This window comes from Agrococcus sp. KRD186 (genome assembly GCF_017168255.1).
Lineage (GTDB): Bacteria > Actinomycetota > Actinomycetes > Actinomycetales > Microbacteriaceae > Agrococcus.
This window is the reverse complement of the sequence record NZ_JABFAP010000001.1, coordinates 2336702-2392344: the sequence shown is the minus strand read 5'-3', so window position 1 is coordinate 2392344 and position 55643 is coordinate 2336702. Positions and strand designations below refer to the sequence as shown.

Here is a 55643-nt window from a genome sequence, read left to right as displayed (position 1 = left end):
CTCGCCATCCATGATCTCGGAGTGCTCGATCCTGGATCGATCACGATGACCGTACCTCAGGGTTTCCGCGCTCGCACGCCAGCCGTGCGGACGACGGTGGGCGCTCTGCCCGACGCCGACGTCGAGGACAGATCGGGCTTCCGAGTGACGACGCCGACGCGGACGCTGCTGGATGTCGCTGCAACGGAAGGACAGGAGGCTGTCGACGATGCGGTCGGCGAGGCTATCCAGCGAGGGCTCGTGTCGGCACGTGCTCTCCGTTCGCGCGCCGATGCGTTCGGCGACCGCGCTGCACTCCGCATCGAGCGCGCCGTGAGCCGGCTGGATCTGTGATGGCTCGCGATCCCGCAGCCCTGCGCGCGAGCCTCGACGCGCGGCTCCAGCTGCTGGCGGCCGAGCGGGGCCAGGACGTCAACCGGCTACGACGCCACCTGACGTTCCAGCGACTCCTTCGTCGGCTCGACGAGGCGTGGGTGCTGAAAGGCGGCTACCTGCTCGAGGCGCGGCTGGGCACGCGGGCACGTGCGACAAGGGACCTCGATCTCGCCCTGGTGGTCGTGGCCGATGATCTGGCGGATGCGTTGGCATCCGCGCTCGAGCACGACGCCGACGGCGACGGCTTCATCTTCCGAGTGAGCGCGGGCCGCCCCCACAGCGGAGCGGCAGATCGACTCGACGGCGCCGGTACACGGCTCTCCGTGACGGCGCTGCTCGCCGGGCGCGAGTTCGCGCGGGTGCGGGTCGACGTCGTGGCGCGGCCGGCAGAGGTCGCCGGTGGCACCGAGCGGTTGATGCTACCCACTGTCGTCGCTGCAGAAGGCTGGAGCCCCGTGACCGTCACGGCCGTGGACCTGGCCCAGCACGTCGCCGAGAAACTCCATGCGCTCAGCGAGGTCGACGCTCACCCCCGCCCGTCAACGCGCGTGAAGGATCTGCTCGATGTGATGCTGGTGCTCGATGCCGGCCTCATCGACATACAACGACTCCGCACTCGCATCGCGCACGTCTTCAAGCTCCGGGAAGGGTCCGCACCACCGCGGACCCTGCCTGACCCGCCGGCCGCGTGGGACGACGAGTTCGCAGCCATGGCCGTCCAGCACACGGTGTCAGCGCTTACGGTCACATCAGCGATGCGGCAGGTGCGAGCGCTATACGCGACCGCGACCGCGAACCGCGCCCACGACGACTCAGAGGAGCAACCATGACCGCGGTCACACGAGCGGCGAGTAGCCGCGCCGAGCTCACCACTGTGATCAAGCGCGCCAGGAACATCATGCGCAAGGATGCGGGTCTGAACGGCGATGCCGATCGCATCCCCCAGCTCTCCTGGCTGCTGTTCCTCAAGTCGCTCGACGACCACGAGCGGACCCGGGAAGCGCTCGAGGACGACTACCGGCCGGTGCTGTCGGCGCCGTATCGCTGGCGCGACTGGGCTGGTGCCGATGCGATCCCGCAGCGCACCGGCGATCACTTGAGCGTCTTCGTCAACCAGGAGCTCATCCCGCACCTCGCAGGGCTGAAGGGATCGAGCCGTGGTCACCGCACGCGCGACGTCGTGGCGCAGATCTTCGCCGATGTGCACAATCGCATGCTCTCCGGCTATCTGCTCGCCGAACTCATCGATCAGATCGACAACGTCAACTTCAACTCCTCCGATGACCTCCACACGATGGCGCACGTCTACGAGTCGATGCTCAAGGAGATGCGGGATGCGGCGGGTGACGCCGGCGAGTTCTACACACCCCGCCCGGTCGTCCGATTCATGGTCGACATGGTCGATCCCGGCGTGCGCGAGGTCGTCATGGACCCTGCGACGGGCACGGGTGGGTTCCTCGTGGAGGCGCACGAACACGTGTCGCAGCAGGTGCGGTCCGTCGATGATCGGGAAAGGACGCGCGAGACGATTCGCGGCTTCGAGAAGAAGCCGCAGCCGTATCTGCTGTGCCAGATGAACCTGCTGCTGCACGGGGCGCTCGACCCGCTCGTCGTGCGCGGCAACGCACTGCTGCCGCCGCTCTCCGAGCAGCGGGCGGATGCGGTCGATGTCGTGCTGACGAACCCTCCGTTCGGCGGCGAGGAAGAGGCAAGTGTCGCGAAGAGCTTCCCGGCGGGCATGCGCACCTCGGAGACCTCATGGCTCTTCCTGCAGGCGGTCATGGCTCGCATCGAGCGTCGGCGCGGGCGCGCAGCCGTTGTCGTTCCGAACAGCACGCTGTTCGACAAAGGCGTAGGCGCAAGGATCAAACGGCAGCTGCTCGAGCACTTCGACCTGCACACGGTCGTGCGGCTACCCGACGGAGTCTTCGAGCCCTACACCGCCATCCCCTCGAACCTGCTCTTCTTCGAAGCCGGCCGCCCGACGGAAGACATCTGGTACTACGAGCTGCCGCGACCAGAGGGCCGGAAGAAGTACACCAAGACGAAACCGCTGCGCTTCGAGGAGTTCAGCGACCTCGCAGCATGGTGGGGAGAGCCGGGTGCCGGGCCGGAGCGGCGTGAGAGGCGGGTCGAGAACGAGCACGCCTGGAAGGTCTCGGTGAGCGAGATCGTCGAGCGCGGCTACGACCTCGACCTGCGCAACCCGCACCAGGGCGAGTCGCTCGAGAACCGTCCCGTGGCTGAAATCCTCGACGAGCTGGTCGAGGTGGAGGAGCAGCTGCTCGCTCTGCTGCGCGATCTCCGCGGCGAGCCCACATCGTGATCGCAGCCGAAGCGGTGCCGATCGGTGACGTGCTTCAACGGCGCCAGGATGCGGTTCGCGTTGAAGCCGATGAGACGTACGTCATGGTGGGTGTGCTCAATAAGGGACGCGGGTTGTTCACTCGTGGAAACGTCTCGGGCAGCGACACGAACTATGAGCGACTGACGCGATTGCGGCACGGGGACCTCATCTTCAGCAAGCTCTTTGCATGGGAAGGTTCGGTTGCCGTCGTCGACCGCGCCGGATGGGTCTCGAGCGAATTTCCGACGTACGCGATCGACGCGACTCGGGTCGATCCGGCGTATCTGTCCCACGTCATCGGTTGGGAAGGGTTCGTCGGTCAGCTCGCGAAGGCGACGAGTGGCTTGGGTCAGCGTCGACAGAGAGTTGCGCCCGAGAGATTTGAGTCTGCGATCATTCCATTGCCGGACCTGGAATCGCAGCGCGCGATCGCCACCCGCCTCGACCGAATTGCGCGAGCCCGGCGCACAGCTTCCAGCCAGCACCTGTCGACCATTCGTTCGCGGCTCCTGCTTGATTCGCTGGCGGGGGCGCGGGAGCAACGCGTGGATACCCTTCTCGAGCGGAGGAGGCAGCCGATCGAGGTGAGCGAGACACAAAGCTACAAGATGCTCGGCATGCGCAATCGTGGCCGCGGCGCGTTCGACGCTGGTGTCCTGCACGGCTCTGAGACGAAGTACCCGCGACTGTTGCGAGTACTCGCCGGAGACCTTATCTATCTGAAGCTCGGTGCTTGGGAAGGTGCCTTCGGCATCGTTCCGCCGGAGCTCGATGGCCGACACACCTCTCCGGAGTTCGTGTCGTACGACGTCGATGAAGACCAGATCGATCGCGACTTCTTAGAGGCCATGGTGACGTGGGATGGCTTCGCGTTCCGGGTCGGCGGGCTGTCGAAGGGCACCAATCTTCGGAGGCGACGTCTCAACCCCGATGTATTCGAGAGCCTGAGCATCCCGCTGCCGACGCTCGAGCGGCAGCGTGAGCTGGGTCCTACGTTGTTGCAACTGCGCCGTGCGGGCGCGCAGATCGCAAGACGCGACGAATTGACCCACGCGCTGCTGCCAGCGGCCCGCAACGAGGAGTTTGGGAAGCTGCTGGTGCGCTGAAGCCGAGGGCGCGCTCAGCGGAAGGACCCGGCCGACCGCCACTCGGAGCCCGCGATCACGACGTGGTCGAGCATCCGTAGTCCGACTGCGGCCGCAGCCCGCCGCAGCCCCTCGGTCGTGTGGCGGTCGGCTTCGCTCGGCGTGGGGTCACCACCGGGGTGATTGTGGGCGAGGGCGAACGCGGAGCCGTCACGACGCAGCACCTCGGCCAGCGCTTCGCGAACCGGGAAGACGGCTGCGTGCTGGGCGCCCTCTGCGACGGGAACGACTGCGAGCACGCGGTTGCCCGCGCCGCAGACGATGAGCAGCACGCGCTCGCGGCGTGCGCCGGAGAAGCGCGGTGCAGCGAGGCGGGCGATGTCAGCAGAGCTCGACAAGATCGGCCGGGCGTCGAGGGTCTCCTCGATACGGCTCGCGATCGCCAGCGCCGCGACGAGGCGCGCAGCCTTGGCGATGCCGATGCCGGGAAACCTCGCCAGAGACACGATGTCTGCGGTGCGCAGACCGGCGAGGCCCCCGTTGTCGGCGAGGAGCGCGACGGCGAGATCAAGCGCGCCGAGGCCCTGCCGGCCGGATCCGATGAGTAGGGCGACAAGCTCTGCATCGGTGAGCGCTCCGCAGCCGCGCGTCAGCATTCGTTCACGAGGACGCTGGTGTTCAGGCAGGTTCGCGATCGCCGAGGTTGAGGTCACCGGAGCACTGTGGCAGATGCCCACCATCGGGGCCGAGACAATCCACAGGACCGGGGGCACCGTTGCCAAGCGATCTGCCACTCCGTCACGCGTCGAGATGCGAGGATGGACGCGATGGACGGGCGGAAGGACTGGCGGCAGCGGATCGTGGGCGCGATCCGCAATGACGTGTCCTCGCCCATGACCGAGGCGCTCCTCACCATCGACGAGGTGTACGCCCGCAGGGTCATCGACCTGGCGATGCGCATCGCGGAGGCCCTCACCGCCGTCGGCGCTTCCGCCAACGACGTCGCGCTCGCCACCATCCGCGTCACCGGTGCGCTCGGCATCCGCCCGGTGCACGTCGACGTCACCTACAACTCGATCGGCGTCTCGTACCACCGCACCGACTCCGACTGGCCGATCACCATGCTGCGGGTGGTGCGCGCGCCCGTGCCCGACCACACGAAGCTGCAGCGGCTGCAGGCGCTCGTGGTCGAGATCGAGGGCGGCCTCGAGCTCGAGCAGGCGCGCACCCAGTTCCATGTCATCCGCCGCATGCCGTTCCTGTACCGGCCGGTGATCATCGTGCTGGCGCAGGGCTTCCTGAGCGTCGGCGTCGCGATGCTCTTCGGCGCCTCGTGGGTGATCGGCGCGATCGCCTTCGTCGCTGCCTGCAGCGCCGCGATGGTGCAGCGGCTGATGTCGCGGCTGCGCGTGCCCTTCTTCTTCTCACAGATCGTCGGCGCCTTCGTGGTGACGGCGATCGCCGCGCTCACCAGCTGGCTCGCACACTTCGGCGTGCCGATGCTCGACGGCGCACGGCCCTCGATCATCGTCGCCGCCGGCATCGTGCTGATGCTCGCGGGCATGTCGGTCGTGGGCGCCGCGCAGGATGCCATCGACGGCTTCGCGCTCACGGCCGGCGGCCGCATCCTCGACCTCGCGCTGCTGACCCTGGGCGTGGTGATCGGCATCATCGCGGGCCTCTCGGCGGCGCGCGGGCTGGAGATGGGCTTCGTGGTCTCGAGCGAGCCGCCCGTGCTGGGCCCGCTGCCCTTGCAGTTCGCGGGCGTCGTCGTGATCGCGGTCGCCGTCGCGGTGTGGAACGGGGCCGGCCTGCGCACCATCGTCGTCAGCGCCGTGCTCGGCGGCATCGCCTGGCTCGGCTTCACCGCGGCGGTGACCGGCGGTCTCGGCACGGCGATCTCGAGCGGCCTCGGCGCGCTGGCGGCGAGCTTCGTCGGCATCCTCGTCGCCCACCGACTGCACGTGCCGTCGATCGCCGTCACGACCGCGGCGATCGTGCCGATGGTGCCGGGCTCGGCGGTCTTCCGCGGCCTGCTCGAGATCGTGGAGTCCGACGGCACCGCCGAGAGCCTCGTGCTCGGCGTCGTCACGCTGATCGGCGCCGGCGCGATCGGCATCGCGCTCGCCTCCGGCGCCTCGCTGGGGCTCGTGCTCGGCGCCCCCGTGCGCGACAGCGTGCAGAGCGTCGTGCGCCGCCGGGGCCGCATCCGCTGACCGGCCCGCTCGCGCCATAGGATGGCCTGATGCGCATGCGAGTCGCCGCCTACGCCCTCATCACGAGGGGCGAGGGCGCCGACCGCGAGATCCTGCTGCCGCACTGGAGTGACAGCGGCATGAGCGGCTGGACGCTGCCGGGCGGTGGCGTCGAGCCGGGCGAGCATCCCGCCGACGGCGCCGTGCGCGAGGTCAAGGAGGAGACCGGCTACGACGCGCGGCTCACGGGCCTGCTCGGCGTCGACTCCGCGGTGCTGCCCTCCACCGCTCGCGGCGACGACATGCAGGCGCTGCGCATCCTCTATCGCGCCGAGATCCTCGGCGGCGAGCTCACGGTCGAGGTCGACGGCACGACCGACGACGTCGCGTGGCACCGGCTCTCCGACGTGGCCGGCCTGCGGCACGTGCACGCGGTCGACTGGGCGATCAGCCACATCGACGACGAAGGATCCCCGCTGCGCTGAACCGCGCATCCGTCGCCATGCATCCACTCATCATCCTCGGCCTCTGCCTCATGGTCGCCTGCCTCGTCGTCAGCGGCGTCGACATCTTCCGCACGATCCGCGAGGGGCGTGAGCCCGAACGGCGGATGCGCGCCTTCCTGCTCTCTGCGGGCCTGCTGGTCGCCGGGGGCGTCCTGGTGGTCCTCGGCGTCATCAACAGCTGAGCGGCAGCTCGCGCCGGCACGACAACGGGGGCCCGCCTCGCGGCGAGCCCCCGTTGTCGTGCAGTCAGACCTGGCGTGCGGTCACGCCTGCGGCGCGCCGGCCTCCGGGCCGTCGGCAAGGCCGCCAGAGGGCTGGTCGACCGGGCGCGGGGGAGCGTCGACGGCCGAGTCCTCGGCATCGGGGATCCACAGGTCGTCGTCGGCGCGCAGCGTCTGCCATGCGGCGTAGGCCGCGCTGGCCACGGCGACCGCGCCCACGCCGATGAGCACCCACTGGAAGCCGTTCGGGCCGCTGCGGCGCGACGTGGCCGGCGAGATCTCCGGCACGGTCGCGTAGCGCTGCACGTTCTTGATCGCGTCCTTGACGCGGTCGTCCTTCGCGACCTGCGCCATGGCGGCGAACGAGCCGAGGCCCGTGGCGATGGCGGGGACGACGGCCTTGTTCCAGCCCTTGGTGGCCCTCGAGAGCGTGTCGCGACCTGCGTCGGCGCCCCGGTGCAGTGCGCGCTCGGCGGCGGGCCGCAGCGACTCGTTGCCGTAGGCGCGAGCCTGATCCTTCGCCTGGCGGGCGATCTCAGCCGCGTGGTTGCTCACCACGCGCTGCTCAGCCCAGAGCTTGTCGGCCTTCTTGCGGAGCTTCTTGATCTCCTTCGCGCGCTTGCGCGTGAGTTCGAGCGACATATCTGTCCTTCCGTGGTCGAAGCCTGCGCGTCATCCTTGCAGGTTTTCCTGAGGGCGTCACTCAGTGTGTACCGGTTTCGCTGTCATCGAACCCGGCTGCCGCAGCCGCGTCGTGGGCCCGCTCCTGTGGGAGGATCGTGCCATGGCTCACCACACTGCTGTCGCAACGATCCGCACGTCTCTCGGCGAGATCAAGGTCAACCTCCTCGGCGACCACGCCCCCACCACCGTCAAGAACTTCGTCGAGCTCGCCACCGGCGCTCGCGAGTGGACGCACCCGGCCACCGGCGAGACGTCGACCGCGCCGCTCTACGACGGCACGATCTTCCACCGCATCATCCCCGACTTCATGATCCAGGCCGGCGACCCGCTCGGCCAGGGCGTCGGCGGCCCCGGCTACCAGTTCGACGACGAGATCCACCCCGATCTCACGTTCAACGCCCCCTACCTGCTCGCCATGGCGAACGCCGGCATCCGGATGGGCAAGGGCACGAACGGCTCGCAGTTCTTCATCTCGACGGTCGCCACCCCGTGGCTGCAGGGCAAGCACACGATCTTCGGCATGGTCGAGGACGAGGCCTCGCAGCGCATCGTCGACACGATCCAGGCCGTCGCCACCGACGGCCGCGACAAGCCGCTCGAGGACGTCGTCATCGAGAGCGTCGACATCCAGCAGGTCTGAGCCCTCGGTGACAGCTGCAGCGCCCGCTGACCGGTGCTACCGGCACCCCGACCGCGTCAGTTGGGTGCTGTGCTCGCGCTGCGGCCGCACCGTGTGCGGGGAGTGCCAGCAGCAGGCGCCCGTCGGCGTGCGCTGCCCCGACTGCGTGCGCGAGCTCGCGCAGGAGCAGCGCACGCTGCACCGCGAGACGCGCGTGGCGCACGGCGGGCCCCGCACCGCCGTCGGCTCCCGCGTGCGCCGGTGGTTCGGGCAGCCCGCCCCGGTGACGATGTCGATCATCGCGGTGACCGCCATCGTCGGCCTGCTGCAGGTGCTCACTGGCGGCTTCCTGACCAACCTGTTCGCCTACCAGATCGGGGCCGGCATCCTGCAGCCCTGGCGGTTCGTCACCTACGCGCTCGTGCACGCCGGCGTGCTGCACTTCGCCTTCAACATGCTCGTGCTGTGGATGGTGGGGCCGTCGATCGAGCAGCGCATCGGCAAGCTGCCGTTCCTGGCCGCCTACATCGTCAGTGCGGCCGGCGCGGCGGTCGCCGTCGCCTGGCTGACGCCGATGTCGGCAGTGGTGGGCGCCTCGGGCGCCATCTACGCGCTGTTCGGCATGGCGATCGGCATGCAGCGCATGCTCGGCCGCGTGCAGCCGGCGCTGCTGATGGTCGTCGGCATCAACCTGGTGCTGACCTTCGTGCTCGGCGGCATCTCGTGGTCCGCGCACGTGGGCGGGCTCGCGATCGGACTGGCGCTCGGCTTCGGCATCGGCCTGGCGCACAAGCGGATGCGCGGGGATCAGGCGACCAAGTCGGCCTGGCTGGTCATCGGCGCGGTCGCGCTCGTCCTGGCGGCGCTGTTCGCGCTGCGGGTGGTCACTGCCTTCTAGGAGTTATCCACAGTTCTCTCCACAGCTGGGGAGAACTACACCGGTGTGATTCGAACTACTTCCACCGGGTGGTCATGATGAAGCCGACGAACATGATGCCGAAGCCGATTACGATGTTCCACGGGCCGAGGCTCGCCACCGGCAGCGTCTGCGCGGAGATGTAGTAGACGATCACCCACAGGAACCCGAAGAGCATGAAGCCGAACATCACCGGCTTGAACCAGGCCGGGTTCCGTTGCTCGTCGTGCGGGTTGCGCTCTCGACCCTTGGTGCGGCGCGCGGCCGACGCCTTCTCGACAGACTTCTCGCTGGGGCTCATGGAAACCCATGGTAATGCAGGCAGGGCATAGAATTGGCCCGTGGCCAGGCAGCAGCATGAGCGCCGGCGCCGACCGCGGCGCCGTGCCACCTTCGCGAGCGTGCTCGGCGAGCTGCTGCTGACGCTCGGCGTGGTCGCGCTCGGCTACGCCGGTTGGCAGTTCACGCTTGCCGACACCGTGATGGGTGAGCAGCAGCAGCAGGCCGCGCAGGCCTTCGCCGCCGAGCTCGGCCCCACGATCGTCGCCCCGGCGCAGACCGAGGTGCGCACCGACCCGCCGCCGGCCGAGAGCGCGGCGGCAGACCGCGCATCCTTCGCCGTCATGTACATCCCGCGACTGGGCGAGTTCGAGCGCACGGTCGGGGAGGGCACGAGTCGTGCAGTGCTCGACTCGCTCGAGCAGGGGCTCGCGCACTACAGCGACTCGGCGCTGCCGGGCGAGCTGGGCAACTTCGCGGTCGCCGGCCACCGCAACGGCCAGGGCGGGCCCTTCACGCACCTCGACGAGATGCGCATCGGCGACCGCATCTACGTGCAGACCAGCGAGGCCTGGTACATCTACGAGTTCCGCAACCACGAGTACGTCGCCCCCACCGGCGTCGGGGTGGTGGCACCGGTGCCGCAGCAGCCCCAGACGCCGGCCGACGACCGCTACCTCACCCTCACCACTTGCAATCCCGAGTGGTCGCCAGAGGGCAGGCTGATCGCCTACGCGACGATGGTCGGCTGGCAGAGCGCGGCCGAGGGCATGCCGGCCGAGCTCGCGCAGACGCTGGGCAGGGCCTGATGTACGCGGCCATCTGGCGTGCCCTGCCCGGCCCCTGGCCCGTCAGGCTCGTGATCGCGCTCGCACTGCTCGCTGGCGTCGCCTACCTGCTCGTCTTCCACCTCTACCCGTGGATCATGCAGGAGTTCTTCCCCACCCCGGATCCGGTGCTCGGAGCAGCCGGCGCCGGGTTCGCATCCGCCGAAGGCCCCGCATGACCCGCATCCTCGTTGTCGACAACTTCGACTCGTTCGTCTACACGCTCGCCGGCTACCTGCAGGAGCTGGGTGCCGAGGTCGAGGTGGTGCGCAACGACCAGATCGACGCGTCCGCCATCACCGAATGGGATGCGGTGCTGCTCTCACCCGGCCCGGGCGCGCCCGCCGACGCCGGCGTCTCCATCCCGATGGTGCACGCCGCCATCGAGACCGGCACGCCGCTGCTCGGGGTGTGCCTCGGGCACCAGGCGATCGCGGAGGCGCTCGGCGGCGTCGTCACCCATGCGCCGGAGCTCATGCACGGCAAGACCAGCCTGGTCGAGCACGACGACTCGATGGTGTTCGCTGGGCTGCCGAGCCCGCTCATCGCGACCCGCTACCACTCGCTGGCGATCGTCGACGGCACGGTGCCGGATGCGCTGCGCGTCACCGCGCGCACGGTGCCGGATGCGTCTGGTGACGCGGGCGCGCACGCGAGCGGCGTGATCATGGCCGTCGAGCACCGCGCAGCGCCGGTCTGGGGCGTGCAGTTCCACCCGGAGTCGGTGCTCACCGAGGGCGGCTACCGGATGCTCGGAAACTGGCTCGAGACCGCTGGTCTCGGCGGTGCTGCGGCGCTCGCCTCAGGCAGGGCGCCGCTCATGACGCTCGCGCCGCCGCCGCGCGCGGTGGAGCTCTAGAGCGGAGACCCCAGCGGGTCTCCGCCGCGACCCCAGCGCCGACGCCGTCTCGGGCGTCGGGTGAGGCTCGGCAGGGTCACCGCCTCGGGCACTCAGCCGTCGCCGCCGCCACCGCCTCCACCATTGCCGCCGCCGTTGCCGTTCCCGTTCCCGTTCCCGTTGCCGGGGCTGCTGGGCTCGGGCTCCGAGGTCGGTGCGGGGTCAGGGGTGGGTGGGTACGGGGTCGGGCTCGGGCTGGCCGTTGCAGTAGAGGAGGGTGATGGTGCTGCCCTGCGGGTGGTCGCCGGGTGTGAGCGACTGCTCGACCACGTCGCCGCCGATGCAGCGCAGCGTGTAGCGGCGCTCGACGGTGAGGCCGAGCTCCTGCATCGATGTGGTGGCGGATGCGATCGGCAGCCCCGTCACGTCGGGGATGGTGACCTCGCCGTTGGAGAGCACCAGGTTGATGATGGCGCCCTGCGACACGTCGGTGCCGGCGCTCGGCTCGGTGCTGATGACGTAGTCGGCCGCGATCGTCGCAGAGGTGGCGCGCGTGACCTCGCCCACCGTGAAGCCCGCCGCCTCGAGCGCCTGCCGAGCATTCGCCTCCACGAGGTTGGAGACGCTCATGAGCGGCGCGGGGGGAGGACCGGTCGAGATCACCAGTTGCACCACTGCGCCGGGCGCGATGTTGACGCCCGCCTCGGGCTCCGAGCGCAGCACGGTGTCGGCGGGGGCGGGGTCGATGGTGCGGCGCACCTCTGCCCGTAGGCCGGCGGCCTCGACTGCGGCGATCGCGTCGGCCTCCTGCAGCGAGACGACGTCGGGGACGGGTGTGGAGAGGCCCGCGATCGGCAGGTTGCCGAGGCTGAAGGCCCAGACGCCGGCGCCCACCACGAGCACGGCGATGAGCGCGACGGCGGCCCACAGCCAGGCCAGATGCGGTCGGCGGGTGCGCGCGGGCTGCACTTCATCGGGGGCGGGATCGTCAGAGGCGAGCGCGGCGAACATCGTCGTCGCGGCGCCGATCTCGAGCGGCGCGGTCTGCGTCTTCACGAGCGGCACGAGCACACCGGCGAGCGCGTCGTCGAGTGCCTGCTTGTACTCGGTCGCCGTCTGGAAGCGGTCGTCGCGCGGCTTCTGCAGCGCCTTCTGCACCACCGAGTCCATCTGCGGCGTGATGCCGGGCGTGATGGACGAGGTGGTGGGCGGCTCCTCGGCGACGTGCTGGTAGGCCACCCCGACCGCGGTGTCGGCGGTGAAGGGCGGCTGGCCGGTGAGCAGCTCGAACAGGATGACGCCGGTGGAGTACAGGTCGGTGCGGGCGTCGACCGACTCGCCGCGCGCCTGCTCGGGGGAGAAGTAGCCGGCGGTGCCGAGGATGGTGCCGGTCTGCGCGACGTTGGCGCTGGTCTCGCTGACCGCGCGGGCGATGCCGAAATCCATCACCTTGATCTGGCCGCCAGGTGTGACCATGACGTTGCCGGGCTTGATGTCGCGGTGCACGATGCCGGCGCGGTGGGAGTACTCGAGCGCGGTGAGGATCCCCTTGGTGATGCGCACCGCCTCGGCCTCCGGCAACGGGCCCTCGGCGATGATGTCCTTCACCATGCGGCCGTCGACGTACTCCATGACGATGTACGGCACGGCGGCGGGCTCACCCTGGGCATCGACCGCGGGCTCTTCGCCGGCGTCGAAGACGCGCACGACAGTCGGATGCGACATGCGCGCCGCCGACTGCGCCTCCTGGCGGAAGCGGGTGCGGAACTCGGGGTCCTTCGAGAGCTCGGGCTTGAGCAACTTGACCGCCACCTGCCGATCGAGGCGGGTGTCGCGGGCGAGGTGCACCTCGGCCATCCCGCCCTGGCCGATCAGCTCGCCGATCTCGTAGCGGTCGCCGAGGGTGCGCAGCGACGCGATGATGCTGTCGGTCAACGCCGCTCCTCTCCTCGTCCGTGCTCTCCAGCCAGACCCCGGCGCGAGCAGGGATCGGTCGATTCTACGTCACGCGCCGAGTCAGGGCCCCTCGGGGGGCACGACGGGCAGCGTCGCCTCAGGCAGCGTGGGCGTGGGCTCCGGCGTCGGCTCCGGCGTGGGCTCGGGCTCGGGCTCCACGACCGTGAGTGTGAGCACGGGCGATGCACCGCTGGTGAGCGTCTGACCGCCCTCGATGGCGCAGTCGTAGGTGTAGGCGAAGTCGTTCTCACCGACCGGCATCTGCGTGATGTTGAGCTGCGCACCCCCGGTGGGCTCGACCTGCTCCGAGCCGTCTGCCCAGTTGATGGTCACGTCGTAGCCGTCGAGCGCGTAGCCCGCCGGGCACGTGGCCGCGTCCCACTCGATGACGTAGGCGGTGCCGGGCTCGAGCGCGTCCGGGTCGCCGCCACCCTGCAACCGGGCCGCGGTCGTCGGGTCCTCGATCGCAGCGACGGGGGCATGGATGGTGCCGGTCACGGTCGAGCCCTCCGGCACCGAGCCGGTCGGGGCGACGGCGTAGATCGTCGCCACGTCGTCGGGGTTCGTCGCGGGGTCTCCCGTGGTCACCTCGGGCACCAGTCCGAGCGCTTCGACGGCGTCCCGGAACTCGGCCTCGGTCATGCCGATGAAGGCCGACTCGACGACGACCACCTCGGCCGGCCCGGTGGGCACCTGCGAGGTGTCGGAGGCCTGCGGCGGCGCCTGCTGCTGGTTGAGCAGCATCAGGACGATCGCGACGCCCGCCGCCACCAGCAGCACGGCCAGGATCACGACCGGCCAGATCCACGGATTCGTGCGGCGGCGCTCACGGGTGCGGGCCGTCGCGGTCGTTGCTGCGGCGACCGGCAGCGCCGCGGTCGCCGGGCTGGACTGCGTCGTGATGACGCGCGTGGCCGCCTGGGTCGGCGAGTCGATCGTCGCGAACGAGTCGGTCGAGGCGATGCCGGGCACGATCGCTGCGGCGCCGGCGATGTCGCCGCGGCGCAGCATGGTGGCGGCGCGCGAGAGGTGCGCGGCCGAGGTGGGCCGGTCGGCCGGCGTCTTCGCGATGCACGAGAGCACCAGGTTGCGCACCGGCTCGGGCACCGAGCCGGGCAGGTCCGGCGGCGCGTCGTTGATGTGCGCCATGGCGATGGCCACCTGCGACTCGCCTGTGAACGGCCGGCGGCCGGCGAGCGCCTCGTAGGCGACGATGCCGAGCGAATAGATGTCGGTCGACGGCGCAGCCTGCTGGCCGGAGGCCTGCTCGGGCGAGAGGTACTGCACCGTGCCCATCACCTGACCGGTCGCGGTCAGTGGCACCTGGTCGGCGATGCGGGCGATGCCGAAGTCGGTGATCTTCACCCGTCCCTCGGGCGTGATGAGCAGGTTGCCGGGCTTGATGTCGCGGTGGACGAGGCCCGCCTGGTGGGCGGCATGCAGCGCGGCAGAGGTCTGCGCGACGATGTCGAGCACCTTGTCGGCAGAGAGCGTGCGGTCGCGGTCGAGGATGGCGCTGAGCGGCTCGCCGGGCACGAGCTCCATCACGAGGAAGGCGCTGCCCTCCTCCTCGCCGTAGTCGAACACGTTCGCGATGCCCTCGTGGTTGACGAGCGCGGCGTGCCGGGCCTCGGCGCGGAAGCGCTCGAGGAACCCCGGATCGCCCATGTACTCGTCCTTGAGGATCTTGAGCGCGACGGTCCGACCGATGACTTGGTCGGTCGCCTGCCAGACCTCGCCCATGCCGCCGATGGCGATCCGGCTGGTCAGCTGGTATCGCCCACCGAAGGTGAGTCCGCTGGATGGTCTCATGAGTTCAGCACCGCCTCGATCACTGCTCTCCCGATTGGCGCGGCGATCACGTTTGAAGTGTCACCGACGATGTTCTCATCTGGTACGACCACAACGGCGACTGCCACGCTCTGATCGTCCAGTTCTCCGTACCCCGTGAACCACAGGTTGAACGGCGCGTCCGTCGCGGCGTCGTTCTCTGCGGTGCCCGTCTTGCCGCCCACCCTGACGCCCGGGATCTGAGCGTTGGTGGCCAGTCCTTCTTCGACGCCGAGCTCCATCGCCGCGCGCATCGTCGCGGCGACGTCGGCGGAGACGGGGTTGCCCAGGATGGTGGGCTCCGGGTCGGTGATGACGTCGAGGTTCGGCGCAAGCACGCGGTCCACCATGTTGGGCCGCATCATCGTGCCGTCGTTCGCGATCGCCGCCGTCGTCATGGCGATCTGCAGCGGCGTGACGCGCACGTCGAACTGCCCGAACGACGAGAGCATCGTCTGCGCGTCGTCCATGTCGGCGGGATAGGTGCTGGGGGTGACGCGCAGCGGGATCTCCAGCTGCTCGCCGTAGCCGAATGCCGCTGCCTGCTGCGCGATCGCATCCTGCCCGAGCTCCAGTCCGAGCTGCGCGAAGGGGATGTTGCAGGAGAGGATGAACGCCGTCTCGAGCGTCACCGTCTCGTCCGGCCCGCAGGTCTCCCGCGAGGCGTTGCGGATCATCCTCGACGACTGCGGCAGCTGCAGCTCCGCAGGGTTGTCGAACTCCGAGTCGAGCGTGTAGCGGCCGGACTCCAGTGCCGCCGACAGCACCAGCACCTTGAACACCGAGCCGGGGAAGTAGAGATCGCCCTCGATGGTGCGGTTGAACAGCGGGTCGTCGGGGTCGTTCAGCAGCTGGTCGTAGATCTCGGTGACGGCCGCGGTGCTGTGGCTCGCGAAGGGGTTGGGGTCGTACGTGGGACTCGAGTACATCGCGAGCACGTCGCCCGTGTCGGGATCGAGCGCGACGACCGCGCCCTCCCGGTCGCCCAGCGCATCCGCCGCCGCCTGCTGCGCCTGCGCGTCGATCGTGAGCTCGACCGATGAGCCGGCGGGGCTCTCGCCCGTGAGGGTCGCGAGCATCTGGTCGAAGAACTGGCTGTTGGCGGTGCCCGTCAGCTCCTCGTTCATGGCGTCCTCGACGCCGCGGCTGCCCTGGCCGAGCGAGTTGTAACCGGTGACGTGCGCGTAGAGCGGCCCCATCGGGTACTCGCGCTGCCACTCGAACTCGTCGTTCGACGGGGTCGAGAGGGCCACCTGCACGCCGTCGACGACGATCGAGCCGCGCTCGACGGCGAACGAGTCGTACAGGGTGCGGGTGTTGCGGGGGTCGGCCTGCAGCGCATCGGCCTGCACGGCCTGGATCATCGTCGACGAGCCGAACAGCCCGACAAACATGATCAGCAGCAGCGTGCTCACGCGCCGGATGGGCCGGCGCATGCTCTGCTCCCTCGAGGCGTCGGTCATACGATCCCCCTTCCGCGCACCGAATCGCTCAACCGCAGCAGCAGCGCGACGATGAGCCAGTTGGCCAGCAGCGACGATCCACCGGCGGCCAGGAACGGCGTCGTCAGGCCGGTCAGCGGGATGAGCCGGGTGACGCCGCCGACGACGATGAACACCTGCAGCCCGATGACGAACGCGAGCCCCACGCCCAGCAGCTTGGTGAAGTCATCCGGGCCCTGGAAGCCGATGCGGATGCCGCGCGAGACCAGGATCAGGTAGAGGCCGAGGATCGCGAAGATGCCGGCGAGGCCGAGCTCCTCGCCCAGCGAGGGGATGATGTAGTCGCTGTTGGCGTAGGGCGTGATGTCTGGCCTGCCGAGGCCCAGCCCGGTGCCCAGCAGCCCGCCCTGCCCCATGCCGAACACACCCTGCACGATCTGGAACGAGCCGCCCTGCGCCTCGTAGACGCTCTGGTCGAAGGCGTGGATCCAGGCGTCGATGCGGCGCTGCACGTAGCCGAGCGAGAGGTAGGCGGCGACGCCGCCGAGCGCGACCAGGCCGACGCCGATGACCATCCACGAGCGGCGCCCGGTGGCGACGTAGATCATCACCAGGAACAGGCCGAAGTAGAGGGCCGAGGTGCCGAGGTCGCGCTGGAAGACGAGCACCAGCATGCACATCGCCCAGACCACCAGGATCGGCCCGAGGTCGCGCAGTCGCGGGAAGCGCACGCCGAGCACCTTCCTGCCCACCACCGAGAGCGAGTCGCGCGCGGTCATCAGGTAGCCCGCGAAGAAGATCGCCAGCGCGATCTTGGCCAGCTCGCCGGGCTGGAAGGAGAACGGGCCGATGCCGATCCAGACCGTCGCGCCGTTGATGGTGCGCCCGATGCCGGGCATCAGCGGCAGGATCAGCAGCAGGAAGGCGATCGCCATCGCCAGGTACCGGAAGCGGGCGAGCACGCGGTGGTTCCGCACCACGATGATCGCGACGATCGCGATGATCAGGGCGACGCCCGTCCAGGCGATCTGCCGCATCGAGGCGGCGTCCCAGCCGGTCAGGCCCTCAGCGATGTCGATGCGGTAGATCATCGCGATGCCGAGCCCGTTGAGCACGGTCGCGACGGGCAGGATGATCGCGTCTGCCTCACGCGCGACCACGCGCAGGGCGACGTGCAGCGCGAGCGTGAGCACGCCGAGGCCCGCGGCGAGCTGCAGCGGGAAGAGGTCGACGGTCTGCAGCGCGCCGAGCTGCACGAGCACCATGGCGCCGCCGGCGATGACCCAGGCGACGATGAGCAGGAACAGCTCGAGGTTGCGCAGCTTCGCGGGGTTGCGGATGCGTACCTTGATGGCCTCGGTCACGTCGCGCAGCTGCACGATGCCGGTCTGGAGCGCGTTGCTGGGAGCGGCCTGGTCGCGCGGTGCCGACTGGTGCGTCACGGTGACGGCTCCAATCGCTCGACGATGGCCTGCGCGGCGGCCAGCGAGCCGGCCGACATGGTCTGCTCGACGTTGCGCTGGTTGAACGGCGTGAGGTCGTCGATCGCGATGTCGGTCTCCTCCACCTGGGTGGCGAGCACGATCGGGCCGATCTGCTGCTGGATGCCCTGGTAGATCGCGACATTGCCGGCGTCGTTGACGCCCACGAAGTACCGATCCTGAGTCCAGTTGTAGAACACCGCCGAGAGCACGACGATGCCGATGATCGCCAGGCTCGCCCCGATGCCCCAGGTGATGCGGCGCGTGCGGCGCATGCGGCGCTGCTCGGCGAGCAGCTCCTGCAGGAACTCCTCGCTCTCGGGCTCGAAGTGCTCGAACGCCGGCTGCATGCGCGACTGGCGCGGGTGCAGCAGCAGCTGGCCGAGGCTCACCGAGGTGCGCTCGGGCTCGACCGCCTCGTAGCTGATGGGCGCGGCGGCGGAGCCGACGGTGGTGGGCTCGATCGATGACGAGCGCCGCTCGTCGATGTCGCAGATCACGACGGTGACGTTGTCGGGGGCGCCGCGCGAGAGCGACTCGTTGACCAGCCGCTGCACGGTGGAGGGCGTGTCGAGCCCCTGGGCGAGGATGGCGCGGATGCGATCCTCGTCCACGTAGCTCGAGAGCCCGTCGGAGCAGACCAGCCAGCGGTCGCCGGGCAGCGTCTGCTCGATCAGGATGTCGATCTCGGGGTTGGTCTCGACGTTGCCGAGCACGCGCATGACCACGTTGCGCCGCGGGTGGTGCTCGGCCTCCTCGCGGGTGATGCGGCCGGCGTCGACCAGCTTCTGCACGAAGGTGTGGTCGGTGGAGATCTGCTCGAGCGCGCCGACCCGGTAGCGGTAGATGCGGCTGTCACCGATGTGCGCGATGCCCATCTGGTCGCCGACCCGGATGATGCCGGAGCCGGTGGTGCCCATGCCCGTCAGCTCCGGGTGCTCGAGCATCGCCTGCTGCAGCGCGTCGTTGCCCTCGCGCAGCGCCGCGGCGAGCGCCTCGGCGGCCGCCTGCGGCGTCTCGTACTCGCGGTCGGCCTCGCGGGCCCTGCGGGTGACGATGGCGCTCGCGACGTCGCCGCCCGCGTGCCCGCCCATCCCGTCAGCCACGAAGCACAGCGTCGCTCCCGCGTAGCCGGAGTCCTGGTTCTCCGTGCGGATCCGGCCGACGTGGCTGATCGCGGCCGCGAGCGGTGTGCTCAAGCTCAGCGCCTCAGCTCGAACGTGGTGGTGCCGATGCGCACGGCGGAGCCGACCCGCACGGGCGTCGACTCGCTGATGCGCGCGCCCTCGACGAAGGTGCCGTTGGTGGAGCCGAGGTCCTGCACGACCCACTGGTCGCGCCAGCGCACGATCTTGGCGTGCTGGTTCGAGGTGTAGTCGTCCTTGATCTGCAGCCCGCTGCCCGAGGAGCGGCCGACCGTGAGGCCGGTCTGCGGCAGGTCGAGCTCGAGGCCCGACCGCGGCCCGGAGGTGATCACGATGCGGGTCGCGTCACCCGATCGAGCGGATGCGTTGCCCGCGCTCGCCCGCTCGGTCACGGTGGTCGGTGCGTCGGCTGAGTCGGACGGGGCGGTGGGCGCCGCGCCGCTCTCGCGGGACCTGGCGCTCTGCACCGCCACCCGTTGCAGCGGCGTGAGCTTCGGGCCGAACAGGTCGCTGCGCAGCGAGTACAGGACGATGAAGATGAACAGCCACAGGAGCGCGAGGAAGCCGATCCTGATGACGATGAGGGTCAGGTCGCTCACGCTTGCTCCTTCGACTGTGCCAGCACGCGGTAGACGATGCGTGTGGCACCGATGTCGATGATCGAGTCGGGCTCGAGCAGCGCGCTCCCCAGCGCCCTGCCGTTGAGCGTGGTGCCGTTGGTGGAGCCGAGGTCGCTCACCTGGGCGCGGGTGCCGTCCCAGACGATCTCGGCGTGCTTTCGGGAGGCGCCGGCGTCGTCGACGGTGATGTCGGCTTCCGAGCCGCGCCCGATGACGGTGCTGCCCTTGCGCAGCCGATAGCGCTTGCCCTTGATGTCGACGACGGCCGTCCACACGACCTCACCGGCGGCCGAGTCGGAGGAGATGTCGAGCATCCCCGTCGTCATGCCCTCGTCGGGCTCGAGACCGAGATCGATGGGGCCGGGGAACGAGTAGCCCGATTGGCGCGCGTGCGTCTGCAGCGTGCCGGTGAGCTCGTCGAGCAGTGAGTCGCCGAGGCGGCGCAGGCGCTCGAAGTCGGCGGGTGCGAGGCGCACGGTGAGCCGGTTCGGCACCAGGATGCGGTCGCGCGAGACGACGCTGGCCTGGGTGTCGAGCTCGCGCTTGAGCGCGCTGGCGATCTCGACCGGCTCGACGCCGGATCGGAACGTCTTCGCGAAGGCGCCGTTGACGGCCTTCTCAAGGCCGCGCTCGATCGAATCGAGGAATCCCATTGTGCGTGCTCACCTCCCATCAGCCGCCGTTAGCGTACCCGGCGAGGCTAGGAACCTGATATTCTCGTTGAGTTGCCCGCTGCACGGCGGGCTTCGCGCGAGTGGCGGAATTGGCAGACGCGCTGGCTTCAGGTGCCAGTGTTCGCAAGAACGTGGGGGTTCAAGTCCCCCCTCGCGCACGATCGGCCCCGGGCTCCACCCCGGGGCCGTTCCTCATCTCCGGCCGCGCCGCGCGCACGCTCGAGCGACCTGCTCGCCGAGCCGGCCCGCCTCGCGGGCGACCGTCACGAGCAGAGGAAGCATTCGCGATCCGTCGCGAGACGAGGACAGAACGTCCTCATCCGGTGACGCGTCCTCTGCTCGGGACATCGAGCTCGACGTGCCAAGGCCCGGGTGGCAGGGGCACGGACGCGGGCGGCAGCGCGGCGAGGCGGGGGAGTCCCCGGTAGACGAGCTCCATGAGCGCCCCGGCTACCAGCGGCAAGATGACGTAGACCGGGGTGGAAGTCGTGACAGGCAAGCCGAGGGTGAGCGCGGTCGCGTGGAAGAACGCGACGAAGGCTGCGAGCAGGGAGCCGGAAGAAACCCAGCCGAGGATGCCGCGCTCAGAGCGCGCCCAGCGCCCCGCGACGAACAGGCACAGGACGATCGGCACGAGCATGAGCGCCGCGAGCTGCGCACCAGCGGCGAGCGGAGAGCTCGGGCCGCCCGATGCGCCCACGGCCGCCCACGCCGCGTCGAGCGGCATGGCTGCGGCCCAGCGCTGGGGCACGAGGGCCGTGGCGTCGAGGACGGCGAGGGCGATCGTCAGCACCCCCACGGCACCACCTGCCAGAACGAGCCTGTACCGGGAGCCTGGGCGCACATGGTGGCGCAGCACGGGCTTCGGCGGCTTCCGGGCGTCGGCGAGGATCGAGGAGGCTGCCAAACAGGCTCCGGCGCCCCACGAGAGCATCCACCACTGGTCGACGCGGTTGAGTGCGAGTAGTGCAGCGGCGAGCGCGAGCACGATGCCGAGGCCCCACAGCAGAGCAGCGAACCGGATCGCGCCGCCGATGACGGTCCATGCGAGGTGCAGCTGCACGACGATGAACACCGAGTGGATGAGCGCCGTGAGAGCCAGCAGGACACCGACGACGGTGGGCGCGCCGACGCCTACGCCCATGCCACTGCCGGCTCCGGCACCGGTCACAAACATGATGACGAGCTGCGTCATCGCGATCGTCCCGTGCGTGCCTGCCGAGTCGATGCGCAACCGCGCCTGAAGGATCGCGTGCGCCGTGCTCGGTGCCTGCATCCGGTCAGCGGTGATTGCGGTGCGCACGGCACCCCAGGCGACATCGCGCGGGTGCACACCCACCTCGGCGGCGTGCGCGAGGTCGTGCAGCCACTCCTCGCGGTAGCGGTCGCGGATCGCCCAGGGAAGCGACGCGGCGGCCAGCTCGACGACGCCCTGCGTCAGGCGGCCCTTCACGACGCACCGCCCAGTGCCGGTCGCGGGCGAGCGCCGAGGGCGGGCTTCGCCCGGCCGGCGGTCTTGGACCGCGCGGCCGCGGCCCGCTCGTGGGCGTGCCGCAGCGCATCCGTCGCCGTCTCGCGGGCATCGGGCGTCAGGCGGTAGAGGCGACGGCGGGCTCCGGGGCGCACGCCGTCGGCCTCCCACTCGCTCACCACCCACTCATGCGACTCGAGCCGCTCGAGGATGGGATAGACCGAGCCCGTGGGCCGGCCGGTCGCGCCGGCGATGGCCAGGCCCCAGGTGGGCGCGTCGCGCTCGAGCAGCTGCGCGAGCACGTCGAGCGTCGCGGGAGTCATGCGGGAGAGCGGTCGCGGCATGCGCTCACACTACATATATAGAGATAGCGGCGCCAGGGCCGCGCCTCCATCGAACGGTTGAGACGGGAAGCAACCGTGCTCACGATGCCACGGATGCGCGAAGTCGGTGGGATGGATGCATGACTTCCGCTCGTGGGCGCGTGCCCCTCTCTGACCGCTTGACCTCCCGCCGCGGAGCGTGGGTGAGCCTCGGCCTGGTGCTGGTCGGCTTCGCCCTGCTCTTCGGTCTCTTCGGCCGCGCCGAGCTGCCCGCCGGCAGCGACACCGCACCGGCCGACTCCGAGTCGGCCCAGGTGGCCGAGCTGCTCGAGCGGTTCCCGGACGCCGACCAGCAGTCGGTGCTCGTGGTCGCCTCGCGCGACGACGCCGGGGCGCTGACGGCCGGCGATCAGGCGGCACTGACGGCGCTCCTGCCGGTGCTGGACGACGAGACCGGCGCCGACGCATCCGGCCCCCTGGTGAGCGATGACGGCCGGGCCGCGCTGCTGGTCACGCCGATCACGGTGGGGGAGAGCAACGGCGAGACCGCCGGGGTCGTCTCGGGGCTGCGCGAGGCGCTCGCGGCGAACGCGATCGACGGGCTGCAGCTGCAGGTGACCGGCGGCCCGGCCTTCGGCGCCGATGTCGCGTCGTCGTTCGAAGGTGCCGACTTCACGCTGCTGATCGTGACGATCCTGATCGTCGCCGTGCTGCTGATCGTGACGTACCGCTCGCCGATCCTCTGGCTCATCCCGCTCGCGGTCGTCGCCTTCGCCGACCAGCTCGCCGGCAAGGCCACCGCGGCGCTCGGCGCGGCGCTCGGGCTGCAGTTCGACGCCGGCATCATCAGCGTGCTGGTCTTCGGCGCCGGCACCAACTACGCGCTGCTGCTCATCTCGCGCTACCGCGAGGAGCTGCTGCGCACCGACGACCACCGCCTGGCGCTCAGCACCGCCTGGCGGCACACCGCGCCCGCCATCCTGGCCTCGAACGTGACCGTCGTGCTGGCGCTGCTGACCCTCGTGCTCGCCGTCATCCCCGGCACCCGCGGCCTCGGGCTCTCCTCCGCACTCGGGCTGCTGATCGCGCTCGCCGCCGTGCTGCTCGCGCTGCCGCCGGTGCTGGCGCTGCTCGGCCGCCGCGTCTTCTGGCCGTTCGTGCCGCGCCCCGGCTCCGGCGCGACGCACGGCCGCGCCTGGCGGGCGATCGCCGCCCGCGTGATGCGCCGGCCGGCGCTCAGCCTGGCGGCCGGCCTCGCCGTGCTGGCAGTGATGGCCGGGGGTCTGTTCGGCACCTCGATCGGGCTCGACCAGCTCGAGCGGTTCCGGGTGCAGTCCGAGTCGGCGGCCGGTCTCGAGACCCTCGCGCGGCACTTCCCCGCCGGCGAGGCGCAGCCGAGCTTCATCGTGGCGGATGCGGACCACGCGGAGGCCGTGGTCGCCGCGGTCGCGCCGCTCGAGGGCGTCGTGCGCGCGCACCCGGTCGCCGAGACCGCCGACGGCACGCTCGCGAAGATCATGGTGACGGGGGAGCACGCGCCCGGCACCGAGGAGTCGCTCGCGCTCACCGAGCAGCTGCGCACGGCCGCGCACGAGGTGCGGGGGGCGGATGCGCTGGTCGGAGGCGCGGTCGCGACCGACCTGGATGCGCGCGCCGGCAACCTGCAGGATCTGCTGCTGATCGCTCCGCTGGTGCTGGCGGTGAGCTTCCTCGTGCTGCTGGTGCTGCTGCGCTCGCTCGTCGCGCCCGTGGTGCTGCTGCTGGTCAACGTGGCCAGCGCGCTCGCGGCGATCGGCGCGGGCTCGTGGCTCAGCCGGGTGCTGTTCGACCAGCCCGCGCTCGATCTGCAGGTGCCGCTGCTGGCGTTCCTGTTCCTGGTCGCGCTCGGCATCGACTACACGATCTTCCTCGTGCACCGCGCTCGCGCCGAGGCGCGCACGCACGACACGCGGCAGGGGATGGTGCGGGCGGTCGCCTCGACCGGCGGCGTCATCACCAGCGCTGGCATCGTGCTGGCGGCGGTGTTCGCGGCGCTGGGCGTGCTGCCGCTCGTGACGCTCGGCCAGCTCGGCCTCATCGTGGGGCTCGGCGTGGTGGTCGACACGCTGATCGTGCGCACCGTGATCGTGCCGGCGATCTTCGGCATCCTGGGCGATCGCATCTGGTGGCCGGGCAGGAATCGGGCAGACAGCGGAGAATCGAACCATGAGCTTCGTGCACCTGCCGCTGTCGCGGCCTGAGGGGGAGGGGTCGGCAATCGCCGGCCCCGCCCGCATCGGCGCCGCAGGGATCGGCGCCCCAGGGAACGGCGCCGCAGCGGTCGGCTCCGTCGCCCGCGCGATGGCGATCGGTCAGCATGTGATGGCCGCCGCGCTGACCACGATCGGCGTCATCCGAGCGATCGGCGACGGCACGCCGGCCGCGGCCGCCATCGTGGCGGGGCTGGCGATCCTCGCCTGGCACACCGCCGGCGCCCTCCTGATCGGCAGGACCCGCTCCAGGCGCGGCGTCACCTGGTGGCTGCTCGGCTTCGTCGTCGTCTGGGTCGCGGCCGCCGCCGTCTCGGCCGAGTTCGTCTGGGTGGCCTTCCTGCTGTGGCTGCTGGCCGGGCACCTGCTGCCGGGCGCCTGGGCGATCGTGTTCTCGGCCGCGGTGTTCGCGGTGGTCGTGCTCGCCCCGCTGCTCCACCACGGCGGCACCAGCTATGCCAACGTCTTCGGCCCGCTGATCGGCGGCGTCTTCGCGCTCGGCATCTCGCGCGGCTACCTCGAGCTGCTGCGCGAGGCCGCCGCGCGCGAGCGGCTGGTCGACTCGCTCGCCCGGGCGCAGCGCGAGACCGCCGACCTGCAGGACGAGCTGGCGCTCGCCCAGCGGCACTCGGGGGCGATCGCCGAGCGCACCCGGCTCTCGCGCGACATCCACGACACCGTCGCGCAGTCGCTCGCCTCCATCCACCTGCTCGCGCACGCCGAGCACGGGCGCACCGCCGACCCCTCCGCCACCCGCACGCTGCAGCAGGTCGAGACGCTCGCGAGCGAGAGCCTCGGCGACGTGCGCCGCATCGTGGCCGCGCTGGCCCCGGCAGAGCTCGACGACGCGCTCGCGGCAGCCATCGGGCGCATGCTCGAGCGGCTCGGCGAGGAGGCCGGCATCGCCACCGAGCTGCACGTCGACGGTTCGCTGCCGCTGCTGCCGACACCGGTCGAGGTGGCGCTCCTGCGCACGGCGCAGTCGGCGCTCGCGAACGTGCGCCAGCATGCCGCGGCATCGCGCGTGGTCGTGAGCCTCATCGACGCGGGCGACGCCGTGCGGCTCGACATCATCGACGACGGACAGGGCATGGATGCGCGTGCCTGGGAGGCCAGCGGCTCCGGCTCGTCGAGCTACGGTCTGCGCTTCATGCGCGCCCGGCTGCGCGAGCTCGGCGGCGGCCTCGACATCGAGAGCGCGCCCGGCGACGGCATGGCGCTCTCCGCCCACCTGCCGCTGCACCTCGCCGAGCGCGCGGATCCCGAGACGGCCACCACCGCGACCACCCCCACCCAGGAGCGGCCATGACCATCGACATCCTGCTCGTCGACGACCACCCCGTCGTCCGCAGCGGCCTGCGCGCCGTGCTGGAGGCATCCGAGGGCCTCAGCGTCGTCGGCGAGGCCGCCACCGGCGAGGAGGCCGTGGTGCTGGCGGAGCACCTGCGGCCCGCGGTCGTGCTGTGCGACCTGCGGCTGGGCGCCGGCATGGACGGCATCGCCACCACGGCGGCCCTGCGCGCGCTCGCGCCGGCGCCCGCGGTGCTGATCCTCACCACCTTCGACCGCGACGCCGAGATCCTCGGCGCCATCGAGGCCGGTGCCGCCGGCTACCTGCTCAAGGACGTCGCGCCCGCCGCCATCATCGATGCGATCCAGCGCGCGGCGCGCGGCGACACCGTGCTCGGGCCGGACCTCGCCGCCCGGGTGATCCAGGGCATCCGCAACCCGCTGCCGAGGCTGACCGAGCGCGAGCACGACGTGCTGCGGCTGCTCGCCACCGGCGCCGGCAACCGCGAGATGGCCAAGTCGCTGTTGGTCAGCGAGGCGACCGTCAAGAGCCACCTCGTGCACATCTTCTCGAAGCTCGACGTCGACAGCCGTTCGCGCGCCGTACACGTCGCCCGCCAACGGGGTCTCCTCTGAGCGGTCTGCTCTGAGCGGCCCGCTCTGAGCTGCCTGCTCTGCGCGGGCCCCGTCGCGCGAAACGGCGGGGATGCCCCGAAGGGATCCCCGCCGCGTCGCGCGGGACCGCGCTCGATCAGTCGATCGTGCGGTTCGGCCCCGTGCCGTTGGCGCGCGCCTGCACCGCCTCGAGCTCGTTGTTCGGGTCGTGCACCTTGCCGATCAGGTCCTGGCCGATGGCGACCCGGTCGAGGTCGTCCTCGCCCGGCACGACGTCGCCGCGCAGGCTGCGGCCCGCCGTCTCGTTGAACGTCCAGATCGCGATCAGGCCGATGATGCCCGCGACGGTCATGTAGAAGCCGGGCACCAGCGTCGAGCCGGTGCTGTCGATGAGCGCCTCGTTGATGAGGCCGGCCGGGCCGCCCAGCAGCGAGGTCGCGACGTTGTAGCCGAGCGCGAAGCCCGCGTAGCGGACGGTGGTCGGGAACAGCGCTGGCAGGGTCGCCGAGATGTTGCACAGCAGCATCACCAGGAAGATGCCGAAGATCGACAGGCCCAGGATCTGCAGCGCGATCACCCCGGTGTCGAGCAGCATGATCGCCGGGATCGAGAACAGCGTGAACCCGGCCGCCGCGGTCAGCAGCACCGGGCGCCTGCCGATGCGGTCGGTGAGCGCGCCCAGCGGGATGATGACGACCATCATCACCAGCTGCACGGCGACCAGCATCATGCCCGCCTGCGTCGCATCCATGTCGAGGGATGTGTTGAGGTAGGTGGGCATGTAGGTCAGCACCAGGTAGAAGCCGGTGTTGATGAGCACGGTGATGCCCATGATCTTCAGCAGCTGCTTCGGCTGCTGCGTCACGAGGTCGCGCAGCGTCTGCCAGGCGCTCGTGCGGGTGTCCTGCTCCTGCGCCTCCTTGAAGGTGTCGGAGTCGTGCAGGTTCTTGCGCATCAGCAGCGCGACGATGCCGAGCGGCAGGGTGAGCAGGAACGGCAGCCGCCACCAGCCGGCCTCCATGCCGTCGGAGCCGACGATGAACTCGAGCGCCGTCACCAGGATCGCCGCCATCGAGAAGCCCAGCAGCGTGCCGAACTCGAGGAACGAGCCCCAGAAGCCGCGCCGGTCGTCGGGCGCGTGCTCGGCCATGTAGACCGCCGCGCCGGCGTACTCGCCACCGGCCGAGAAGCCCTGGATGATGCGCAGCAGGAACAGCAGCGCGGGCGAGAGCCAGCCCACCATGTCCCAGGTCGGCAGGATGCCGATGCAGGCGGTCGAGATCGAGATCAGCAGGATCGTGAAGACGAGCACCTTCTGGCGCCCGATCCGGTCGCCGAGGGGCCCGAGGATCGCACCGCCGATGGGGCGGATGAGGAACGAGATCGCGAAGCCGAACAGCGCCCACAGCACCGAGTTCTCGGAGCCGCCGAAGATCTGGTTCGACAGGTGCACCGTGAGGTAGCCATAGATGCCGTAGTCGAACCACTCGATGGCGTTGCCCGCCATCGCGCCCATGACCGACTTCTTCACGGTCGTGCGCTGGAGCGCCGAGAGATCGTTCTCACGGGTGATGGGGGGCGGCTCGTGCGCTGGTCGCGCCCCTGCTGCTGGTTGCTCGGTCATGGCCGTGTCCCTTCTGGTTTGGTGCCTGGGGGTCGTGCTTCAGGATCGTGCTTCAGGTCGTGCGTCGGGTCGTGCTCGGGGGTTGCTGGTGGTGGTGTGGAGATCTACAAGCATGCGAGTGTACGCGCGTGCGGCTGTCGCGAGGTCGGCGATGGCGACGCGCTCGTCGGGCTGATGGGCCTGCGAGGTGATGTCGCCCGGGCCCAGGATGATGGTCGGGCAGCCGTGGTGGCGGGCGATGAAGCCGCCCTCGCAGGCGGCCGTCCACGCCTCCATCGGCGCCTCGGCGCCCTCCGCGGTGAGGGCCGTCACGGCGGCCTGCACGAGCGAATGCGTCGGGTCGGTCTCGAACCCCGGCATCTCCATCTGCAGCCTGGCGTGCGCGGTGCAGCCGGGGATGCCGGGCAGGCCGGCGATGCCCGCCTCGAGCTGCGCGAGCGCCTGCTCGCCCGTCTCGTCAGGCATCAGCCGCCGGTCGACCAGCAGCGTGCAGCGATCCGGCACGATGGAGGTGCCGTGGCCGCCCTCGATGCGGCCGACGCTCCAGGTGGCGGAGCCGAGCAGCCCGCCGGCGCCGGCGCGCATCCGGTCGTGATCCTCGGCGATCCAGCTGGCGATGCGCGCCGCGGTGGTGATGGCGCTCGCGCCGTCCTCGGGCCGGCCGGCGTGCGCGGCGCGGCCGGTGACCTCGACCAGCAGGTTGGCGGCGCCGCGGCAGGCGATCACGACCGCCAGGTCGGTGGGCTCGGCGACGATGCACGCGAGGTAGCGGCCGAGCGGCGCTGCGCCCTCGGTCGACGCGATGTGCGCCTGGATGCCGGTCGCGAGATCCTCCTCGTCGACGGTGACCAGCAGTTCGAGCGGCAGCTGCGGCAGCACCTGGTGCACGGCGCCCATCGCCTGCAGCGCGGCGGCGATGCCGCCCTTCATGTCGGTGGCGCCGCGGCCGGTCAGCCAGCCGTCGGCGACCCGCGGGCTGAACGGGTTCGCCGTCCATCCCTCGCCGGCGGGCACCACGTCGCTGTGGCCGAGCATGAGCACCGCCGGTCGCTGAGCGGTCGCATCGGGGCCGAAGCGGATCGACAGGTTGGGGCGATCGGGCGCCACCGTCGTGCGCTCGGTGCGGCCGCCCAGGCGCGAGGCGATCGACTCCAGCACCCGCACGGTGTGCAGCTCGGTGCCGCCGGGGTTCTCGCTCGCCGCCAGGATGAGCGATGAGGCGTCGGCGACGATGGTCGCATCCTCCACCAGCGCGAGTGCTCGCTCGACGGCGATCGCGGCATCGCCTGCGGCGTCGGGCGCAGTGCCGGCGCGCCCGACGGGAGTGGACCCATCCGTCATCTTCACTCCTTCACGATGAGCTCGCGCGGCGCGGAGGTGAGCACCTCGGCGCCCGCCTCGGTGACCGCCACCGATTCGCTGATCTCGCAGCCGTAGCCCGACATCCACATGCCGGCGATCACGTGCAGACACATGCCCGCCTCGATGATGTTCTGGTCGTCGCCGCGGATCGAGACGGTGCGCTCGCCCCAATCGGGCGGGTAGCCGATGCCGATCGAGTAGCCGAGCCGTGAGGCCTTCTCGACGCCCTCCTTGGCGATGTGCGACTGCCACAGCCCGTGCACCTCGGCGACGGTGCGGCCGGGCCGCAGTCCGTCGAGCACGAGCTGCAGGCCCTCCGCGGCGACCTCGGCGATGCGCTGCAGCCGCGGCTCCGGGCGGCCGAGCGACAGGGTGCGGGCGAGCGGCGCGTGGTAGCGGCGGTGGGCGCCGGCCAGCTCGATCGAGACGGTCTCGCGCGCGTCGAGGCGGCGGGCGCTGAAGGTCATGTGCGGCGTGTCGGCGGCCGCGCCGGCGGGCAGCATCGGCACGATCGCCGGGTAGTCGCCCTCCGCGCCCTCGACGCCGGTGGCCTGCGCGAACTGGATGGCGGCGGCGATGTCGTTGAGCCGCGCGCCGTCGGCGACGGCGTCGATGCCCGCGCGCATGGCGGCGGAGGCGACCTTGCCTGCGGCGCGCATGAGGTCGAGCTCGTAGGGGCTCTTGACCAGCCGCACCCAGTTGACGAGGTCGTGCGCGTCGACCAGCTGCCACTCGGGCATGCCGCGCTGCAGCGCCAGGAACGAGCGCACCGACAGGAAGTGCGCCTCGCCCTCGTAGCCGACCCGGCCGCGCTTGCCGAAGCCGCGGGCGCGCAGCTGCTCGCAGGCCCAGTCGAAGGGGTGCACGTTGCGCTGGTGGACGAGCGACTCGGGGTAGCCGAGGATGCGCTCGGCGGGCATGGTGTCGGCGGTGCGGTGGGCGCCGCCGGCATCCATCTCGCGCATGATGAGGAACGTCTCCCCGTGCAGCGGCACGAACAGCAGCTGCGGCATGTAGAACGACCAGGCGTCGTAGCCGGTGAGGTAGTGCAGGTTCGCCGGATCGACGATCACGAGGCCGTCGAGTCCGTTGCGGATCATGCGCGCGCGGGTGCGCGCGAGCCGTGCCTCGAACTCCTCGGCGGTCGCGGGCATCCGGTCTCCTCACATCCGTTCGCACACCCTACGACAGCGGCCTGCCGCGAGCCGCTCGGCGAGCGGGCGCGCACGACGCGTCGGGGCTCGGGAAGAGCGGCGCGGGCGGCAGCCTCACTCCCGCAGCGGCACGAAGGCGTAGCCGATCCCGTCGGTGCGTGTGCGCGCTCGGCCGTCGCGCACCTCGACCACCTGCATGGCCCCGGCGACCGGCGCCACCATGCGCCCGCCCTCGGCCAGCTGCGCCACGAGGGCGTCGGGCGTGCGCCCGAAGTCGGCGGAGACCAGGATGCGATCCCACGGGCCCTCCTCCGGCAGGCCCAGCACGCCGGGGACGGCGGGGCGGATGCGCGCGGCGGCGGCGCCGGTCGGTGCGGTGCCGTGGGTGGCGGCGGCATGCACCGCCAGGTTGGCGTTGCCCCGCTCGACCAGCTGCGGCACGAGCTCGACACCCACCGCGTCGGCGCCGAGCTCGGCGAGGATCGCGGTGGTCCAGCCGGAGCCCGCGCCCACGTCGAGCACCCGCTGCCCCGCTCGCACGTCGAGCAGCTCGAGCATGCGCGCGACGGTGGAGGGCTGGGAGTTGGTGGCGTCCCAGCCGATGCCGATCGGCCGATCGACGTCGGCCAGCTGGCGCACGCTGGCGGGCAGGAAGGTGCGGCGGTCGGCGGCGCGCATGGCCGCGCGCACCCGCTCGACCGTCTCCGGTGCGACCGGCAGCTCCCTCATGCGAGGGAGGCTACTCGCGTCGCGGCGTCGCCGCTGGACCTGATCTTCGTGCCGGCGGAACCCAGCGCCGGGGCCCGTCCCGGGCCCCGGGCTACGCCAGCGCCACCTTGTGGTTCCACGAATAGGCCGTCCGCCAGATCAGCAGCGGCACCATCACGATGATCGCCGGCACGAAGCCGATGGGCATCAGCTGCAGCTCGCTCTGGTCGGCGAGCATGGCGCCCAGCAGGTCTGCCGGCACGAAGCCGAAGTCGCCGGTCGCGGTCACGCCGAGCCCGAACGGGATCGCGAGGATGCCGACGAGCATGACGACCTGCGCGATCGCGTAGAGGCCGAACCAGACCAGCACCGGCCCACCCCAGCTGAGCCGCTGCAGCCAGCGCTCCGAGCCGAGCGAGGCCGCCGCGTCGTACATCACGGTGTTGAAGCCGTAGAGCAGCAGCAGCGTCGCCGGCACGCCGAGGGCGACCAGCCACGGGGCTGCCGCGTACGCCGCGCGCAGCACCTCGCCGATCTGCTCGAGCAGCGCGCCCGGCGCCATGCCGAACATGGTCTGCGCCGAGGCGACCATCACCACGAGCCAGAGCGCGAGCGTGGCGAGCACGCCGAGCACCACCACGATGCCGGTCCAGGCGAGCTTCGCCCCGTAGATGCGCGAGCCGCGGATCGGCAGGGACTGCGTGAAGTAGCCGACGCGGCCGTAGCCGCTGCGCCAGTAGTCGATGGCGAGCGCGAGCTGCATCGCCGGCAGCAGCCCGAAGGCTCCGATGGCGCCGAGCACCAGGCCGAACTGCGACAGCACCGGCCAGCCGGTGACGGCCAGCGCCGCGCCGACGGCGGCGAGGCCGAGCCCGGCGCCCGCGATGGTGAGGAGGAACCCGCGCGTGCGGATCGCCTCGTGCTTGAGCAGGGTGCCGATCATCGGTAGACCTCCCGGAAGAGCTGGTCGATGGATGTGCCGTGCTCGGCGCGCAGGTCGTCGACCTGCCCGGCGAGCACCACACGGCCGCGCCGCATGAGGACGACGCCGTCGAGGATGGGCTCGAGGTCGTGGATCAGGTGGGTGGAGATGAGCAGCAGCGAATCCTCGGAGAGGCCTCGCAGCATCCCCTGCAGGATGACGTCGCGCGCCGCCGGGTCGACGCCCGAGATCGGCTCGTCGAGCAGGTAGACGCGCGCCCGCCGCGCCATGGCGAGCGCGATCTGCACCTTCTCGCGCATGCCCTTCGACATCTCCCGCAGCCGCATCCGCTCCTCGAGCCCGAAGAAGCCGATCAGCTCGCGCGCCTTGGCGGCGTCGAAGTCGGCGAAGAAGTCGCCGTACAGCCGCAGGCAGGCGGCCACCGTGGCACCGTCGGGCAGGAAGCTGACGTCGGGCAGGAAGGACACGAGTGCCTTCGATGCCGTGCCGGGCTCGTGGCCGGCGATGCTGACCTCGCCCTCGTACTCGGCGAGCACGCCGGCGAGCACCTTCAGCAGCGTGGTCTTGCCGCAGCCGTTCTCGCCCAGCAGGCCGATCACCTGGCCGTAGGGGAGTGTCAGGTCGAGCCCGTCGATGGCCCGCAGGGAGCCGTACGACTTGCCGAGCCCGTGGATCTCGATCGCGTTGGTCACGCTGTCATCCCCTCGCTTCGTCGCGGGCGGGTTCGCTGTGGCGGTCATGGTCGTCCCATCTCTCTGCCAGGAGGGTCTGCGCGTCGGCCAGGCTGAGGCCGACGCCGCGGGCGCGGCTGGTGAACTGCGCCGCCGCGTCGGCAGCGAGCTGCCGCCGGAGAGCGCTGATGCGGGTGCCGTCGTCGGTGACGAAGCGGCCGCTGGTGCGTTCGGAGCGCACCAGCTCGTCGCGCTCGAGCTCGCCGAACGCGCGCTGCACGGTGTTGGGATTGACCTGCAGCTCTGCAGCAAGCTCGCGCACCGCGGGGATGCGCGTGCCGGGCTGCCACACGCCGGCGACGATGCGCCGCGAGAACTCGCCGACCAGCTGGTGCCAGATCGGCTGCGTGCTGTCGAACGCCATCGCCGCCCTCGTCTGTGTTGCTGTACTAAGTGATTAGTACAATAGGACAAGAGCGCGGGGTGCGCAAGCACCTCGGCACGGAGGGGCCCAGGGCGCGCACAAGCGGCACCCCGCCGTGCGCAGCACAGCGCGCCGAGGCGGGACAGGGCAGAGAAGAAGCGATGCGGACTGGCTCAGTGGCGCTTGCTCATATGCAAGAACTGGTGAAGGCGCCTGGTCGGTCCGCATCGCTTGCTTGCCCGGAACTGTACGCCGGGCCCGACGCATCCGCAACGGTCATGAGGCGCCCTGTGGAGAACCTGCGCGGGCAGCGCGGGTTCACTCGGCCAGCGCCACCTGCGGCTTGCGGATGCCCGGGTGCGACTTCGGGATGGCCGCGAACAGCACCCAGCCGGAGACGGCGATGCAGGCGATGATGAGCGGATAGGTGAGCGCCGCGCGCATGATCGCCAGCCAGGTGGTCTCGTCGAGCCACCACAGCACGGTGAAGACGACCACGCGGATGACGTACTGCAGCACCCAGATCCAGGAGGCGCGCTGGTAGGCGCGCAGCAGCACGGGATCCTTGTGCCAGCGCACCTTCGTGCCGATCAGGCCGCCGACGATGAGCCCGAGGAACGGCCAGCCGATCACGATCGACACCGTCCAGGCGAGCGCGCTCGCGGCGTTGGAGAGCAGCTGGATGAGGAAGAAGTTGCGCGCCTCGCCCGTGTAGTAGGCGATCATCGCCGCGATCACGGTCATGAGCATGCCGATGAACACCGCGCGCGGCTTGCGGCGCTGCACCAGCGCGACGACGAGCGTGGCGGCGCTCGCGGCCAGCGACCAGAGCACTGCGGTGAGCAGCTCGCCGCCGCTCACGAGCCAAGCGATCAGGAAGACGACAGGCGGCACGCTGCCCTCGATGGCAGCCTTGCCGCCGCCGAGCAGCCGGGCCAGGGACTCTTCGCGCGTGGGGTCGCCGTCGGCGTCGTAGCGGCCGTCGACGAATGCGGCGGGCGCGAGGCCCTCGGTCTCGTCGTCGTGGTGGCTCGGCACTGCGCCGATGTGCGCTGCGCCCACGGTCATGCCACCATCGCCGCCTCGTCGGCGAGCGAGGCGTGCACGGCGTGCGCTGCGGCGTAGGCGTGCGCCGCCTCGTCGAGCAGCGCGCGCTCGTCGACGGCCACGAGCCCTGCGGCGTCGAGCGTCGCCCGGTACTGCTGCTTGAAGGCGTCGAGGTCGTCGATCGCGAAGCGGTAGAAGCTCGTGGTGGCCTCGCCGAAGTGCCGCGAGAGCGCTCGCCCGATGTGCTGGCCGCCGGAGAGGTCGCCGAGGTAGCGCGTGTAGTGGTGCGCCGCGAGCCGCACGGGGTCGGCGGCGAGGCCGGCGAGGTGCCGGGCGTACGCGGCGGTGGCCGGGGTCGGATCGGCGCGCCCGCCGAGGGCGGCGAGATCTGCCTCGATGGCCGCGACGCGCTCGAGCGCCGGGTCGTGCAGGCTCGCGGCCAGCCCGCTGCCGCTCGCGGCGACGGCCGCCTCGAGCGCGCGGTAGATGACCAGGTGCTGCGAGGCCAGGCGCGCGTAGTCGGCGACGGTGCGCTCGCCGCGCAGCAGTCCCTTCACGAACGCGTCGCCCGCTGCGGACTGATGCGCCGACCAGGTCGCAGCGCGGAGCCGTGCGGCGAGGTCGGAGGTCTGAGGCATGAAGTAAGGCTATCCTTACCCGCTCGCGCCGCGCCAGCGGATGCGAGGGATCGTCAATCGCCGTTCGCTCGCGGCATGAGCATCACGACGGCCCGGCGGATGTCGGTGCGCTCGACGATGGGCATCGGCCACGGCACGATGACGCGCTCGGTGACCAGCTCGGGACCCTCGGGCACCTCGACGTCGAAGGCCAACCCATCCGCCCCCAGGGTCATGAGGGTGGCGGATGCGGCGTGGGGCCGGGCGTGCTCGCGCACCATGGCGAGCTGGTCATCGCCGTGGTCGTCGTTCATGTGGTGCACGACGGCCTCGATCACGTCGTCGGTGAACTGGAAGGCCATCACCTGAGTCCGGCATCGAGGTCCGGCTCGTGCTCGGGGAACGTCGACCGAGCAGTCGGGTTCAGCGTGTTCGCGACGGAGTGTTCGCGCAAGTAGTCGCGCAGATATGGCAATGCGAACCGCACGACGCCACGTTCGGGTGCTTCGATCAGACCCGCGTCGAGGAGTCGCTGGCGGTAGACCGAGGCATAGCCGATCGACACGCCCATGCGCTTCGCAATCGCGTTCGTGCGCGACGGTCCGGCATCGTTCGCCATCGCTGCAAGATACGTGCGGTCGGTCGCCGAGAGCGATTTCATCGAAGGTGCGTGCACGTGCTGTCCCATCGTGCGGTGTGCGCGCCTGGATGCCTGCTCGACGTCGGCCATCGTGATCGAGTCGGTGCGGGGCGTCGCGCTCCATGCCGCCGAGCCAATCGCCTGGACCAGGAAAGGATAGCCCCGTGAGGCCAGCGCCGCATACTCGAGTGCATCCGAGTCGATGGAGCGACCGGCAACGACGATCGGATCGTGGAGTGCGGCCCGCGACTCATCGATGGTGAGCGAGTCGAGATCGATCCGTGTCGCGCGGCGCAGGAACGTCGTGCCCTTGTCCTGGAGCACGCCGTTAATGTTGTCGGGCAGGCCGGCGCCGACGAAGGCGATGTCGCGGTCCTCGCGCTGGAGGTGCTGGAGCGCGACGGTGATCGGTGTGATCTCAGGCAACGCGTGGGCATGCAGTTCGTCGAGCGTGAGCAGCACGCCTATGCCGAGATCGGCCGCGAGCTCGCAGAGCAGCGTCAGCTGGTCGCGCAAGTCCTGCGATGGCAGGTGCCGCTCGCTGATCTGAGTCGTCAGCGAACCCACGGCGGCGATCCCGCCGGCTGTGACGTCACGTCGCTGAGACTGTGGGTCGTGTTCGCGCAGCAGTCGTGGCAGGGCGGTCGCGGTGAGACGCTCGACGAGGCCAGTGTGTGCGGTCTCGGACAGCACAAGCCATCCGTTCTCGTGAGCGGCGTCCTCGATAGCGTTGAGCAGCACGGTCTTGCCAATGCCGCGCAGTCCCTGAAGGATGCTCATGCGTGCTGGGGTCCATTCGCCTGAGCGGAACATCTCCCCGAACTGCGACACCAGCGGATCACGCCCGGCCAACAGCGGGGGAGTCTTGCCGAACGACGGCTTGAACGGATTCTCTGACACGCCACTCCTTTCGTGTCTTTAGATACTAGCGCCCCTTTAGAGTCTTTAGACTTTTAGAGAAGGTGTTGCTTTGGAGTCTTTAGAACGGCCGCGCAATCAACTCGTGCGCCAGTCGGCGGGGCCGGAGGACCCGGCCGGGTACTCGTCGAGCGGCACCTCGCCCGCCGCCCAGGCGGCCAGCACGGGCTCGACGATGCGCCAGCACTCCTCGGCAGCGTCCCCGCGCACGGCGAGCCGCGGGTCGCCGTCGAGGATGGAGGCCAGCACCTCGCCGTAGGGCTCGAGCTGCCCGCCGCCGAGCTCGCCCCGCAGCACGGTCTGCTCGAAGGTGAAGGGGTCGCCCCTGCCGTTCGTGGTCAGGTGCAGCTCGAAGCCGTCGGGCCGGAAGTCGATCACGAGCCGGTCGCCGCTGTCGCGGCCGCCGAAGCCCTCCGGGATGTGGGCCGGCGGCGTGAAGTGCACGATCGCCTGCTTGCGGATGGCACCCATCGCCTTGCCCGATCGCAGCACGAACGGCACGCCCGCCCAGCGGTGGTTGGCGATCTCGACCTGCACCTGCGCGAGCGTCTCGGTGTCGCGCTCGGGCTGCACGCCCTGCTCGGCGACGTAGTCGGGCACCCCGCGGCCGGCGATCGATCCCGCGGTGTAGCGGCCGCGGCGGGTGTCCTTCGCCGGGTCGATCACGCGGGCCGAGCGCAGCACCGCGCCGATGGCGTCACGCAGGTCGCGCTCGTGGATCGAGCGGATCGGGTCCATCGCGATCATCGCCATGATCTGCAGCAGGTGCGACTGGATCATGTCGCGCAGCGCGCCGGCGGTGTCGTAGTAGCCGCGCCCCTCGAGCGTGACCGTCTCGTCGTAGAAGATCTCGACCCGCTCGATCGAGTCGCGATCCCACACCGGCTGCAGCAGCCGATTGGCGAAGCGCAGCCCGATGAGGTTGAGCACCGTGTAGAGGCCCAGGAAGTGGTCGATGCGGAAGACCTGCTCCTCCGGGACGATGCGCGTGACCAGCGCGTTGAGCTCGCGGGCGCTCTCGAGGCTGTCGCCGAAGGGCTTCTCGAGCGCGAGGATCGTGCCCTCGGGTGCCCCCACCTCGGCCAGCGCGGTGCACACGCGTGCGGTCACGGACGGCGGCAGCGCGAAGTAGATCACCAGCCGGTCGCAGGCGATCGAGCCGATGAGCGCGCGCAGGGTGTCGCCGTCGGTCGCGTCGCCGGCGACGTAGCGGGTGGTGCGCAGCAGCTCCTTGCCGGCAGCGCCCTCCGGGTCGCCGGCTGCCATCGCGGTCTCGACGCGCGAGCGCCACTCGGCGTCGCCGAGCTCGCGCAGGTCGGCGCCGACGATCTCGACGCGTCGGTCCGGCTCTGCCGCCAGCAGCGTCGCGATGCCCGGCAGCAGCAGCCTGCTGGTCAGGTCGCCGGAAGCGCCGATGATGAGCAGGGTCGTGGAGGGGGCTGCCATGCTGTCGATACTCGCACCCCTGCCCGGCCCGTGGCACCCCCGGTGCCGCGTGGACGCATCCGCCCCTCACCATCGGAGGATCGCAGAGCGGCCGTAGATTGGAGGCATGCTCGCACGCGCCGCCCGCCTGATCCTGCCGGCCCTCTGGCTCGGCCTCATCATCGGCATCTCGCTGATCGAGACGCCGCTGAAGTTCCAGGCGCCGGGCATGACCGTCCCGCTCGGGCTCGGCATCGGCCGGCTCGTCTTCGCGGCGATGAACATCGTCGAGGGCGTGGTGGCGCTGCTGCTGCTGCTCGCGGTCTACCGCTCGCGCGCCCCGCGGCCCGAGCGCGTGCTCGCCATCGCCGTGGCCGCCGTGCTGGCGCTCAAAGCACTGGTGATCCGACCGATGCTGCACGGTACGACGGATGCGGTGGTCGCCGGCGCGAGTGAGGGCGGCTCGGGGCTGCACTACCTCTACATCGCCGCCGACGGGCTGCTGATCGTGGGGCTCGCGGTGCTGCTGGTGCTGGCGGCGAGGTCGCTGCTGGGCGCGGCGCGCGAAGAGCGCCCTAGTCGAAGCTGAGGCACGCGCTGCGCGTCACCAGATGACGCCGCCGCCGATGGAGATGCCGCCGTAGGTCAGCAGCACGAACACGCCGGCGAGGATGGCCGGTGCGATGCCGCGGCCGCCTGCGTGCCGCGACTTGAACAGTGCGATGACGGCGAGGATCGCGGCGATCGCGCCGAGTCCGCCGCCGAGGATCAGGCCGATGAAGAGCGGGATGGGCATGAGGATCAGGCCGAGGAGGCCGACCCAGAATGCCCACCACGCCCAGGGGTTGGAACGCTTCGTCTGCATGCGGCCATCCTCTCGCGTCGCTGCTCGGCGTCTGCCGTGAGCCCGTCGTCGCCGACCATTGCTCAGGACTTGCCCAGCAAGGACAACACTGTTCCATAACGTTGTGACAGCATCGTTCAGATCGATTGCGGACGGTGTTATGTCTTGCTTGTCTGAGTCGCAGGTGCGTGCACAGCCCCGCGGTCCGATGCGGGGCCACGCCTCTAGCCGCCGCAGGCGGTGCCCGCGAAGGAGCAGGACCATGGCCGGTCACGGCAAGCACGCCAAGACGTCCCCCACCGCCTCACCGGTGCGCAAGCTCGCTGCCGCAGTCGCAGCGCTCGCGCTCGGTCTGTTCGCGCCATTGGTGGCGACCGCCGCGACGCCTGCGGAGGCCGCGAGCCTCGGCGGCATCTCGACGCAGTTCGAGATCGACGGGAACATGGCGGGCGCAGGCGACTGGGACGGTGTCTCGGACGGCGTGTACGGCCCGTACACGACCGCGAGCGGCCATGCCTCCACCGGCGTCGTCGACGTCTCGGCGGGCACGGAGTACTGCGAGGGCGGTGCGCTGCCGCTGCCCGACGACGTGCTGGTGGCGGGCCAGAAGCTCGACGGCGCCACACGCACGCTCGAAGCGGGCACCTCGAACTCGAAGAGCGACCTCTGCGAGGTCGGCGCTGCGTACGAGATCGTCGAGGTCGACGGCCAGTTCCACACGATGTTCTACCAGTACTGGACCCGCGCCGCCTCGGGCACCGGCGACCTGACCGTCTACCAGGAGCTGCTCGGCCCGAACCCCGCGAGCCGCTTCGATGACGTGCTCATCGAGTTCGACTACAACTCCTCCGGCCCCGCGGTCGACGTGAACGCGCTGCGCTGGAACGGCAGCGTCTACGCGCCGACCAGCATCGACTTCCAGGCCGGCTACGGCACCAACGGCGCCGCAGGCAACGTCGGCACCTTCGGCGAGTCCGCGATCGATCTGACCGCGAGCGGGCTGCTCTCGAGCACGGAATGCCAGACCTTCTCGCTCGGCGCCGCCATGAGCCGCACGGGCAACGACCAGAACGCGAACCTGCAGGACTTCTTCGGCGGCCTGCCCGGCATGCAGATCAGCAACTGCGGCAGCCTCACCGTGCAGAAGGTCGTCAATGGTGTCGCGCCCGACGGGCTCACGTTCCCCTATGTGGTCAGCGAGCTGGACGGCGCCGCCGTCCACGGCGCGGGCGGTGCAGCGGGCCCGGTGGCTGACACCGACGCCTCCACGAGCTCGATCAGCGCCGACATCGCCGCCGGCGGCTCGCACACCTGGAACAACGTGCTGGCATCGCCCGACTACCGGGTGGCAGAGATCGTCGCAGACCTGCCGACCGGTGTCACCGGCGTCTCCGTCGTCTGCACCTACCAGGATTGGCTCAGCCCCGGCCAGCCGTCGCAGGAGGTCACCGTCTGGGAGGACGGCGACTACACCGGCAGCGCCTTCCCGGTCTTCCCCACCTCGATCGGCGCAGCGGCACCCGTGTGCGTGATCACGAACCAGGTCACCTCGCTGACGCTCGACAAGATCGTCGTCAACGATGACGGCGGCACCGCTGCCGCGGGCGACTTCACCCTGATGGCCACGCCCACCGGCGGTGGCGCGGCCGTGATCGACGGCACCGACACCGACTCGGCCGCCGGCAGCACCCTGGCATCCGTCGTGGCACCGGGCACCTACACCCTCTCGGAGTCCTCGCTCGCCGGCTACACCGGCGGCACCTGGAGCTGCGTGGGCGGCACCATCGCCGGCGACGTCGTCACCGTGGCCGAAGGCGCAGCCGTCGTCTGCACCGTCGTCAACGACGACGAGCCCGCGCAGCTCACGCTCGTGAAGGATGTCACCAACGACGACGGCGGCACGCTGGGCGACGACGCCTTCACTCTCACCGCGACCAGCGGCAGCACCACGATCTCCGGCATCACCGGCAGCGGGGCGGTCACGAACGCCGAGGTCTCGGCCGGCACCTGGACGCTCGGCGAGACGGCCGTCCCCGGGTACCTGATGACGGGCGTCGCCTGCTGGACCGACGCGACCGAGACGACCGCCATCACGGTGATCGACGGCGCGATCGACCTCGCCAACGGCGCGAGCGCCTACTGCGTGATCGCCAACGACGACCAGCCGGGCACGCTGGAGCTCGTCAAGGAGGTCGTGACGCTCGACGGCGGCGACGCCGAACCGGGCGACTGGACGCTGACGGCGGTCGGCCCGACGACGCCCCTCTCCGGTGCCGGCGGCTTCGCCGCCACCGAGGTCGACGCCGGTGCGTACGTGCTCTCCGAGTCGAGCGGCCCCTCCGGCTACGAGCCCGGCGCCTGGGTCTGCGAGGGCGGTGCGCTCACCGGCGACACCGTGACCGTGCCGCTCGGCGGCACCGTCACGTGCACGATCACCAACGACGACATCGCGCCGACGCTGACGCTCGTGAAGACGGTCGTCACCGACGACGGCGGCGACGCCGATCCCACCGAGTGGACCCTCTCGGCGACGAGCGACGAGGACGCCATCTTCGGTGTCACCGGCAGCGATGCCGTCACCGGCGCCGCGGTCCTCGCCGGCACCTACGCGCTCGCCGAGGCCGACGGCCCCGACGGCTACGCAGCCGGCGACTGGGTGTGCGAGGGCGGCGCGCAGGACGGCGCGAGCATCACGCTCGGCGTCGGCCAGAGCGCCGTCTGCACGATCGAGAACGACGACATCCCCGCCACCTTGACGCTGGAGAAGGTCGTCGAGAACGACGACGGCGGCACGGCAGTCCGCACCGACTGGACGCTGACGGCGACCGGCACGAGCCAGTCCCCGTCCGGCGCGCACGGCTCCGACGCGGTCACGACCGTCGAGGTCGACGCGGGCGTCTACGAGCTGAGCGAGGCCGACGGCCCCGACGGCTACGCCGCGAGCGAATGGAGCTGCACCGACGGCGTGCAGCTCGAGGGCTCGACCCTGACGCTCGCCGAGGGCCAGACGACCGTCTGCACCATCACCAACGACGACATCGGTCCGACGCTGACGCTCGTGAAGACGGTCGTCAACGACAACGGTGGCGACGAGCCGGCGACCGCCTGGACGCTCGCCGTGCAGGGACCGACGCCGTTCTTCGGGACGACGGGAGACGCATCCGTCACCGCCGTGCCGGTGGACGCCGGCACCTACGACCTCGTCGAGATGGGCCCCTCCGGCTACAGCGCCGGCGACTGGGTCTGCGTCGGCGGCAGCCAGGACGGCGCCTCGGTGGCGATCGCTCCGGGACAGGCCGTCACCTGCACGATCGAGAACGATGACATCGCGCCCACCATCACGCTGGTCAAGGAAGTGACCAACGACGACGGCGGCACTGCCGCGGTCACGGACTGGACGCTCCACGCGGACAGCACCGACGACTCGGTCTCCGGCGTCAGCGGATCGGATGACGTGACCGGCCAGACGGTCGACGCGGGGACCTTCACCCTCTCGGAGTCGGACGGCCCCGCGGGCTACATCCCGGGCGACTGGAGCTGCACCGTCGGCGCGCTCGATGGCGGCCAGCTGACCCTCACGCCGGGACAGAGCACCACCTGCACCATCGTCAACGACGACCAGCCCGGTGAGCTGACGCTCATCAAGCTGGTCGAGAACGACGCGGGCGGCACCTCGGTCGACACCGAGTGGACGCTCACCGCAGAGAGCGAGCTCGCGACCGTCTCGGGCGTGACCGGCGACGGCACCGTCACCGACGCATCCGTGCCGGCCGGCGACTACGCGCTCTCGGAGGCCGACGGTCCCGGCGGCTACACGCCCACGGTGTGGGTCTGCGAGGGCGGCCCGGTGACGGCGGATGGCGTGGTCACCGTCGCGAACGGCGCCGACGTCACCTGCACCATCACCAACCAGGACATCGCACCCCTGCTGACGCTGATCAAGACGGTCGTGAACGACGACGGCGGCGGCGCCGCGGTCGCCGACTGGACGCTGACGGCTGACGGCACCGACGCCGACATCAGCGGCGTCACCGGCAGCGAGTTCGTGACCGGCGCGGCCCTGATCGCCGGCAGCTACGAGCTGTCGGAGACGGGTCCCGCTGGCTACACGGCCGGCGACTGGGTCTGCGACGGCGGCACGCTGCAGGGCTCGACCCTGACGCTCGGCGTCGGCGACGACGTCACCTGCACGATCGTGAACGATGACATCGCGCCGCTGCTGACGCTCGTCAAGGAGGTCGTGAACGACGACGGCGGCGAGGCGGTCGCGAGCGAATGGATGCTCGGCGCCGACGGCGCGACGCCCATCTCCGGGGCGAGCGGCGACGACGCCATCACGGCCGCGGCGGTCGACGCCGGCAGCTACACGCTGTCCGAGTCGGGTGGCCCCTCCGGCTACACCGCGGGCGACTGGGCCTGTGACGCAGGCACGCTTGAGGGCGATGCGCTGACGTTGTCGTCCGGTGACGTCGTGACGTGCACCATCGTGAACGACGACGAGCCGATCGATCTCGCGATCGACAAGGACGACGGCGGCGCGATGGCCGAGCCCGGCACGACGGTCGACTACACGATCACCGTCACGAACGTCGGTGCACGCGACGTCGACAGCGACGAGCCGGTGACGGTGGTCGACGAGCTGCCCGCGGGTCTGAGCTTCGCCTCCGGTCCCGAGGCCTGCACAGCAGAGGGCCAGACGGTCACCTGCGAGGTCGATCCCACCGCGATGACCGCCGGGGCGAGCGTCGTGCTCGTGCTGACGGTGATGGTCGACGCGGATGCGCCGGCCGGCGTCTACGTGAACGTCGCGACCGTGACGACGGAGGACGACATCGTCCCCGAGGGGGCGGATTGCGACAGCGAGTCGAACAACATCGACTGCGACGACACCCCGATCGTGATCGGCATGCTCACCGCTGAGAAGTCGGCGTGGGAGCTGGTCGACGGCATCTGGATCGCCACGGACGGCGAGGTCGACTTCGGTGACACGGTGCAGTACCGCATCGAGGTCACCGCGGGCGGCGACGGCGCATCCCGCGACGTCGTCGTGGTCGACACGCTGCAGGACGGCCTGACGAGCACCGAGGCGGCGACCTGCTCGATCGAGTGCACGGCGGGCCTCGATGCGGCGACGGGCGAGCACCGGATCGAGCTCGGCACGATGCAGCCCGGCGACTCGGTGGTGATCACCTTCACGGCGAAGGTGCCCGCTGCCCCGTCGCACGGCGCTGGCACCACGGTGACCGAGGACTTCGACAACGTCGCAGCCGTCGCCAGTGCCACGATGCCTGAGACGCCCACGAACACCGTGACCGTCTCGGCCACCGACATCCTCGCGCCGACGCCTGTGCTGCCCCGGACGGGCGGCGAGGTGCCCGTCGGGCTGATCGGCGTGGCGATGGCGCTCATGGTGGCCGGTGGGCTGCTGATGCTGCGTCGCCGGGAGGACGCGGCGGCCTGACCCCAGACCCCGAGCCCCCGCGCGTCGTGACCGGGCGGGGGCTCGGCCCTACCCACTCCGATGAGGGAAGAGAGAAGAGGACATCATGACGACGACACCGAAGCACGCGAAGACGCCGACGATGCTCTCGACGGTTCGCAGGATCGTCGCCGCGACCTCACGCGGCAGGCACGCCAAACGGCCCGGCAGGCCGCGCCGAGCGGCGGCGCGCACAGCCTGACCCCAGGACCCGGGCGGCGGGCCGGAGCGACAGCGACTGTCGCCCGCCCGTCGTCCGTGGCACGCTTGATCCATGACGCGCGAGCTGCACATCACCGGCGACGAGGCCGCCGACCGACTCCTCTCCGACGACGACTTCGCCCTGCTGACGGGCATGCTGCTCGATCAGCAGGTGACGATGGAGACGGCCTTCGCCGGGCCCGCGAAGCTGCGCGACCGGCTCGACGGCCTCGACGCATCCGCCATCGCCCGCATGGATCCAGAGGAGTTCGGTGCCGCGTTCGCCGAGAAGCCCGCGGTGCACCGCTTCCCCGGCTCGATGGCGAAGCGCGTGCAGGAGCTCGCCGCGGTGATCGTTCAGGAGTGGGGCGGCGACGCCGGAGCCATCTGGCGGCAGGCCGACGCCGACGGCGAGGCACCCAGCGGCGCCGAGGTGCTGCGCAGGCTCAAAGCGCTGCCCGGCTTCGGCGAGCAGAAGGCCAAGATCTTCCTCGCGCTGCTCGGCAAGCAGGCCGGCTTCGGCGGCGCAGGGTGGGCGGATGCGTCGGCCCCCTACGGCGAGCAGGGTGCGAAGCGCTCGGTGGCCGACATCGTCGACCCGGAGTCGCTCGCCGAGGTGCGGGCCGCGAAGCAGGCGGCCAAGGCGGCCGCGAAGGCCGCGAAGGGGTGAGGGGCAGGCGCAGCGAGTCATCCCGCAGGCTGACGCCGGCGCGATGCCGCACGGCTAGCGTGAGGCCATGAGCTCGCTGCCCGCCCGCGCCATCGCGCCGCTGCGACCGCTGCCTGCGCCCGCCGACCCGGTCGCGCTCGAGCGGCTGCAGGCGGATCGCCGACGCAGTGCGCTCGGCTGGCTCGCCGGTGGCGTTGCCGCGGCGCACCTCGCCGGGCTCGCGCTGCCCTGGGCGAGCGCGTCGGGCGCATGGGTGCTGCCGGGTGCGATCGCGCTCGCGCTGATCGTGCTCGTCGGGCTCGGCATGCTGCTGGCAGGGTGCGCGCAGTTGGTGCTGCTCGTGCGCGCGCAGCCTCGGCGGCTAGGCTCGGCGCTGGGGGTCGGCGCCCTGGTCGCACTCGGTCTCCTGCTGGCGCCGGCTGCGGGACTGCTGGCGATCGTGTTCGGCCTCGCTCACCTGCTCGCGCCGGTGGCCGCTGCGGCGCTGGGCATCGTGCTGCTCTCGTTCGACCCGTCCATGCGCGCGGGAATGCCGCGCCCGCGGCTCGGCACGGCGCTGGGCGCGACGGCCGCGCTGCTGGCGATCGCGGTCGGCGTGCTCGACGCGCTCGTGCTGCTGCCGATGACGCTGATGCCGGGCATGCCGCTATCGGAGCTCTACGCGGGGCTCGCCGCGGCGAACGAGGATGGCGGGGTGTGGGTGCCGCTGGCCTGGGCGGGCCTCTGGGTCGTCGGCATCGCGCTGCTCGCACTGGGGCTGCTGCGCAACCGCCGCGATCGGCGCGAGGCGGCCGGCATGCTGCTCGCCGCGGCATTCTTCGCGCTGCTCGCCGTGCCGATGACGCAGTTCTCGATCGGCATGGGCGTGGCCGACACGTTCATGACCGGCGGCGGGCTCTCGGCGGCGTTCCCGGCGCTCATGCTGGCGGCCGCGCTCGCGGTGGTGCTCGGGACGGGCCTGCTCATCGGCGCCGCGCGCCGCTAGGACTCAACCGCTCTCGCGGCGGAATGTGGCGTGACCGATCGCCTACGCCGCCGCGCCGATCGATCGGAGGAAGGCGGCCACCGCCGAGCTCGCATGCGTGCGGCGCTTCGCCGGGGTGGGGATCGCCTCGTCGCCCAGCAGCATCGCGGCGTTGAGCGGACCGCCCATCACGAGCCAGTTGTACTGCTGCGCGGCCGCCTGCACATCGTGCGCCGGCAGCGCCCCGCGCTCCACCCAGGTCGTCAGCCGCTGCTCGACGCCCTCGATCGCCCGCGCCGGACCGTGCTCGAACAGCGCCCTCCCGTCGAGATCGCGAGCTAAGCCCCGCGGCGCTTCGCCCGCCCGCGCGGCAGCAGCTGCGCCGTGGGCAGCCGCGGTGCGGCGAGCGGCGGGTTCACGTCGTCGACGACCGTGCCGAAGCGCGGCCGGGCGTCCGCGCCCGAGTCGCGCTCGCGCATCCACTGGTCTCGTGCTGCGGCGACCTCGACGTGGTCGGCGCCGATGAAGTTCCAGAACATCACGACCTCCTCCGCGAACGGCTCGCCGCCGATCAGGATGGCGACGGCATCGTGCGCCGCCGAGACGATCACCGCCTCGCGGCCAGGAGCCGCATAGGCCATCGCGCCGCGACCGACCGGCACGTCGTCGACCGCGAGCCCAGAGGTGAGCGCCAGCACGCCGTGCTCGAAGCCTGCCCGCAGCTCGATCCGCGCCTCGCTGCCGCGGAGCATGCGCAGCTCGACGCCCAGTAGCGGCGTGTAGGCGCCGACCTGGCTCGAGGCGCCGGCGTGCTCGCCGACGAAGACGCTCGCGGTCACGCCGGGCGCGAGCTCGACCGTCGGCACCTCGTCGAGCCCGTCGAACCATGGGTCTCGGCCGCGCTCGCCGCTCGGCAGCACCGTCCACAGCTGCACCCCGTGCAGCACCTCGGTGCCGGCTGTGGAGTACTCCGAGTGCGAGATGCCGCGGCCGGAGGTCATGATGTTGAGCCCGCCGGGGCGCACGGTGTGCGAGAAGCCCGCCGAGTCGCGGTGCTCGATGGCACCGTCGACGAGCCAGCTCCAGGTCTGCAGGCCGGTGTGCGGATGCGGTGGCACATCCATGCCCGGCCGCCCGGCCAGCGAGGTGGGCCCGAAGGCATCCGCGAAGCACCAGGCGCCGATGAAGTGGCGGTGCTTGTTGGGCAGCACGCGCTGCACGGGCATCGCCCGCGGGCCGCCGAGCGGCACGTCGCGCGGCAGCAGCAGCTCGAGCCCGGCGGCCGCCGCCTCGTCATGACAGGCATGCTCGCTGTTCTCGACGATGGTGGCCTCATCGTTGCTCATGCGCCAACGCTAGCCGCTGGTGACTCGCTCGCGCGGGCGTGGTCATAGCCGCGCGCCGTACGATTGAGGGGTGAACGAGCAGCCTGCCGGGTGGTACCCCGATCCCTTCGCCGCCGTCCCCGGCGCGACCCGCTACTGGGACGGCGCCCGCTGGACGACCCAGGCGCAGGAGCCGGCACCCGAGCCGCAGCCGATGCTGCGAGCGGATGCGGGGCACGGTCTGGGCGCGCCGGACGCGGCTGGCCCGCCTGCGGTTGCGGGCGGAACCGGCTGGGGCACGGCCGGCCAGCACGGCACCGCGCAGCATGCATCCGGTCACCCGGAGGGCATGCCCTACGTGCGCCCGGATCGCAGCGGCGAGCTCGCCAGCTGGGGCGCACGGCTGGGCGCCTACCTGATCGACATCATCCCCGTGGTCGTCGTCACGATGGTGCTGCTGTGGATGACGGGCGTCTCGGACGCGATGAGCGCGGCGCTGGCGTCGCAGGACCCCGCGGCGATCGACGCGGCGAGCGCGATGATGGCGCCGACGCATCCCGCCGGCTTCGCCATCACACTGGCCAACCTGGTGTTCGTGGCGCTCTACAACATCGGCTTCCACACCTCGCGCGGGCAGACGCCGGGCAAGATGCTGGTCGGCATCCGGGTGCGCCGGGTCGATGAGGATCGCAACCCCGACCTGAAGGGCGCCGGCCTGCGCTGGCTGGTGCAGTTCGGCCCTAACGTGGTCAGTGGCCTGGCGCTGCTGGGCATGCTCGCGAGCATGTTCTCGATCGCCGACCACCTCTGGCCGATGTGGGATCAGCGGAAGCAGGCGTTCCACGACAAGGCGGGCCGCACCGTGGTGGTGCGGGCGCGCTGAGTCAGCCGACGAAGATGGCGTCGCCGAAGATGATCACGACGATGCCGCCGAGCGCCAGCAGCACGCACACGATCATGAGCGCCGCGCTGACGGCGTTCGAGCTCGGCCGGCGGCTCTCCTGCGCGCGGATGCCGAGCGCGTAGATCAGCGGGATGCCGGCGCCCAGCAGCACGCCCACGCCCAGCACCGAGGCGACGGCCACCAGCAGCACTCCGAGATCGAACATCACATGCCTCGCTGCGGGCTGTTCTTGCCGCGCTGCCGCTTGCGCTTGCGGGGGCGCGAGACGGGGGCGATGCCGGATGCGACGGCGCTCAGCTCGCGGTCGATCTCACGCTTGCGCTCGCCCTTCGGCTGCTCCCACTCGTCGGTCACGTTGTGGTGCCCGACGGGGCTCAGCCGCGAGCGCAGCCACATGATCGTGCACGCGACGATCAGGATGGTGGTGACGACGACGGCGCCCCAGAAGTGGTCGAAGATGTTGGTGATCAGCAGGCAGACCGCGCCCACCGCCCCGGCGGCCGGCAGCGTGATGATCCAGGCGACCAGCATGCGCCGCGCGACCGACCATCGCACGTTCACGTCGTCGCGCGCGAGGCCCGAGCCGATCACCGAGCCGCTCGCGACGTGCGTGGTCGACAGCGGCAGGCCCAGGTGGCTGGAGGTGAGGATGATGGATGCGCTGGAGAAGTCGGCCGACATGCCCTGGCGCGGGGAGATGTCGACGATGCCCTTGCCGAGCGTGCGGATGACGCGCCAGCCGCCCATGTAGGTGCCGGCCGCGATCGCGACGGCGCAGGCCACGCGCACCCACAGCGGCATGTCCGCATCCGGGTCGAGCGTGCCGTGCGCGACCAGCGCGAGGAAGATGACGCCCATCGTCTTCTGCGCGTCGTTCGTGCCGTGCGCGAGCGACATGAGCGATGCCGCGCCGATCTGGCCCCAGCGGAAGCTGCGCTGCTCGGCGCGCTCGCCGATGTTGCGGGTCACGCGGTGCACGAGCCAGGTGCCGACGAACGCCACGAAGCCCGCGATCACGGGCGCGAACAGCGCCGGGATGAGGATCTTCTGGCTCACGCCGCCCCACAGCACGCCGGTGATGCCGAGCGCGGCGATGGTGGCGCCGATCAGGCCGCCGAAGAGCGCATGGCTGGAGGAGGAGGGCAGGCCGAACAGCCACGTCAGCACGTTCCACACGATGGCGCCGGTCAGGCCGCACAGCACGATGAGCATGAGCTGCTCGCCGTCGACGCCCGTGAGGTCGACGATCCCGCTGCCGACGGTGCGCGCGACCTCGATCGAGAGGAAGGCGCCGACCAGGTTGAGGGACGCCGACAGCGCCACCGCCGGCTTCGGCTTCAGGGCGCCCGTGGCGACCGACGGCGCCATGGCGTTGGCGGTGTCGTGGAAGCCGTTGGTGAAGTCGAAGGCGAGCGCGACGATGACGACGATGACGAGAATGGCGAGTTCCACCGCGCCAGTGTGCCACCTCTCGAGCCCCCGGCCCTACTGCGGGGTCATCCCCAGCCAGTAGAACGACTGCGTGCCGAAAGTGAGCGAGAAGCGGCCGTCCGCAGCGATGGTGGGGAACTCTCCGCCGCCGAACAGGTCGTGCAGGCGCGATCCGGCGAACTGCGGCGCGTCGAGCGTCACGTGCACGGGGTTGTGGCTGAAGGAGAACACGCAGAGCACCTGCTCGGCCCGCGCGCCGCCGTAGCTGCCGTCGCCCTCGTAGGAGCGCACGAATGCGAGCACCGCGTCGTTGTCGGTGTCGAGCACGGTGATGTCACCGAGCCCGAACACCGGGTGCTGGCGGCGCGCGTGCAGCACCGAGCGCATCCAGTTGAGCAGGCTCGAGGCCTGCGCCATCTGCGACTCGACGTTGACCGATGCGTAGTTGTAGACCAGCGACTGCACCACCGGCAGGTAGAGCTTGCCGGGGTCGGCGCTGGAGAAGCCGGCGTTGCGGTCGGGCGTCCACTGCATCGGCGTGCGCGAGGCGTCCCGGTCGTCGAGCCAGATGTTGTCGCCCATCCCGATCTCGTCGCCGTAGTACAGGAAGGGCGAGCCGGGCAGCGACAGCAGCAGCGCATTGGCGAGCTCGAGCTCGGCGCGCGAGTTGTCGAGCAGCGACGCGAGCCGGCGGCGGATGCCGACGTTCGAGCGCATCCGCGGGTCGTACGCGTACCAGCCGTACATCGCCTGCCGGTACTCCTCGCTCACCATCTCGAGCGTGAGCTCGTCGTGGTTGCGCAGGAACACGCCCCAGGTCGCGCCCGGCGGCACATCCACCTGCTCGGCGAGGATGCGCTTGAGCTCGAGCGCGTTCTGCGCGCGCAGCGAGTAGAAGATGCGCGGCATGGTCGGGAAGTCGAAGGCCACGTGGCACTCGGGCTGCTCGGCGGAGCCGAAGTAGGCGGCGGTCTCGGCCGGCCACTGGTTCGCCTCGGCGATCAGCACCCGTCCCGGATACTCGTCGTCGACGATGCGGCGCAGCGTGCGGATGTAGGCGTGGGTGGCGGGCTCCGATTCGCCGTTGCCGTCCTCCGACTCGTACAGATAGGGGATGGCGTCCAGCCGGATCGCGTCGACGCCCATGTCGAGCCAGAAGCGCAGCACTGTCTCGATCGCCCCGTGCACGGCTGGATTCTCGTAGTTGAGATCGGGCTGGTGCGAGAAGAAGCGGTGCCAGTAGAACTGCCGGCGCACCGCGTCGAAGGCCCAGTTCGACTCCTCCGTGTCGACGAAGATGATGCGCACGTTCGGGTAGCCCGTGTCGTCATCGCGCCACACGTAGAAGTCGCCGTAGGGGCCCTCCGGATCCTCGCGGGAGGCGAGGAACCAGGGGTGCTGGTCGCTGGTGTGGTTGATCGGCAGGTCGATCATGACGCGCATGTTGCGCGCGTGCGCCTCGGCCACGAAGTGGCGGAAGTCGTCGAGCGTGCCGTACTCGGGCAGCACGCCGGTGAAGTCGCTCACGTCGTAGCCGCCGTCGCGCAGCGGCGACTGGTAGAACGGCGGCACCCAGATGCCGTCGACGCCCAGCCACTGCAGGTAGTCGAGCTTCGAGGTGAGGCCGTCGAAGTCGCCGAAGCCATCGCCGTTCCCGTCGACGAACGAGCGCACCATCACCTCGTAGAACACGCTCTTGCGGTGCCAGTCGCGGTCGAGCGACAGCCCGGGGGCATGCGAGGGCTGCATCGGGATGGGCGAGGTGAAGCTCACGTGCGCTCCTTGACGGGGGCGGATGCGATGGGTCGCGTCGACCGTCCGGCCACGCTACCGGGCGGGCGGGTCACGGGCGCGGCGGGGCGGTCGAGGCGCGCACCACGAGCTCTGGCGCGTAGCCGGTGTGGCTGCGGTCGGGCTGGCTCGCATCGCCCCCGCGCCGCCCGCGCGAGCGCATCGCACCCATGATCCAGGCGACGACGTCCTCGCCGTGCTGGGCTGGATCCTGCCGGATGGTGGTGAGGCCGAAGGGCGCGGCGCTGGGCACGTCGTCGACGCCGACGACGCTCAGCTCCTCCGGCACGCGGATGCCGAGCTGGTGCGCCGCGAGCATGACGCCGAGCGCCACCTCGTCGGTGCCGGCGACGATGCCGGTCGGGCGATCGGGCCGGTCGAGGAAGTGGAGCGCGACGGCGTGCGCGCCCTCCAGGGTGGTCGGCACGGTGCGCACCGGACGCATCCGCAGCCCGTGCTCGGCCGAGACGGCCTCGAAGGCGCGCTTGCGGCGGTCGGAGGACGAGGCGTCGAAGGGCTGCACCTCGGTCTGGCTCGCGAGGTGCAGCAGGTCGGTGTGGCCGAGCCGCACCAGGTGCTCGGTCGCCTGCCTGCCGGCGGCATCGTCGTCGAGGCAGAACGAGCGCGTGTGGGGGGTCGGCTCGCCGACGGTCGCGACCGGGATGCTGAGCTCGGCCAGCCTGGTGAGGTCGCCCCCGACCAGGCTCCAGGTGATGGTGACGAGGCCGTCGACCTCGCCGCGGCGCATGAAGCGCTCGAACTTCTCGTGGCCGCCGTGGCCGAAGGCGCCCAGGTCGTAGAGCAGCACGTCGTGCTCGTGGCTGTCAGCGGCGTGCGCGATGCCGTGCAGCACGCTGCCGAAGTACCAGCGGTCGACCGATGGGGTGAGCACGCCGATCGTGCGGGTGAGGCCGGTCGCGAGCCGGCGGGCGGCGCCGGAGGCGCGGAAGCCGAGCTCGTCGGCGACGCGCTGCACCTTCGCCCTGGTGGCGGGCGAGACACCGTCGGCGCCGGAGAGCGCGCGGGACGCGGTCGCCTTCGAGACGCCGGCGGCGCGGGCGACATCGTCGAGCCGTGGCATCGTGCCTCCTCGCGCCGGGATGGGCGGGTGCGCCGCCGGTCCATCGTTGGAACCGGTTCCGAGCGTAGGCCCTCGCGGTCTCGCCGCCAAGACTCCCGTGCTGCGATCGTTGCACAATCGCAACCTGATGCCCGATGGCAAACCGGCGTCCGGTGCGCTAGCGTCACTGGCAATGGAACCGGTTCCGGTTTCGAGTTCGGCACGACGCTGTGCGCCACGCCTGCGGCACGTGCCCAATGCACTGAGCGAAGGAGTTCACGTGAAGCACGCACGCAGGATCGCGATGCCGCTGGGCATCGCGGGTGTCGCAGCGCTCGCCCTCACGGGCTGCGTCGGCGACGCACCGGCCGACCCCTCTGCCGCGCCGGGCGGCTCCGAGGCCCCCGCGGCCGCGGGCTGCGAGGCCTACGCCGACTACGGCACCTTCGACGGTGAGGAGGTCGACCTGTACGGCACCATCCTCGACGTCGAGGCCGATCGCCTCAACGAGTCGTGGGCCGAGTTCGAGGACTGCACCGGCATCGACGTGGTCTACGAGGGCTCCGGCGAGTTCGAGGCCCAGATCAACGTCCGCGTCCAGGGCGGCAACCCGCCCGACCTCGCGATCTTCCCGCAGCCGGGTCTGCTGGCGTCCGTCGCCGGCACCGGCGCCATCCTGCCGGCGCCCGAGTCGGTGGCCGCGAACGCGCAGGAGTTCTGGAGCGAGGACTGGCAGAACTACGGCACGGTGGACGGCGAGTTCCTCGCTGCGCCGCTGATGGCCAGCATCAAGGGCTACGTCTGGTACTCGCCCTCGGTCTGGGAGGAGAATGGCTGGGAGGTGCCGACCACGCTCGACGAGCTCGACGAGCTGACCGCGACCATCGCCGGCTCCGACACCATGATGCCCTGGTGCGTCGGCTTCGGCTCGGGTGAGGCGACCGGCTGGCCGGGCACCGACTGGGTGGAGGACTACGTGCTGCGCACCGCGGGCCCGGAGGTCTATGACCAGTGGATCTCGAACGAGATCCCGTTCGACGACCCGGCGATCGTCGATGCGATGAACCGCGTCGGCGACCTGATCAAGAACCCTGACTACGTCAACGGCGGGTTCGGCGACGTCTCCACCATCGCGACGCAGGACTTCGGCGAGGCCGGCTGGCCCGTCACCGAGGGCGAGTGCGCGATGCACCACCAGGCGTCGTTCTACGAGGGTCTGTTCCCGGAGGGCACGACGGTCGCCGAGGACGGCGACGTGTGGGCCTTCATCCTGCCCGGCACCGAGGCGGGCGCGCCCGCCGTCACCGGTGGCGGCGAGTTCGTCGGCGCCTTCAGCGACGACGAGGCGGTCGTGGCGGTGCAGACGTTCCTCTCGAGCGCGGAGTGGGCCAACAGCCGCGTCGCCCTCGGCGGCGTGCTCTCGGCGAACAACGGGCTGGACCCGGCGAACGCCTCGAGCCCGCTGTTGGTGTCGGCTGCGGAGACGCTGCAGGACCCGAACACCACCTTCCGGTTCGACGGCTCCGACCTGATGCCCGGCGCCGTCGGCGCGGGGACGTTCTGGACGGCGATGGTCGATTGGATCTCGGGGGCCGACACCGAGACGGTGCTCAGCGAGGTCGAGTCCAGCTGGCCGTAACAGTTCGCTGATGCCTGATGTGGGGGCCGTACGCGGCCCCCACATCAGGCATCCACCGGAGGTGACGCATGACCACGATGGATCTGCTCGGCAAGCTGCTGCAGGGCGTCGTCGGGCTGGCCGCGTTCGGCGTCGTGATGGCGCTGCTGCTGGCCTTCCTCGACCGACCCGAGGACAAGCCGCGCCCGGAAGGATGGCGCGGCGCGATCATGCAGGGGCTGCGCCCGCGCCTGATCATCATCGGCGTGCTGGTGCTGCTGGCGCTGCTCGGCCGGCTGCTCTACGGCACGGTGTCGTGGATGACCCAGGGGCTGACGAACGCTCTCATCATCTTCGCGGTCGCCGGCATCGCCCTGGTGGTGCTGCAGTGGCTGCTCGACCGCCTGCTGCAGCCGGCCTCGCCCCCGGTGCGCTCCGCGGTGCTGCGCACGATCGGCGCGGTCGCGGCCATCGCCGTCGCCATCGTCGCCTCCATGGCGGAGAGCATCGAGGCGCTCGAGTGGGTGACGCCCGCGCTTACCCTGGCGGCGAACATCGTCGGCTGGCCCGTCGCGGCCGTGCTGCTGGTGACGGCCGCGCTCGCCTTCGCACCCCACCGCATCCGTCGTCAGGTGCGTCTGCTCGCCTGGCTGCTGGCCGCCGTCGCGGTGGTCGTCATCGCGCTCGTGCTCGAGCAAGGGCGCGAGCAGCCGATCGGCGTCTGGCCGTGGGCGGGCGCGCTCGCGCTGAGCGTCGTCGGCCTGCTCGGCTACCTCGCCGATCGCGACGAGGACTCGAAGCCCATGCTGGTCTTCCTCGTGCCGGCGGGCGTGCTGCTGACGGTCGGCCTCATCTACCCGGCGCTGCGCACGACGCTGCTGGCCTTCACCGACCGCACCGGCGCGTTCATCGGCCTCGACAACTTCGTCTGGATGTTCACGCAGCGCGAGGCGCTGATCACGCTCGGGAACACGATCGCCTGGGTGATCCTGGTGCCGCTGCTGTCGACCGCGGTCGGCCTGGCCTACGCGGTCTTCATCGACAAGAGCCGCGGCGAGCGCGTGTACAAGATGCTCGTGTTCATGCCGATGGCGATCTCGTTCGTGGGCGCCTCCATCATCTGGAACTTCATGTACGCCTACCGCGGGCCGGCGCAGGATCAGATCGGCCTCGTCAACCAGCTGATCGTGCTGGTCGGCGGCGAGCCGCAGCAGATCCTGCAGAACAGCCCGTGGAACACGCTCGCCCTGATCATCGTGATGATCTGGATCCAGACCGGGTTCGCGATGGTGGTGCTCTCGGCGGCCATCAAGGGCGTGCCGACCGAGCAGCTCGAGGCTGCCGAGATCGACGGCGCCAACCCGTGGCAGCGGTTCCGCAACGTGACCGTGCCCGGCATCCGCACCTCGATCGTGGTGGTCGTCACGACCATCTCGATCGCGACGCTCAAGGTGTTCGACATCGTGCGCACCATGACCGCCGGCAACTTCGACACATCCGTCGTCGCCAATGAGATGTACACGCAGGCCTTCCGCTCCGGCGAGCCCGGCCGCGGCGCCGCACTGGCCCTGATCCTGTTCATCATGGTGCTGCCGATCGTGGTCTACAACATCCGCGTCCTGAACCAGCAGAAGGCGATCCGATGAGTCAAGTCGCAGTGACCCCAGACCCTGAGATCACGCCCGACAAGGCGGCACCCGCCGTCACGACGCGGGCCGACCGCGTGAAGCGGCGGCTGACCAGCCCGTGGGCGACGATCGCCGCGCTGCTGATCGCGGTGCTCTGGACGATCCCGACCTTCGGCCTGCTGCTGTCGTCGTTCCGCCCGGCGGACT

General features: G+C 70.9%; 54 protein-coding genes and 1 tRNA gene (2 of these 55 running past the window's edge). 24 read left to right on the top strand and 31 right to left on the bottom strand.

Annotated features, from left to right (window positions below):
• The 4 genes in view from J1M46_RS11715 to J1M46_RS11700 are tightly spaced (each overlapping or abutting the next) and all read left to right on the top strand, a layout consistent with a single transcriptional unit that may run on beyond the window.
• Positions 1-333: the 3' portion of a type IV toxin-antitoxin system AbiEi family antitoxin domain-containing protein gene (locus J1M46_RS11715; protein ID WP_206447961.1), read on the top strand. Its footprint begins 255 nt before the window's first position; the window shows 333 of its 588 coding nt (coding positions 256-588); its start codon lies beyond the left edge, outside the window; it ends in the stop codon at positions 331-333.
• Positions 333-1205: a nucleotidyl transferase AbiEii/AbiGii toxin family protein gene (locus J1M46_RS11710; RefSeq protein WP_206447960.1), complete on the top strand. Its 873-nt coding sequence runs from the start codon at positions 333-335 to the stop codon at positions 1203-1205. Before J1M46_RS11715 ends, J1M46_RS11710 begins: the two co-directional genes overlap by 1 nt.
• A complete protein-coding gene (locus J1M46_RS11705) occupies positions 1202-2701 on the top strand; it encodes a type I restriction-modification system subunit M (protein WP_206447959.1) in 1500 nt (499 codons plus the stop codon). The genes J1M46_RS11710 and J1M46_RS11705 overlap by 4 nt, the downstream gene beginning before the upstream one ends.
• Positions 2698-3828, top strand: coding sequence for a restriction endonuclease subunit S (locus tag J1M46_RS11700; protein WP_206447958.1), 1131 nt, complete (start codon positions 2698-2700; stop codon positions 3826-3828). The genes J1M46_RS11705 and J1M46_RS11700 overlap by 4 nt, the downstream gene beginning before the upstream one ends.
• A 14-nt stretch (positions 3829-3842) precedes the next feature.
• Here the strand turns inward: J1M46_RS11700 and J1M46_RS11695 are convergent, their stop codons facing one another.
• A complete protein-coding gene (locus J1M46_RS11695) occupies positions 3843-4520 on the bottom strand; it encodes a JAB domain-containing protein (RefSeq protein WP_342384369.1) in 678 nt (225 codons plus the stop codon).
• A gap of 114 nt (positions 4521-4634) precedes the next feature.
• On the opposite strand from J1M46_RS11695, the gene J1M46_RS11690 reads away from it, so the two are divergent.
• Genes J1M46_RS11690 through J1M46_RS11680 form a run of 3 tightly spaced genes read left to right on the top strand, consistent with a single transcriptional unit; the run spans position 4635 to position 6690 of the window.
• Entirely contained in the window at positions 4635-6023 is a 1389-nt protein-coding gene (locus tag J1M46_RS11690) for a threonine/serine ThrE exporter family protein (RefSeq protein WP_241249107.1), read from the top strand.
• Positions 6024-6052: 29 nt separating this feature from the next.
• Positions 6053-6487: an NUDIX hydrolase gene (locus J1M46_RS11685; RefSeq protein ID WP_206447957.1), complete on the top strand. Its 435-nt coding sequence runs from the start codon at positions 6053-6055 to the stop codon at positions 6485-6487.
• A 17-nt stretch (positions 6488-6504) separates the two neighbouring features.
• Entirely contained in the window at positions 6505-6690 is a 186-nt protein-coding gene (locus tag J1M46_RS11680; RefSeq protein WP_206447956.1) for a hypothetical protein, read from the top strand.
• 81 nt (positions 6691-6771) lie between these two features.
• Here J1M46_RS11680 and J1M46_RS11675 read toward each other — a convergent pair whose 3' ends face one another.
• The gene (locus tag J1M46_RS11675; RefSeq protein WP_206447955.1) at positions 6772-7371 is read right to left on the bottom strand and encodes a hypothetical protein; all 600 of its coding nucleotides are present in this window, start codon (positions 7369-7371) and stop codon (positions 6772-6774) included.
• A 142-nt stretch (positions 7372-7513) separates the two neighbouring features.
• Here J1M46_RS11675 and J1M46_RS11670 point away from each other — a divergent pair, with 142 nt between their 5' ends.
• Positions 7514-8053: a peptidylprolyl isomerase gene (locus tag J1M46_RS11670; RefSeq protein ID WP_206447954.1), complete on the top strand. Its 540-nt coding sequence runs from the start codon at positions 7514-7516 to the stop codon at positions 8051-8053.
• A gap of 7 nt (positions 8054-8060) precedes the next feature.
• Positions 8061-8930 carry a rhomboid family intramembrane serine protease gene (locus tag J1M46_RS11665; protein WP_206447953.1) on the top strand — a complete coding sequence of 290 codons (870 nt, stop codon included), beginning with the start codon at positions 8061-8063 and terminating at the stop codon, positions 8928-8930.
• Between the two features lie 55 nt (positions 8931-8985).
• Here the strand turns inward: J1M46_RS11665 and J1M46_RS11660 are convergent, their stop codons facing one another.
• Complete coding sequence (locus J1M46_RS11660; protein ID WP_206447952.1) at positions 8986-9249, bottom strand: cell division protein CrgA; 264 nt, start codon at positions 9247-9249, stop codon at positions 8986-8988.
• Between the two features lie 40 nt (positions 9250-9289).
• Between J1M46_RS11660 and J1M46_RS11655 the strand changes: the two genes are divergently transcribed.
• The 3 genes from J1M46_RS11655 to J1M46_RS11645 are packed head-to-tail and all read left to right on the top strand — an operon-like array spanning position 9290 to position 10913.
• Positions 9290-10036, top strand: coding sequence for a class E sortase (locus tag J1M46_RS11655; protein ID WP_206447951.1), 747 nt, complete (start codon positions 9290-9292; stop codon positions 10034-10036).
• Positions 10036-10233 (top strand): hypothetical protein, encoded by a 198-nt coding sequence (locus tag J1M46_RS11650; RefSeq protein ID WP_206448766.1) that lies wholly within the window; start codon positions 10036-10038, stop codon positions 10231-10233. The genes J1M46_RS11655 and J1M46_RS11650 overlap by 1 nt, the downstream gene beginning before the upstream one ends.
• Positions 10230-10913, top strand: coding sequence for an anthranilate synthase component II (locus tag J1M46_RS11645; protein WP_206447950.1), 684 nt, complete (start codon positions 10230-10232; stop codon positions 10911-10913). Before J1M46_RS11650 ends, J1M46_RS11645 begins: the two co-directional genes overlap by 4 nt.
• A gap of 201 nt (positions 10914-11114) precedes the next feature.
• On the opposite strand, the gene pknB is transcribed toward J1M46_RS11645, so the two are convergent.
• The 7 genes from pknB to J1M46_RS11610 form a co-directional block, all read right to left on the bottom strand.
• Entirely contained in the window at positions 11115-12827 is a 1713-nt protein-coding gene (pknB, locus tag J1M46_RS11640) for a Stk1 family PASTA domain-containing Ser/Thr kinase (RefSeq protein ID WP_206447949.1), read from the bottom strand.
• Between the two features lie 81 nt (positions 12828-12908).
• Positions 12909-14660, bottom strand: coding sequence for a protein kinase domain-containing protein (locus J1M46_RS11635; RefSeq protein WP_206447948.1), 1752 nt, complete (start codon positions 14658-14660; stop codon positions 12909-12911).
• Complete coding sequence (locus J1M46_RS11630) at positions 14657-16114, bottom strand: peptidoglycan D,D-transpeptidase FtsI family protein (protein ID WP_206447947.1); 1458 nt, start codon at positions 16112-16114, stop codon at positions 14657-14659. The genes J1M46_RS11635 and J1M46_RS11630 overlap by 4 nt, the downstream gene beginning before the upstream one ends.
• A 23-nt stretch (positions 16115-16137) precedes the next feature.
• Positions 16138-17502 carry an FtsW/RodA/SpoVE family cell cycle protein gene (locus tag J1M46_RS11625; RefSeq protein WP_206448709.1) on the bottom strand — a complete coding sequence of 455 codons (1365 nt, stop codon included), beginning with the start codon at positions 17500-17502 and terminating at the stop codon, positions 16138-16140.
• A gap of 56 nt (positions 17503-17558) precedes the next feature.
• Entirely contained in the window at positions 17559-18800 is a 1242-nt protein-coding gene (locus tag J1M46_RS11620) for a PP2C family protein-serine/threonine phosphatase (protein ID WP_206447946.1), read from the bottom strand.
• 2 nt (positions 18801-18802) lie between these two features.
• Entirely contained in the window at positions 18803-19345 is a 543-nt protein-coding gene (locus J1M46_RS11615; protein WP_206447945.1) for an FHA domain-containing protein FhaB/FipA, read from the bottom strand.
• The gene (locus J1M46_RS11610; protein WP_206447944.1) at positions 19342-20019 is read right to left on the bottom strand and encodes an FhaA domain-containing protein; all 678 of its coding nucleotides are present in this window, start codon (positions 20017-20019) and stop codon (positions 19342-19344) included. The genes J1M46_RS11615 and J1M46_RS11610 overlap by 4 nt, the downstream gene beginning before the upstream one ends.
• 95 nt (positions 20020-20114) lie before the next feature.
• On the opposite strand from J1M46_RS11610, the gene J1M46_RS11605 reads away from it, so the two are divergent.
• Positions 20115-20198, top strand: a tRNA-Leu gene (locus tag J1M46_RS11605).
• 158 nt (positions 20199-20356) lie between these two features.
• On the opposite strand, the gene J1M46_RS11600 is transcribed toward J1M46_RS11605, so the two are convergent.
• Together J1M46_RS11600 and J1M46_RS11595 are read right to left on the bottom strand one after the other, a co-directional pair.
• Positions 20357-21493, bottom strand: coding sequence for a hypothetical protein (locus J1M46_RS11600; RefSeq protein ID WP_206447943.1), 1137 nt, complete (start codon positions 21491-21493; stop codon positions 20357-20359).
• Positions 21490-21855: a PadR family transcriptional regulator gene (locus tag J1M46_RS11595; protein WP_206447942.1), complete on the bottom strand. Its 366-nt coding sequence runs from the start codon at positions 21853-21855 to the stop codon at positions 21490-21492. Before J1M46_RS11595 ends, J1M46_RS11600 begins: the two co-directional genes overlap by 4 nt.
• 119 nt (positions 21856-21974) lie before the next feature.
• On the opposite strand from J1M46_RS11595, the gene J1M46_RS11590 reads away from it, so the two are divergent.
• The 3 genes from J1M46_RS11590 to J1M46_RS11580 are packed head-to-tail and all read left to right on the top strand — an operon-like array spanning position 21975 to position 26009.
• Positions 21975-24074, top strand: coding sequence for an MMPL family transporter (locus J1M46_RS11590; RefSeq protein ID WP_206447941.1), 2100 nt, complete (start codon positions 21975-21977; stop codon positions 24072-24074).
• Positions 24040-25392 carry a sensor histidine kinase gene (locus tag J1M46_RS11585; protein ID WP_241249106.1) on the top strand — a complete coding sequence of 451 codons (1353 nt, stop codon included), beginning with the start codon at positions 24040-24042 and terminating at the stop codon, positions 25390-25392. Before J1M46_RS11590 ends, J1M46_RS11585 begins: the two co-directional genes overlap by 35 nt.
• Positions 25389-26009 (top strand): response regulator, encoded by a 621-nt coding sequence (locus J1M46_RS11580; RefSeq protein ID WP_206447940.1) that lies wholly within the window; start codon positions 25389-25391, stop codon positions 26007-26009. The genes J1M46_RS11585 and J1M46_RS11580 overlap by 4 nt, the downstream gene beginning before the upstream one ends.
• Before the next feature lie 115 nt (positions 26010-26124).
• Here J1M46_RS11580 and J1M46_RS11575 read toward each other — a convergent pair whose 3' ends face one another.
• The 12 genes from J1M46_RS11575 to J1M46_RS11520 form a co-directional block, all read right to left on the bottom strand.
• The gene (locus J1M46_RS11575; protein WP_206447939.1) at positions 26125-27612 is read right to left on the bottom strand and encodes an MFS transporter; all 1488 of its coding nucleotides are present in this window, start codon (positions 27610-27612) and stop codon (positions 26125-26127) included.
• A 39-nt stretch (positions 27613-27651) separates the two neighbouring features.
• The gene (locus J1M46_RS11570) at positions 27652-28953 is read right to left on the bottom strand and encodes a M20 family metallopeptidase (RefSeq protein ID WP_206447938.1); all 1302 of its coding nucleotides are present in this window, start codon (positions 28951-28953) and stop codon (positions 27652-27654) included.
• A 2-nt stretch (positions 28954-28955) separates the two neighbouring features.
• Positions 28956-30128 carry a M24 family metallopeptidase gene (locus J1M46_RS11565; RefSeq protein ID WP_206447937.1) on the bottom strand — a complete coding sequence of 391 codons (1173 nt, stop codon included), beginning with the start codon at positions 30126-30128 and terminating at the stop codon, positions 28956-28958.
• A 114-nt stretch (positions 30129-30242) separates the two neighbouring features.
• Positions 30243-30857 (bottom strand): protein-L-isoaspartate O-methyltransferase family protein, encoded by a 615-nt coding sequence (locus J1M46_RS11560; RefSeq protein ID WP_206447936.1) that lies wholly within the window; start codon positions 30855-30857, stop codon positions 30243-30245.
• Between the two features lie 91 nt (positions 30858-30948).
• Positions 30949-31779 (bottom strand): hypothetical protein, encoded by an 831-nt coding sequence (locus J1M46_RS11555; RefSeq protein ID WP_206447935.1) that lies wholly within the window; start codon positions 31777-31779, stop codon positions 30949-30951.
• Positions 31776-32471, bottom strand: coding sequence for an ABC transporter ATP-binding protein (locus J1M46_RS11550; RefSeq protein WP_342384368.1), 696 nt, complete (start codon positions 32469-32471; stop codon positions 31776-31778). Before J1M46_RS11550 ends, J1M46_RS11555 begins: the two co-directional genes overlap by 4 nt.
• 4 nt (positions 32472-32475) lie before the next feature.
• Complete coding sequence (locus J1M46_RS11545) at positions 32476-32874, bottom strand: GntR family transcriptional regulator (RefSeq protein WP_206447933.1); 399 nt, start codon at positions 32872-32874, stop codon at positions 32476-32478.
• Between the two features lie 318 nt (positions 32875-33192).
• The gene (locus J1M46_RS11540) at positions 33193-33942 is read right to left on the bottom strand and encodes a DUF3159 domain-containing protein (protein ID WP_206447932.1); all 750 of its coding nucleotides are present in this window, start codon (positions 33940-33942) and stop codon (positions 33193-33195) included.
• The gene (locus J1M46_RS11535) at positions 33939-34559 is read right to left on the bottom strand and encodes a biliverdin-producing heme oxygenase (protein WP_206447931.1); all 621 of its coding nucleotides are present in this window, start codon (positions 34557-34559) and stop codon (positions 33939-33941) included. The genes J1M46_RS11540 and J1M46_RS11535 overlap by 4 nt, the downstream gene beginning before the upstream one ends.
• A 53-nt stretch (positions 34560-34612) precedes the next feature.
• Positions 34613-34900, bottom strand: a complete 288-nt coding sequence (locus J1M46_RS11530) for a DUF2470 domain-containing protein (RefSeq protein ID WP_206447930.1) — start codon at positions 34898-34900, stop codon at positions 34613-34615.
• On the bottom strand, positions 34900-36078 hold the full coding sequence (locus J1M46_RS11525; RefSeq protein WP_206447929.1) for an AAA family ATPase: 1179 nt from the start codon (positions 36076-36078) through the stop codon (positions 34900-34902). Before J1M46_RS11525 ends, J1M46_RS11530 begins: the two co-directional genes overlap by 1 nt.
• Before the next feature lie 96 nt (positions 36079-36174).
• Entirely contained in the window at positions 36175-37542 is a 1368-nt protein-coding gene (locus J1M46_RS11520) for a glucose-6-phosphate dehydrogenase (protein ID WP_206447928.1), read from the bottom strand.
• Between the two features lie 106 nt (positions 37543-37648).
• Between J1M46_RS11520 and J1M46_RS11515 the strand changes: the two genes are divergently transcribed.
• Positions 37649-38110, top strand: coding sequence for a hypothetical protein (locus J1M46_RS11515; RefSeq protein WP_206447927.1), 462 nt, complete (start codon positions 37649-37651; stop codon positions 38108-38110).
• A 15-nt stretch (positions 38111-38125) separates the two neighbouring features.
• Here J1M46_RS11515 and J1M46_RS11510 read toward each other — a convergent pair whose 3' ends face one another.
• On the bottom strand, positions 38126-38386 hold the full coding sequence (locus J1M46_RS11510; protein ID WP_206447926.1) for a hypothetical protein: 261 nt from the start codon (positions 38384-38386) through the stop codon (positions 38126-38128).
• 241 nt (positions 38387-38627) lie between these two features.
• On the opposite strand from J1M46_RS11510, the gene J1M46_RS11505 reads away from it, so the two are divergent.
• The 3 genes from J1M46_RS11505 to J1M46_RS11495 all read left to right on the top strand — a co-directional run bounded on the left by J1M46_RS11505 (position 38628) and on the right by J1M46_RS11495 (position 45700).
• Positions 38628-43826, top strand: coding sequence for an LPXTG cell wall anchor domain-containing protein (locus J1M46_RS11505; protein WP_206447925.1), 5199 nt, complete (start codon positions 38628-38630; stop codon positions 43824-43826).
• Positions 43827-44118: 292 nt separating this feature from the next.
• Positions 44119-44715 (top strand): HhH-GPD-type base excision DNA repair protein, encoded by a 597-nt coding sequence (locus tag J1M46_RS11500; RefSeq protein WP_206447924.1) that lies wholly within the window; start codon positions 44119-44121, stop codon positions 44713-44715.
• Between the two features lie 67 nt (positions 44716-44782).
• On the top strand, positions 44783-45700 hold the full coding sequence (locus J1M46_RS11495) for a hypothetical protein (RefSeq protein ID WP_206447923.1): 918 nt from the start codon (positions 44783-44785) through the stop codon (positions 45698-45700).
• 42 nt (positions 45701-45742) lie between these two features.
• Here J1M46_RS11495 and J1M46_RS11490 read toward each other — a convergent pair whose 3' ends face one another.
• A complete protein-coding gene (locus tag J1M46_RS11490) occupies positions 45743-45994 on the bottom strand; it encodes a TetR/AcrR family transcriptional regulator C-terminal domain-containing protein (protein ID WP_092917802.1) in 252 nt (83 codons plus the stop codon).
• Between the two features lie 23 nt (positions 45995-46017).
• The gene (locus tag J1M46_RS11485) at positions 46018-47025 is read right to left on the bottom strand and encodes a pirin family protein (protein WP_206447922.1); all 1008 of its coding nucleotides are present in this window, start codon (positions 47023-47025) and stop codon (positions 46018-46020) included.
• A gap of 70 nt (positions 47026-47095) precedes the next feature.
• On the opposite strand from J1M46_RS11485, the gene J1M46_RS11480 reads away from it, so the two are divergent.
• The gene (locus J1M46_RS11480; protein ID WP_206447921.1) at positions 47096-47887 is read left to right on the top strand and encodes an RDD family protein; all 792 of its coding nucleotides are present in this window, start codon (positions 47096-47098) and stop codon (positions 47885-47887) included.
• Between the two features lies 1 nt (position 47888).
• Here J1M46_RS11480 and J1M46_RS11475 read toward each other — a convergent pair whose 3' ends face one another.
• From J1M46_RS11475 to J1M46_RS11460, 4 genes are all read right to left on the bottom strand, one after another.
• The gene (locus tag J1M46_RS11475) at positions 47889-48113 is read right to left on the bottom strand and encodes a hypothetical protein (RefSeq protein ID WP_206447920.1); all 225 of its coding nucleotides are present in this window, start codon (positions 48111-48113) and stop codon (positions 47889-47891) included.
• The gene (locus J1M46_RS11470) at positions 48113-49360 is read right to left on the bottom strand and encodes an inorganic phosphate transporter (protein WP_342384367.1); all 1248 of its coding nucleotides are present in this window, start codon (positions 49358-49360) and stop codon (positions 48113-48115) included. The genes J1M46_RS11475 and J1M46_RS11470 overlap by 1 nt, the downstream gene beginning before the upstream one ends.
• A gap of 33 nt (positions 49361-49393) precedes the next feature.
• Positions 49394-51088, bottom strand: coding sequence for a maltose alpha-D-glucosyltransferase (gene treS, locus J1M46_RS11465; protein WP_206448706.1), 1695 nt, complete (start codon positions 51086-51088; stop codon positions 49394-49396).
• Positions 51089-51182: 94 nt separating this feature from the next.
• Positions 51183-52211, bottom strand: a complete 1029-nt coding sequence (locus J1M46_RS11460) for a LacI family DNA-binding transcriptional regulator (RefSeq protein WP_206447919.1) — start codon at positions 52209-52211, stop codon at positions 51183-51185.
• A gap of 283 nt (positions 52212-52494) precedes the next feature.
• Here J1M46_RS11460 and J1M46_RS11455 point away from each other — a divergent pair, with 283 nt between their 5' ends.
• From J1M46_RS11455 to J1M46_RS11445, 3 genes are all read left to right on the top strand, one after another.
• Positions 52495-53829 (top strand): ABC transporter substrate-binding protein, encoded by a 1335-nt coding sequence (locus J1M46_RS11455; RefSeq protein ID WP_206448705.1) that lies wholly within the window; start codon positions 52495-52497, stop codon positions 53827-53829.
• 473 nt (positions 53830-54302) lie between these two features.
• A complete protein-coding gene (locus tag J1M46_RS11450) occupies positions 54303-55454 on the top strand; it encodes a carbohydrate ABC transporter permease (RefSeq protein ID WP_206448704.1) in 1152 nt (383 codons plus the stop codon).
• On the top strand, positions 55451-55643 hold the 5' portion of the coding sequence (locus J1M46_RS11445; protein ID WP_206447918.1) for a carbohydrate ABC transporter permease. The gene runs 782 nt beyond the window's last position; the window shows 193 of its 975 coding nt (coding positions 1-193); its start codon is at positions 55451-55453; the stop codon falls past the right edge of the window. The genes J1M46_RS11450 and J1M46_RS11445 overlap by 4 nt, the downstream gene beginning before the upstream one ends.

What these genes read in the sequence shown, in the direction of transcription:
- J1M46_RS11710 (WP_206447960.1), top strand. Translation starts at nt 333, where the DNA reads ATGGCTCGCGATCCCGCAGCCCTGCGCGCGAGCCTCGACGCGCGGCTC.
- J1M46_RS11705 (WP_206447959.1), top strand. Translation starts at nt 1,202, where the DNA reads ATGACCGCGGTCACACGAGCGGCGAGTAGCCGCGCCGAGCTCACCACT.
- J1M46_RS11690 (WP_241249107.1), top strand. Translation starts at nt 4,635, where the DNA reads ATGGACGGGCGGAAGGACTGGCGGCAGCGGATCGTGGGCGCGATCCGC.
- J1M46_RS11685 (WP_206447957.1), top strand. Translation starts at nt 6,053, where the DNA reads ATGCGCATGCGAGTCGCCGCCTACGCCCTCATCACGAGGGGCGAGGGC.
- J1M46_RS11680 (WP_206447956.1), top strand. Translation starts at nt 6,505, where the DNA reads ATGCATCCACTCATCATCCTCGGCCTCTGCCTCATGGTCGCCTGCCTC.
- J1M46_RS11675 (WP_206447955.1), bottom strand. Translation starts at nt 7,371, where the DNA reads ATGTCGCTCGAACTCACGCGCAAGCGCGCGAAGGAGATCAAGAAGCTC.
- J1M46_RS11670 (WP_206447954.1), top strand. Translation starts at nt 7,514, where the DNA reads ATGGCTCACCACACTGCTGTCGCAACGATCCGCACGTCTCTCGGCGAG.
- J1M46_RS11660 (WP_206447952.1), bottom strand. Translation starts at nt 9,249, where the DNA reads ATGAGCCCCAGCGAGAAGTCTGTCGAGAAGGCGTCGGCCGCGCGCCGC.
- J1M46_RS11650 (WP_206448766.1), top strand. Translation starts at nt 10,036, where the DNA reads ATGTACGCGGCCATCTGGCGTGCCCTGCCCGGCCCCTGGCCCGTCAGG.
- J1M46_RS11645 (WP_206447950.1), top strand. Translation starts at nt 10,230, where the DNA reads ATGACCCGCATCCTCGTTGTCGACAACTTCGACTCGTTCGTCTACACG.
- J1M46_RS11635 (WP_206447948.1), bottom strand. Translation starts at nt 14,660, where the DNA reads ATGAGACCATCCAGCGGACTCACCTTCGGTGGGCGATACCAGCTGACC.
- J1M46_RS11630 (WP_206447947.1), bottom strand. Translation starts at nt 16,114, where the DNA reads ATGCGCCGGCCCATCCGGCGCGTGAGCACGCTGCTGCTGATCATGTTT.
- J1M46_RS11610 (WP_206447944.1), bottom strand. Translation starts at nt 20,019, where the DNA reads ATGGGATTCCTCGATTCGATCGAGCGCGGCCTTGAGAAGGCCGTCAAC.
- J1M46_RS11595 (WP_206447942.1), bottom strand. Translation starts at nt 21,855, where the DNA reads ATGCCGCGACCGCTCTCCCGCATGACTCCCGCGACGCTCGACGTGCTC.
- J1M46_RS11590 (WP_206447941.1), top strand. Translation starts at nt 21,975, where the DNA reads ATGACTTCCGCTCGTGGGCGCGTGCCCCTCTCTGACCGCTTGACCTCC.
- J1M46_RS11585 (WP_241249106.1), top strand. Translation starts at nt 24,040, where the DNA reads ATGAGCTTCGTGCACCTGCCGCTGTCGCGGCCTGAGGGGGAGGGGTCG.
- J1M46_RS11580 (WP_206447940.1), top strand. Translation starts at nt 25,389, where the DNA reads ATGACCATCGACATCCTGCTCGTCGACGACCACCCCGTCGTCCGCAGC.
- J1M46_RS11575 (WP_206447939.1), bottom strand. Translation starts at nt 27,612, where the DNA reads ATGACCGAGCAACCAGCAGCAGGGGCGCGACCAGCGCACGAGCCGCCC.
- J1M46_RS11570 (WP_206447938.1), bottom strand. Translation starts at nt 28,953, where the DNA reads ATGACGGATGGGTCCACTCCCGTCGGGCGCGCCGGCACTGCGCCCGAC.
- J1M46_RS11565 (WP_206447937.1), bottom strand. Translation starts at nt 30,128, where the DNA reads ATGCCCGCGACCGCCGAGGAGTTCGAGGCACGGCTCGCGCGCACCCGC.
- J1M46_RS11560 (WP_206447936.1), bottom strand. Translation starts at nt 30,857, where the DNA reads ATGAGGGAGCTGCCGGTCGCACCGGAGACGGTCGAGCGGGTGCGCGCG.
- J1M46_RS11555 (WP_206447935.1), bottom strand. Translation starts at nt 31,779, where the DNA reads ATGATCGGCACCCTGCTCAAGCACGAGGCGATCCGCACGCGCGGGTTC.
- J1M46_RS11545 (WP_206447933.1), bottom strand. Translation starts at nt 32,874, where the DNA reads ATGGCGTTCGACAGCACGCAGCCGATCTGGCACCAGCTGGTCGGCGAG.
- J1M46_RS11540 (WP_206447932.1), bottom strand. Translation starts at nt 33,942, where the DNA reads ATGACCGTGGGCGCAGCGCACATCGGCGCAGTGCCGAGCCACCACGAC.
- J1M46_RS11535 (WP_206447931.1), bottom strand. Translation starts at nt 34,559, where the DNA reads ATGCCTCAGACCTCCGACCTCGCCGCACGGCTCCGCGCTGCGACCTGG.
- J1M46_RS11530 (WP_206447930.1), bottom strand. Translation starts at nt 34,900, where the DNA reads ATGGCCTTCCAGTTCACCGACGACGTGATCGAGGCCGTCGTGCACCAC.
- J1M46_RS11520 (WP_206447928.1), bottom strand. Translation starts at nt 37,542, where the DNA reads ATGGCAGCCCCCTCCACGACCCTGCTCATCATCGGCGCTTCCGGCGAC.
- J1M46_RS11515 (WP_206447927.1), top strand. Translation starts at nt 37,649, where the DNA reads ATGCTCGCACGCGCCGCCCGCCTGATCCTGCCGGCCCTCTGGCTCGGC.
- J1M46_RS11510 (WP_206447926.1), bottom strand. Translation starts at nt 38,386, where the DNA reads ATGCAGACGAAGCGTTCCAACCCCTGGGCGTGGTGGGCATTCTGGGTC.
- J1M46_RS11505 (WP_206447925.1), top strand. Translation starts at nt 38,628, where the DNA reads ATGGCCGGTCACGGCAAGCACGCCAAGACGTCCCCCACCGCCTCACCG.
- J1M46_RS11500 (WP_206447924.1), top strand. Translation starts at nt 44,119, where the DNA reads ATGACGCGCGAGCTGCACATCACCGGCGACGAGGCCGCCGACCGACTC.
- J1M46_RS11495 (WP_206447923.1), top strand. Translation starts at nt 44,783, where the DNA reads ATGAGCTCGCTGCCCGCCCGCGCCATCGCGCCGCTGCGACCGCTGCCT.
- J1M46_RS11485 (WP_206447922.1), bottom strand. Translation starts at nt 47,025, where the DNA reads ATGAGCAACGATGAGGCCACCATCGTCGAGAACAGCGAGCATGCCTGT.
- J1M46_RS11475 (WP_206447920.1), bottom strand. Translation starts at nt 48,113, where the DNA reads ATGTTCGATCTCGGAGTGCTGCTGGTGGCCGTCGCCTCGGTGCTGGGC.
- treS (WP_206448706.1), bottom strand. Translation starts at nt 51,088, where the DNA reads ATGCAGCCCTCGCATGCCCCCGGGCTGTCGCTCGACCGCGACTGGCAC.
- J1M46_RS11460 (WP_206447919.1), bottom strand. Translation starts at nt 52,211, where the DNA reads ATGCCACGGCTCGACGATGTCGCCCGCGCCGCCGGCGTCTCGAAGGCG.
- J1M46_RS11455 (WP_206448705.1), top strand. Translation starts at nt 52,495, where the DNA reads ATGCCGCTGGGCATCGCGGGTGTCGCAGCGCTCGCCCTCACGGGCTGC.
- J1M46_RS11450 (WP_206448704.1), top strand. Translation starts at nt 54,303, where the DNA reads ATGGCGGAGAGCATCGAGGCGCTCGAGTGGGTGACGCCCGCGCTTACC.